The 57,671-nt window shown below is 66.4% G+C and carries 48 protein-coding genes (2 of these 48 cut by a window edge); 19 read left to right on the top strand and 29 right to left on the bottom strand.

Annotated elements, in window-relative coordinates:
* From JIM94_RS08300 to JIM94_RS08275, 6 genes are all read left to right on the top strand, one after another.
* On the top strand, window positions 1-873 hold the 3' portion of the coding sequence (locus tag JIM94_RS08300; protein WP_200251836.1) for a sensor histidine kinase. The gene continues 207 nt to the left of window position 1, outside the view; 873 of the gene's 1,080 nt are visible here — the last part of the coding sequence; its start codon lies off the left edge, out of view; it ends in the stop codon at window positions 871-873.
* Window positions 874-955: 82 nt separating this feature from the next.
* The gene (locus JIM94_RS08295; RefSeq protein WP_200251833.1) at window positions 956-1,570 is read left to right on the top strand and encodes a response regulator transcription factor; all 615 of its coding nucleotides are present in this window, start codon (window positions 956-958) and stop codon (window positions 1,568-1,570) included.
* Between the two features lie 95 nt (window positions 1,571-1,665).
* Window positions 1,666-2,616 (top strand): ABC transporter ATP-binding protein, encoded by a 951-nt coding sequence (locus JIM94_RS08290; protein WP_200251831.1) that lies wholly within the window; start codon window positions 1,666-1,668, stop codon window positions 2,614-2,616.
* Between the two features lie 13 nt (window positions 2,617-2,629).
* Window positions 2,630-3,391 (top strand): ABC transporter permease, encoded by a 762-nt coding sequence (locus JIM94_RS08285; RefSeq protein ID WP_200251829.1) that lies wholly within the window; start codon window positions 2,630-2,632, stop codon window positions 3,389-3,391.
* The gene (locus tag JIM94_RS11410) at window positions 3,388-4,470 is read left to right on the top strand and encodes a histidine kinase (RefSeq protein ID WP_200251826.1); all 1,083 of its coding nucleotides are present in this window, start codon (window positions 3,388-3,390) and stop codon (window positions 4,468-4,470) included. The genes JIM94_RS08285 and JIM94_RS11410 overlap by 4 nt, the downstream gene beginning before the upstream one ends.
* Entirely contained in the window at window positions 4,467-5,081 is a 615-nt protein-coding gene (locus JIM94_RS08275) for a response regulator (protein WP_248703005.1), read from the top strand. The genes JIM94_RS11410 and JIM94_RS08275 overlap by 4 nt, the downstream gene beginning before the upstream one ends.
* A 74-nt stretch (window positions 5,082-5,155) precedes the next feature.
* Here JIM94_RS08275 and JIM94_RS08270 read toward each other — a convergent pair whose 3' ends face one another.
* Genes JIM94_RS08270 through JIM94_RS08260 form a run of 3 tightly spaced genes read right to left on the bottom strand, consistent with a single transcriptional unit; the run spans window position 5,156 to window position 8,331 of the window.
* Window positions 5,156-5,755, bottom strand: coding sequence for a hypothetical protein (locus JIM94_RS08270; RefSeq protein WP_200251821.1), 600 nt, complete (start codon window positions 5,753-5,755; stop codon window positions 5,156-5,158).
* Window positions 5,756-5,809: 54 nt separating this feature from the next.
* Window positions 5,810-6,475 (bottom strand): exonuclease domain-containing protein, encoded by a 666-nt coding sequence (locus tag JIM94_RS08265; RefSeq protein WP_200251820.1) that lies wholly within the window; start codon window positions 6,473-6,475, stop codon window positions 5,810-5,812.
* Window positions 6,475-8,331: a DUF294 nucleotidyltransferase-like domain-containing protein gene (locus JIM94_RS08260; RefSeq protein ID WP_200251817.1), complete on the bottom strand. Its 1,857-nt coding sequence runs from the start codon at window positions 8,329-8,331 to the stop codon at window positions 6,475-6,477. The genes JIM94_RS08265 and JIM94_RS08260 overlap by 1 nt, the downstream gene beginning before the upstream one ends.
* Window positions 8,332-8,586: 255 nt before the next feature.
* On the opposite strand from JIM94_RS08260, the gene JIM94_RS08255 reads away from it, so the two are divergent.
* Together JIM94_RS08255 and JIM94_RS08250 are read left to right on the top strand one after the other, a co-directional pair.
* Window positions 8,587-9,696 carry an alpha/beta fold hydrolase gene (locus JIM94_RS08255; protein WP_200251814.1) on the top strand — a complete coding sequence of 370 codons (1,110 nt, stop codon included), beginning with the start codon at window positions 8,587-8,589 and terminating at the stop codon, window positions 9,694-9,696.
* 36 nt (window positions 9,697-9,732) lie between these two features.
* A complete protein-coding gene (locus JIM94_RS08250; protein WP_234039075.1) occupies window positions 9,733-10,164 on the top strand; it encodes an ASCH domain-containing protein in 432 nt (143 codons plus the stop codon).
* A 173-nt stretch (window positions 10,165-10,337) separates the two neighbouring features.
* Here the strand turns inward: JIM94_RS08250 and JIM94_RS08245 are convergent, their stop codons facing one another.
* Both JIM94_RS08245 and JIM94_RS08240 read right to left on the bottom strand, forming a co-directional pair.
* Window positions 10,338-11,354: a 3-isopropylmalate dehydrogenase gene (locus JIM94_RS08245; RefSeq protein WP_200251807.1), complete on the bottom strand. Its 1,017-nt coding sequence runs from the start codon at window positions 11,352-11,354 to the stop codon at window positions 10,338-10,340.
* Window positions 11,355-11,442: 88 nt separating this feature from the next.
* On the bottom strand, window positions 11,443-12,384 hold the full coding sequence (locus JIM94_RS08240) for a YbjN domain-containing protein (RefSeq protein ID WP_200251790.1): 942 nt from the start codon (window positions 12,382-12,384) through the stop codon (window positions 11,443-11,445).
* Window positions 12,385-12,726: 342 nt separating this feature from the next.
* Between JIM94_RS08240 and JIM94_RS08235 the strand changes: the two genes are divergently transcribed.
* The 6 genes from JIM94_RS08235 (at window position 12,727) to JIM94_RS08210 (ending at window position 19,199) form a co-directional block, all read left to right on the top strand.
* A complete protein-coding gene (locus JIM94_RS08235) occupies window positions 12,727-14,256 on the top strand; it encodes a SulP family inorganic anion transporter (RefSeq protein WP_200251787.1) in 1,530 nt (509 codons plus the stop codon).
* 101 nt (window positions 14,257-14,357) lie between these two features.
* Window positions 14,358-15,137: a hypothetical protein gene (locus tag JIM94_RS08230; RefSeq protein ID WP_200251785.1), complete on the top strand. Its 780-nt coding sequence runs from the start codon at window positions 14,358-14,360 to the stop codon at window positions 15,135-15,137.
* Window positions 15,138-15,278: 141 nt separating this feature from the next.
* A complete protein-coding gene (locus JIM94_RS08225; protein WP_200251784.1) occupies window positions 15,279-16,775 on the top strand; it encodes a methylmalonyl-CoA carboxytransferase subunit 5S in 1,497 nt (498 codons plus the stop codon).
* A gap of 39 nt (window positions 16,776-16,814) precedes the next feature.
* A complete protein-coding gene (locus tag JIM94_RS08220) occupies window positions 16,815-18,368 on the top strand; it encodes an acyl-CoA carboxylase subunit beta (RefSeq protein WP_200251782.1) in 1,554 nt (517 codons plus the stop codon).
* Window positions 18,369-18,521: 153 nt separating this feature from the next.
* A complete protein-coding gene (locus tag JIM94_RS08215; RefSeq protein WP_200252181.1) occupies window positions 18,522-18,740 on the top strand; it encodes a hypothetical protein in 219 nt (72 codons plus the stop codon).
* Between the two features lie 87 nt (window positions 18,741-18,827).
* A complete protein-coding gene (locus tag JIM94_RS08210; RefSeq protein ID WP_200251779.1) occupies window positions 18,828-19,199 on the top strand; it encodes a biotin/lipoyl-containing protein in 372 nt (123 codons plus the stop codon).
* A gap of 708 nt (window positions 19,200-19,907) precedes the next feature.
* On the opposite strand, the gene JIM94_RS08205 is transcribed toward JIM94_RS08210, so the two are convergent.
* The 10 genes from JIM94_RS08205 to JIM94_RS08160 all read right to left on the bottom strand — a co-directional run bounded on the left by JIM94_RS08205 (window position 19,908) and on the right by JIM94_RS08160 (window position 34,093).
* Window positions 19,908-20,393: a flavin reductase family protein gene (locus JIM94_RS08205; protein WP_200251777.1), complete on the bottom strand. Its 486-nt coding sequence runs from the start codon at window positions 20,391-20,393 to the stop codon at window positions 19,908-19,910.
* A gap of 213 nt (window positions 20,394-20,606) precedes the next feature.
* Window positions 20,607-22,202 carry a phosphoglycerate dehydrogenase gene (gene serA, locus JIM94_RS08200; RefSeq protein WP_200251774.1) on the bottom strand — a complete coding sequence of 532 codons (1,596 nt, stop codon included), beginning with the start codon at window positions 22,200-22,202 and terminating at the stop codon, window positions 20,607-20,609.
* A 223-nt stretch (window positions 22,203-22,425) separates the two neighbouring features.
* Entirely contained in the window at window positions 22,426-24,105 is a 1,680-nt protein-coding gene (locus JIM94_RS08195; protein ID WP_200251771.1) for an MBL fold metallo-hydrolase, read from the bottom strand.
* A 127-nt stretch (window positions 24,106-24,232) separates the two neighbouring features.
* A complete protein-coding gene (locus tag JIM94_RS08190) occupies window positions 24,233-26,125 on the bottom strand; it encodes a GmrSD restriction endonuclease domain-containing protein (protein WP_200251769.1) in 1,893 nt (630 codons plus the stop codon).
* A 102-nt stretch (window positions 26,126-26,227) separates the two neighbouring features.
* Window positions 26,228-27,232 carry a cation diffusion facilitator family transporter gene (locus JIM94_RS08185; protein ID WP_200251763.1) on the bottom strand — a complete coding sequence of 335 codons (1,005 nt, stop codon included), beginning with the start codon at window positions 27,230-27,232 and terminating at the stop codon, window positions 26,228-26,230.
* A gap of 361 nt (window positions 27,233-27,593) precedes the next feature.
* Window positions 27,594-28,427, bottom strand: coding sequence for a phosphosulfolactate synthase (locus JIM94_RS08180; protein WP_200251760.1), 834 nt, complete (start codon window positions 28,425-28,427; stop codon window positions 27,594-27,596).
* 33 nt (window positions 28,428-28,460) lie between these two features.
* Entirely contained in the window at window positions 28,461-29,816 is a 1,356-nt protein-coding gene (locus tag JIM94_RS08175; RefSeq protein ID WP_234039165.1) for an MmgE/PrpD family protein, read from the bottom strand.
* 641 nt (window positions 29,817-30,457) lie between these two features.
* On the bottom strand, window positions 30,458-31,471 hold the full coding sequence (gene ilvC, locus JIM94_RS08170) for a ketol-acid reductoisomerase (RefSeq protein ID WP_200251742.1): 1,014 nt from the start codon (window positions 31,469-31,471) through the stop codon (window positions 30,458-30,460).
* A gap of 211 nt (window positions 31,472-31,682) precedes the next feature.
* Entirely contained in the window at window positions 31,683-32,207 is a 525-nt protein-coding gene (gene ilvN / locus JIM94_RS08165) for an acetolactate synthase small subunit (protein WP_200251741.1), read from the bottom strand.
* The gene (locus tag JIM94_RS08160; protein ID WP_200251734.1) at window positions 32,207-34,093 is read right to left on the bottom strand and encodes an acetolactate synthase large subunit; all 1,887 of its coding nucleotides are present in this window, start codon (window positions 34,091-34,093) and stop codon (window positions 32,207-32,209) included. The genes ilvN and JIM94_RS08160 overlap by 1 nt, the downstream gene beginning before the upstream one ends.
* Before the next feature lie 495 nt (window positions 34,094-34,588).
* Here JIM94_RS08160 and JIM94_RS08155 point away from each other — a divergent pair, with 495 nt between their 5' ends.
* From JIM94_RS08155 to ilvD, 3 genes are all read left to right on the top strand, one after another.
* Window positions 34,589-36,169, top strand: a complete 1,581-nt coding sequence (locus JIM94_RS08155; protein ID WP_200251731.1) for a mechanosensitive ion channel family protein — start codon at window positions 34,589-34,591, stop codon at window positions 36,167-36,169.
* A 76-nt stretch (window positions 36,170-36,245) separates the two neighbouring features.
* A complete protein-coding gene (locus tag JIM94_RS08150; RefSeq protein WP_200251728.1) occupies window positions 36,246-36,956 on the top strand; it encodes a PH domain-containing protein in 711 nt (236 codons plus the stop codon).
* Between the two features lie 66 nt (window positions 36,957-37,022).
* On the top strand, window positions 37,023-38,864 hold the full coding sequence (gene ilvD, locus JIM94_RS08145) for a dihydroxy-acid dehydratase (protein ID WP_200251725.1): 1,842 nt from the start codon (window positions 37,023-37,025) through the stop codon (window positions 38,862-38,864).
* Between the two features lie 181 nt (window positions 38,865-39,045).
* On the opposite strand, the gene JIM94_RS08140 is transcribed toward ilvD, so the two are convergent.
* The 3 genes from JIM94_RS08140 to JIM94_RS08130 all read right to left on the bottom strand — a co-directional run bounded on the left by JIM94_RS08140 (window position 39,046) and on the right by JIM94_RS08130 (window position 41,759).
* Window positions 39,046-39,987 carry a DoxX family protein gene (locus JIM94_RS08140; protein WP_200251712.1) on the bottom strand — a complete coding sequence of 314 codons (942 nt, stop codon included), beginning with the start codon at window positions 39,985-39,987 and terminating at the stop codon, window positions 39,046-39,048.
* Between the two features lie 92 nt (window positions 39,988-40,079).
* Window positions 40,080-40,841, bottom strand: a complete 762-nt coding sequence (locus JIM94_RS08135) for an HNH endonuclease family protein (RefSeq protein WP_248086084.1) — start codon at window positions 40,839-40,841, stop codon at window positions 40,080-40,082.
* A gap of 39 nt (window positions 40,842-40,880) precedes the next feature.
* Window positions 40,881-41,759: a LysR family transcriptional regulator ArgP gene (locus JIM94_RS08130; RefSeq protein WP_200251710.1), complete on the bottom strand. Its 879-nt coding sequence runs from the start codon at window positions 41,757-41,759 to the stop codon at window positions 40,881-40,883.
* Between the two features lie 70 nt (window positions 41,760-41,829).
* Between JIM94_RS08130 and JIM94_RS08125 the strand changes: the two genes are divergently transcribed.
* On the top strand, window positions 41,830-42,549 hold the full coding sequence (locus JIM94_RS08125; protein ID WP_200251708.1) for a LysE/ArgO family amino acid transporter: 720 nt from the start codon (window positions 41,830-41,832) through the stop codon (window positions 42,547-42,549).
* A gap of 94 nt (window positions 42,550-42,643) precedes the next feature.
* Here the strand turns inward: JIM94_RS08125 and mgrA are convergent, their stop codons facing one another.
* The gene (mgrA, locus tag JIM94_RS08120) at window positions 42,644-43,747 is read right to left on the bottom strand and encodes an L-glyceraldehyde 3-phosphate reductase (protein ID WP_200251705.1); all 1,104 of its coding nucleotides are present in this window, start codon (window positions 43,745-43,747) and stop codon (window positions 42,644-42,646) included.
* Between the two features lie 412 nt (window positions 43,748-44,159).
* Here mgrA and JIM94_RS08115 point away from each other — a divergent pair, with 412 nt between their 5' ends.
* Window positions 44,160-46,622 carry a polysaccharide lyase 8 family protein gene (locus JIM94_RS08115; RefSeq protein ID WP_200251703.1) on the top strand — a complete coding sequence of 821 codons (2,463 nt, stop codon included), beginning with the start codon at window positions 44,160-44,162 and terminating at the stop codon, window positions 46,620-46,622.
* An 80-nt stretch (window positions 46,623-46,702) separates the two neighbouring features.
* On the opposite strand, the gene JIM94_RS08110 is transcribed toward JIM94_RS08115, so the two are convergent.
* The 10 genes from JIM94_RS08110 to JIM94_RS08065 form a co-directional block, all read right to left on the bottom strand.
* The gene (locus JIM94_RS08110; RefSeq protein WP_200251689.1) at window positions 46,703-47,995 is read right to left on the bottom strand and encodes a YkvI family membrane protein; all 1,293 of its coding nucleotides are present in this window, start codon (window positions 47,993-47,995) and stop codon (window positions 46,703-46,705) included.
* 415 nt (window positions 47,996-48,410) lie between these two features.
* Window positions 48,411-49,916 carry an Asp-tRNA(Asn)/Glu-tRNA(Gln) amidotransferase subunit GatB gene (gene gatB / locus JIM94_RS08105; RefSeq protein ID WP_200251686.1) on the bottom strand — a complete coding sequence of 502 codons (1,506 nt, stop codon included), beginning with the start codon at window positions 49,914-49,916 and terminating at the stop codon, window positions 48,411-48,413.
* A gap of 83 nt (window positions 49,917-49,999) precedes the next feature.
* The gene (locus tag JIM94_RS08100; protein WP_200251683.1) at window positions 50,000-50,542 is read right to left on the bottom strand and encodes a VanZ family protein; all 543 of its coding nucleotides are present in this window, start codon (window positions 50,540-50,542) and stop codon (window positions 50,000-50,002) included.
* Between the two features lie 116 nt (window positions 50,543-50,658).
* Window positions 50,659-51,690: a 6-phosphofructokinase gene (locus JIM94_RS08095; RefSeq protein WP_200251676.1), complete on the bottom strand. Its 1,032-nt coding sequence runs from the start codon at window positions 51,688-51,690 to the stop codon at window positions 50,659-50,661.
* A 10-nt stretch (window positions 51,691-51,700) separates the two neighbouring features.
* A complete protein-coding gene (locus JIM94_RS08090) occupies window positions 51,701-53,119 on the bottom strand; it encodes a DHA2 family efflux MFS transporter permease subunit (RefSeq protein ID WP_248086086.1) in 1,419 nt (472 codons plus the stop codon).
* 9 nt (window positions 53,120-53,128) lie between these two features.
* Window positions 53,129-54,427 carry an MFS transporter gene (locus tag JIM94_RS08085; RefSeq protein ID WP_200251673.1) on the bottom strand — a complete coding sequence of 433 codons (1,299 nt, stop codon included), beginning with the start codon at window positions 54,425-54,427 and terminating at the stop codon, window positions 53,129-53,131.
* Entirely contained in the window at window positions 54,424-54,879 is a 456-nt protein-coding gene (locus JIM94_RS08080; RefSeq protein WP_234039070.1) for a MerR family transcriptional regulator, read from the bottom strand. Before JIM94_RS08080 ends, JIM94_RS08085 begins: the two co-directional genes overlap by 4 nt.
* Before the next feature lie 81 nt (window positions 54,880-54,960).
* On the bottom strand, window positions 54,961-55,719 hold the full coding sequence (locus tag JIM94_RS08075) for a MerR family transcriptional regulator (RefSeq protein ID WP_200251670.1): 759 nt from the start codon (window positions 55,717-55,719) through the stop codon (window positions 54,961-54,963).
* 57 nt (window positions 55,720-55,776) lie between these two features.
* On the bottom strand, window positions 55,777-56,895 hold the full coding sequence (locus JIM94_RS08070) for an ABC transporter substrate-binding protein (protein ID WP_200251666.1): 1,119 nt from the start codon (window positions 56,893-56,895) through the stop codon (window positions 55,777-55,779).
* Window positions 56,896-56,935: 40 nt separating this feature from the next.
* On the bottom strand, window positions 56,936-57,671 hold the 3' portion of the coding sequence (locus JIM94_RS08065) for an ABC transporter ATP-binding protein (protein WP_200251663.1). It continues 32 nt past the right edge of the window; only the last 736 of its 768 coding nucleotides appear in the window; the start codon falls outside the window, past its right edge; its stop codon occupies window positions 56,936-56,938.

Genomic DNA, 57,671 nt, shown 5'->3' with positions numbered 1-57,671 from the left:
CTGGTTGCTTACGGCGGGTTGTTCCTCTGGCTGTTCCACCGTGGCGAACGCCGTCTCACACTCCGCCGGCGGGTGTGGGGCACGGGAGGACTGGCGGCCATCGCCGGACTGATGCTGCCGCTGAACCCGGATTCGTCGGCGGCGGGATTCTTCCTCTCCGCGCTCTGGCTCGTCTGTTCCTGTCCGTGGCGTGTCTGGTTGCCTGGCTGGGCCCTCTTCGTCGTTCTCGAGATCGTCGCCCAATTGTTGACGGCCGTCGGGATAGGGATTATCTTTCTCTACCCCGGTGCACCGCTCATCCTCATCATCGGGGCCATCCGGGTGTTCACGGGAAGGCAGCGCCGGGGAAGCCTGGAGATCGCGGGAGCGGTGACCTCCGAGCGCTCCAGATTGGCGCTCGACATCCACGACACGGTGGGACAGACACTGACCGCCGCGGTGGTGAAACTGCAGGTCGCCGGGCAGCTCTTCGATTCCGCGTCCTCGAATGGAGAGAGTGCGGATGACCTCGGCGCTCGTGCCCGCAGGGAGATGGATGAATCGGAGGAACTCGTCCGCCGCGCACTGACGGAGCTGCGGGCGCTCATCGGTGATCTCCACGATTCCGGTCTCGCCCGGGAACTCGATCACGCGGAAGACATCCTCACCGCCGCCGGAATCACCCCGGTGATCCCTCGGCGCGGTGTGGAGCTGGTCCCGGAGTCGTTGAGCCCCGTGATGGGGTGGGTCGTGCGGGAGGCCGTGACCAACGTGGTCCGGCATTCCGGTGCGGATGAATGCCGGATCCGGGTTGAGTCGGACCGGATCATCGTCACGGACGACGGGCGGGGCCCGGCGCGACGGATGCCCCCGGCACCGGGACAGCGTCGATGACGAAACGTTTCCGGCAGTCCGGTGGGACACTGCGGATCACCGCAACCGAACCAACCGGAACCCGCGTCGAGGCACGGTGGTCATGACCGGGCGGATACGGATCATCATCGCCGACGATCAGGCACTCGTCCGGGGCGCGGTCGCCGCGCTGCTGTCCCTGCAGGCCGACATCGAGGTCGTCGCCGAATGCGCGGACGGCGCCGAAACCGTTGACGCCGCGCGACGTCTGGAACCCCACGTGTGCCTGCTCGACATCGAGATGCCCGGCATGGACGGACTCACCGCGACGCAGGCGATCCGTGCGCTCCCGAACCCGCCGAAGGTACTCATCGTCACCACCTTCGGGCGGATCGGGTACCTGAAGCGGGCTCTCGACGCCGGTGCCTCCGGGTTCACCGTGAAGACGGCACCCGCGGGCGAACTCGCGGAGGCGGTCCGCCGGGTCCACCGGGGGCTCCGGGCGATCGACCCCGTGCTCGCCCGGGAGTCACTGTCCTCCGGAACCAGTCCCCTGACCGCACGCGAGTGCGACGTCCTCCGACTGAGCCTGACCGGAGACACCATCGCGGGAATCGCCGGGCGTCTGGGTCTCTCCCCCGGTACCGTGCGCAACCACATCAGTCACGCGATGGCGAAAACCCACGCCGTCACCCGGACAGAAGCCGCCGTCACCGCCCGCGAACACGGCTGGATCTAGTTCCGCACCCGATCAACGGGCCATGACATCTGTCACCTCCGGGTGGTGACATTTCCGGGATCCGGGACACCCGGCGCGCGGACGACACTGGGACCATGAGAAGCACAGACCCCACCACACCAGTCATCTCGGTCTCCGGAGTGACGAGGGCCTTCGGATCGGGCGACCGCACGGTCCGGGCCGTCGACGACGTCACCCTGGAGATCAACGCCGGCGAGATCGTCGCCCTGCTCGGCCCCAACGGCGCGGGCAAGACGACCCTCATCGACATGATCTGCGGGTTCTCCACGCCCGGGAGCGGATCCATCCGGGTGTTCGGACAGCAGCCGTCCGCGGTCATCGGCAGCGGGCGGATCGCCTGCGTCCCCCAGTCGGGCGGGCTCAATCCCTACCTGACGGTGCAGAGGACCCTGCTGCTCATCGCCGCCGCCCAGGGCGTGGAGACGGGGCGCGTCGACGAGGTCGCCGAACGGGCGGGGATCACCGGGCTGATGAAGCGCCGGGTGAAGAACTGCTCGGGCGGGGAACAGCAGCGCATCAAGTTCGCGGTCTCCCTGATCGCGGATCCCGACCTGATCATCCTCGACGAGCCGACCACGGGCATGGACGCCGGTGCCCGGCGCGAGTTCTGGGCCGCCATCTCCCGGGACGCGGACGCCGGACGGACCATCATCTTCGCCACGCACTACCTCGCCGAGGCGGAGGAACACGCCGAACGGATCGTGGTGATGGCACACGGGGCGATCATCTCCGACGGATCGGTGCGCGACCTCCTGGGTACCCGGGCACGGACGGTGACGATCGCGGGTGTGCCCCCGGAGGACACGGCCCGCGCGTGCACCGGTCTGGACGCCCGGGTGGACGGCGACCGCATCACCGTCACACCCGGCCACTCCGATGAACTCGCCCGCCGGCTCCTCCGGATCCCGGACGCCCGGGACCTGATCATCCACCAGCCGTCCCTCGAACAGGTCTTCCTCGAGCTCACCGCCGAACCCACGGCGCATCCGACGGCTCCGGGCGTCGACACGCACAGCACACACTGAAAGGCAGCCGACCATGACAACGACCTTCCTCAACCGTCTCCTCCGCTCCACCCTCACCGACGTCTCCGTCATGCTCGCCGCGGTGTTCCTCCCCGTGGCGGTGTACCTGGGCGTCACCTTCGACACCGGACAGTGGAACGTCCCGGCCGGGCCGGTCGCCAACCTGCACTTCATCGTCGCCATGTCCATCGCGCTCTACGGCACCGCGACCGTCGCCGCGAACGAGGGCGCGACGATCACGGCGGAACGGGACACGAACTGGCTGCGGACCATCGCACTCACCCGCCTCGGGATGAACCGCTACGTGGCCGTGAAGCTGCTCATCACGCTGGTGGTGTCCGTCGTGCCGATCCTCGCGATCGCGGCGGTCTCCCCGCTGCGGGGCGCCGAGGCCCCGGTCGGCATGTGGCTCGCGGTCGGCGCCTGCTGCCTCGTCGGCGCCGTGATCTTCGGTCTCTTCGGCCTCATGATGGGGCTCTGGTTCTCCGGGTCCACGGTCACCCGCTACATGGGTCTGATCATGATGCTCATCGCGTTCACGGGCAACCTCTTTCTTCCGCTCGAGGGCGTGCTGCTGGACATCGCGCGCTTCACCCCGATGTTCGGCCCGGGCATGCTCACCCGCTCGGTGATCTGGCATCTGAGTCCCGGCACCGGCGGCGGGGCGGACGACCAGCTGTTCCCGCTGTGGCAGCTCATCCTTAACATGGGGGCATGGACGCTCATCTTCGTCGCGCTCGCGTGGCTCGGCCACCGGAGGGGACTGCGCAGGTGAGCCCCCGGACCGTGACCGGCGGGCGGGACCGGATCTCCGTCCCGGCGGCGCTGACCACCGCCCTCTGGCTGGTGTTCCTCGCCCCGGCCGTCGGGGAGGCTCTCACAGGGAATCACCCGGTGTGGGTGCGGGTGGCGTCCGTGACCACCGTCCTCGTGTTCGGTGGTCTCTACGTCGCCCTGTACGGGTTCCTCCTGACGAAGCGGGCGTCCCCGATGACCCGGCGCTGTTCGCTCATGGGTCTGGCCGGTCTGCTCGGGCTCACGGTGCTCAACTGCCTCCTCATCGGACACACCGCGGTCGGCATGCTCTACTACCCGGTCGCGTGGGCCGGGATCGCCCTGCCGATCCTGGTGAGTGCACCCCTGATCGGTGGGTCCGTCGTGGTGTTCCTCCTGGCTGGGATGGAGAACCCGGTGCCGATGTCCATAGGGATCGTCATCCTCGGCTGGGCGATGATCCTCACCCAGCACTACCGGTACCTCGGTCTGCGGGAGGCCGAGACGCAGAACAAGATCGCGATCCTCACGGAGCGGGAGCGCCTCGCCCGGGACATGCACGACACCGTCGGGCAGACGCTGACCGCCGTCACCGTCAAACTCCAGCTCGCCGAGCGTCTCATTGACGCGGCACCGGAAGATGCGCGCGACGAGATCGCGGAATCCCGTGAGTTGACCCGGCGGGCGCTGAACGAACTCCGCAGTGTCGTGGCGGGACTGCGGGAGTCGTCGCTGGAGTTCGAGCTGTCCTGTGCCGCGGACATTCTCGGGGCCGCCGGTATCCGGGCCGACCTGCCCGCGGACCCGCCGGTCGACGAGGACGTGGAGAAACCGATGGCCTGGATCGTCCGGGAGGCCACAACGAACGTCGTCCGCCACTCCCGGGCACGGACCTGCCGGATCACCGTCACCCCACGCAGGCTCGTGGTCGCCGACGACGGCACCGGGTTCCGGGCCCACACGGAGCAGGGCGGCAACGGGCTGCGCTCGATGCGGAGCCGCGTCGAATCATCCGGCGGGACATTCACCGTGGACAGCGGGGAGAACTCGGGGACGACGGTGGAGGTGACATGGCCGTGACAGACAGCATCCGCGTCCTCATCGCCGAAGACCAGGCGCTCGTCCGGGGAGCACTCGTGGCCCTGCTCAACCTCGAACGCGACATCGACGTCATCGCCGACTGCGGCGACGGCGCCACCGCCGTCGATCTCACCGCCGGACACCGGCCCGACGTGTGCCTTCTCGACATAGAAATGCCCGTGACGGACGGGATCACCGCGACCCGGAAGATCCGCGCGCTGGATGATCCACCGCGCGTGCTGATGCTCACCACCTTCGGGCGCGCCGGGTACCTGCGGCGCGCGATGGACTCCGGGGCCAGCGGCTTCATGGTGAAGGACTCCCCGGCGGAGGAACTCGCCGAGGCGATCCGCCGCATCCACGCCGGGCTCACCGTGATCGACCCCGCACTCGCCCGGGACTCCCTCGCCGCCGGGCGCAGCCCGTTGACCGACCGTGAGGCAGAGCTTCTCCGGCTGGCGCTCACCGGGGCGACGGTGGCCGACATCGCCGCAAGCGTGCACCTGACCCAGGGGACGGTGCGCAACCACCTGAGCCGCGCGATAACCAAGACCCACACCGCCAACCGGATGGAGGCCGCCGTCACCGCGCGGGACCTGGGGTGGATCTAGGAAGGGATACTACATCTGCAAATACCTGTAGTGGAATTTCAGAATATTCACAGAGAATAGCACCCCGTAGGCAGCTATCTATATCCAAAGACACGATCCAGATATTTAATTCTCCCTATAAACTGTGGAGGAGTGGGGGAATCATCGACACGCCCCCGCATTTCCAATGCAAGCTCAGAGAAAAAAGCACGCTTATAGGAATACGCATCTTTGAAAAGAACTTCAAATAGCGCGTTTTCCAACATTCCATTCTCGTGAAAAACCGCCAATTGCGACCATTTATACAGGAGGAGTGTTAAAGCCTGATGCTCAGTCAAAAACTCCCCGCCGGAGGGAGTCCGAAAGTGCCACTCCCCATAATCCACAGAGACCTGTGGATCACCACAATACGCTGAAAAATAGTCCTCGTCGGATAGCCTTTTCCAACCATCCAACACAGTAGAACGATATATTTCCCGAACCGCGACAGGGAGATGGTTCCACTGCATCTGCACCTTCCATCCGGGCGCAATTATTTTGAGATAGTTCTCAATACTCCAGTAATCGCGATGTAAATCAATGGTCAATCTCCTCTTTTCAATCCTACGGCCATGCATCCAAAAAGCTAAAGATATAGCAATCTGCACTAGAGCCAAGAAAGAAACCGAAACCGCCGTAATATCATCAATTTTCATAGCGAAGATTTTCAACCCCAATGACGTCGGTTTGTCACAATCTTACATCTGCGCTCACGGCTGCATCGTCTTCATCGTGTCGCCCCGGGCGTTCGCCGCGAGCGCCAGATACAGCTCTGCGCACGCCAGTGCGTCGGTGAGTGCGTTGTGACTGCGGTAGAACGGCAGGCCGTAGCGCCCGCGTACCCGGGGCAGGCGCAGATCCTCACCCCGTGGATAGGTGCCCATGCGTTCCATGTGGCGGCGTTCGACGGCGAAGGTGTCGACGATCGGGACCATCAGGTCGGCACCGAACAGCTGCCTGCACGCGTACCCGAGGAATCCCTGCTCCATGTGCGCGTAGTGGACGAGCATGGCCCGCCCCGCGAGTGCGTCCAGCAGCCGCTCCACCGCCACCGCCGGGTCCTCACCTGCGGCGACGGCGTCGTCCGTCAGACCGTGGACGGTGGCGGACTTCCCCACCGAATCGTCCCCCTCGCCGCTGCGGAGCACGACATGTCCGGCTCCGGCGAGGTCGATGGACCTGCCGTTGACCGGAACCCAACCGATGGACAGCAGCCGGTCCTTTCCCGGGGTCAGTCCGGTGGTCTCCACGTCGACGGCGAGCAGCGGAAGAGTGTCCAACTTGTCGGAGGGAACCGGGAAACTGCTCCGGTAGAACTCCGCGAGTGGCCCGGTCGCGGCGCGTACCGTGCGGGAGCGTTTGTCCAGGCCGAACATCAGATGCTCCTGACCGGGTATTTCGTGGCCAGGGCGTTCTGCATGTTCTTGATGATCTGGAACGCGTCGCGCAGGTGCTCGGAATCGAGCTTGCCCAGCGACTTCGGGTTGATGTGGTAGTTCGGTTCCTCGCCCCGCCGCACCTGCTCCGCCTGTTGCTTGAGGGCGATGGTGTTGAGGAAGTCGAAGGCGTCGATGAGTTCCTCGGCACCGCCCGTGGACACCGCCCCCTGCCCGGCGGCGAGCTTGAGGCGTGGACGGGTACCCACGGCGTCGATTCCGCTGGCGAGCGCGAACAACCGGGCCATCTGGACGATCGCGGCGGTACCGCCCTTCTTCACGTCGAGGGTGTTGGCGTACTCCCCGGAGCGGTCCACCACCAGACCCCGGAAGAGCCCGAGCGGTGGTTCGCGGCGGGCGGCGAGCGCGCCGAGGTGCGCGTGCATCCGCTGTGCACCCTTCGCCTGTTGGACGGCGAAGTCGTGGACCTGTTCAGCGAGGCTCTCCTCGCCGTGGATCGCCCGGAAATCGAAGAACGTCTGCGCGTGGAGCAGCGCATCCGGTTCGGGTGCGGTGATCCAGTTGTGGAACGTGGAGATCCAGGTGGAGACGGTCATCCGCCAGTCCGGGTTCATCGCCATCATGTTGCCCGGGCAGAGCACCTGTCCGGCGGCGGCCAGGCCCTCACACACGTAGGTGGCGAGGTCCGCGAAGTACCGTCCGTGCTCCGCCTCATCGTAGGAGTCGTCGAGCACCATCGCGTTGTCCTGGTCACTCGCCAGCCCCATGCCGCGCCGCCCCTGCGAACCGACGACGACGAAGGCGTACGGGACGGGCGGCTCGCCGAACTTCTCCTCGCCGAGCTGGAGCAGCCGTCGGGCGAGACCGTCGGCGGCGACGGTGAGCAACCCCGTGACCTCCTCCGAACTCGCCCCACGTTCGATGAACCGGACGGCGACATCGTGGGCGTTGTCATAGACCTCACCCAACTCCTCCGGCGTGTTCCTCCTGGACAGGTCAGCCGTGAGATAGATCGGGTCATGGCGCAGTAACCGCATGATGTCCGAGGAACTGACCAGCCCGACGAGGCGTCCGGCGTCGACGACCGGAAGATGGTGGACGCGGCGTTCCGCCATGCGGAGCATCGCCTCGAACGCCGGCATGTCCGAGGTCGCCGTCTTCGGGCCGGCGGTCATGACGGCGGTGATCGGCCCGTCCAGATCGGTGCCGGTGGCGATTCCGCCCCGCATGTCCCGGTCGGTGACGATTCCGGCGAGGTCTCCGCCCCGGGTGATGAGGAGAGAGGAGACACGGTTGTCCTCCATCGTCCGGGCCGCTTCCCTGATGGAGACCCCATCCTCCACCGACACCGGCCCGGTCACCATGAAATCCTCCACGAGGGTTCTCAGAACATCGGAGGCGGACTCCTGACGCAACGATGACGCGGCTGCGGCGATGCGTGCGGACTGCCCCGAGTAGTAGCGCTGGACCTGCGGGTGCTGCTCCGCGAGCTCCGCGAACGCCGTTCGGGGCAGGACCAGGAGCAGCGTGTCCTCGACGGCGATCATGTCGTAGCGGGATGCGGCGCTGTCGCCCACGAGCGTCGAATAGCCGAAGGTACGACCCGCCCCACGCCGATCCAGGAGAATCCCGTCCGAGTCCGTGATGTCCACCGCGCCCGAGCGGATCACGTGGAGGGTGTCGTTGGTGTCCCCCGTCCCCACGATCGTCTCCCCACGACGGACATACCGCATGTCCATCCGCGCCGGCAGATCATCCAGTGCGTCCTCCGGCAACTGCGCGAAAGGATCGGTGGTGGCGAGAAAATCCCGGACCTCATCGAGTTCAACAGACATGAAGCAAGTGTATCCGGTGACCACGGACACAGAGTTCACTTTTCTGTGAGATGGGACATGTTCCGGCGGTCTCCGGTTGTCCCGTGCGACGATCCCGTCAGTCACCGTTCACCGTGAATTCCCTGATCGACCCTGGTGTCCGGCGCCCGCCTTTTGTACGCTTACCGCCACCGGCCCCTGAACAGGCCCGAACCGGTGTCCGACCGATTTTCCGCCCCCGCCCCAGTACCCCAGGCGACCCCCGAGGTGATCCACTTGTCCACCGAACGCGTCCAACCGGGAACCCGCCCCTTCCCCATCAGGGACAACGCACTGCCCCCGGACACCGTTCCGGACGACGTGCTCTGCGCCACCGCCTGCACCAACACCCCGCGATTCGTGCCCCACGGCGACGGATGGGCTCTGGTCCTGGCGACGACCCAGGGGGCACCGGGCAGAAGCCTGTACGCCGATGTCTCGGGAATCACCGACAGATCCCGCCTGGAAGCAGGGCTCATGCGGCCCCACCCCACGGTCCCGAAGGTGAGGGCCTGCGTACTCGCCGTACCGCCCGGATGGCGCGGCAGCGTCCGGTATCTGCCCGTCGACGGAGACGATCCCACCGTCCCCAAAGGTCCGGCGCAGCGCACCTGGTGGAAGAACCTCGTCCGGGGTGCCTTCCTCCCGGAGGGTGAGGAGATACACCACTCGATCGGCCCCGCGACGGTGCTCTCGACCCCCGACGCCGCCACGGACCACGCCACCGGCGAAGGCCCCGACTGGACGTCCCGGACAGCCGCCGTCCCAGCCGTTGAACCACGCTCCGTGCGGCTCGTCGAGACGGGCGGCACGGGGACCCCGCTCGTCGTGTTCGACGGCCCCCTGTTCCACAACTCCGGCGCGATGACCGCGCTCTCGATCCTCGACGTGATCCCCTCCCACATCGCGTTCATCATCCACGGCGACGGCGTCGAGGGGCGCAACCGCGATCTGCTGCGCAACGACGACTTCACCACCGCGGTCCTCGACACCGTGTCCCGGGAGACCGGCGCACCACGGGTCGTCGTCGCGGGTTCCTCCTACGGCGGACTGGGTGCCCTCTACGCCGCCGCGACACACCCAGACAGTGTCGCAGGAGCCATCGCACTGTCCACCCCGTTCTCCCGCTTCGAGGACTGGGAACCGCTCCGCACACTCCCCGACGATATCCGGATCGTCATCGACGGCGGTGAACTCGAATGGCTCATGATGCACGGCTTCGACCACGCGGAAGATCGCCTCCGTGAACTCGGCGTGAACCACATCGCCCGACGGTTCGTCGGCGGCCACGACATCGCCTGCTGGCGCGGACGCATCGCCGAGGACTACGCACTGATCGTCGGGTAGAACACCGGGGCCGGGGTACCGGATAGCATTCCACACATGATGGACACACCACCCGACCCCACACTCCCCGTCAGCGAGTTCGCGTTTCCGGGACCGTTACGCGATGCACTGGTCGCGGCGATTCTCAGCGGAGACAAGACCGCCACCTCCGCCCTGCTGCGCGAACACGAGGCCGAAGGCACCGACCCCCGGACGCTACCGGGCACGCGTGAGGTCGTGGTCGACAGCGACAACCGGCCGGTGTGCGTCATCGAGACAACGGATGTGGTGATCCGCCCGTTCGGCGACGTCGACGATGAGTTCGCCCGCGCAGAGGGTGAGGGGTACACGACCGCACGGGAATGGGCGTCCGCACACCTCGAGTTCTGGCACAGCACCGAATACCGCGGGGCAATCGGCGACCCCCACTTCACCGTCAGCGACGAAACTCCCGTTGTGTGCACCCGTTTCCGGGTGGTGCAGCGGTGAGAGTGGCCCGCTCACACCGCTCACGAACCGGAAGACGTCCACGGACGAAAAACACGGGCCACCGTGTGCCCGGAACGGGACCGGAGAGCACCGGTTCACCGGATTGATCTCCCATGGTCCGGGCAGAGGCCGCAGAGGAATCAGAGCCGCCCCAGCGCTCCGCGCCGCTGGAACTACCCCAGCGCTGCGACGATCCGGTCCCCCACCTCGCCGGTGACGACACCACCGGCGCCGCGGGAGGCGACGTCCTCCGCGACGGCCTTCTCGATGCGTGCGGCGTTGTCCCCGTCGCCCAGGTGGCGCAGGAGGAGTGCGGCGGACAGGATCGCGGCAGACGGGTCGGCGACGCCCTTTCCGGCGATGTCCGGTGCGGAGCCGTGGACCGGTTCGAACATGGAGGGGTTGACGCCCGAGGCGTCGATGTTGCCGGAGGCGGCCAGCCCGATTCCGCCGGTGACCGCGCCGGCGAGGTCGGTGAGGATGTCGCCGAAGAGGTTGTCGGTGACGATGACGTCGTAGCGGGAGGGGTCGGTGACCATGTAGATGGTGGCGGCGTCGATGTGGTTGTAGTCGACGGTGACGTCCGGGTACTCGGTGGCGACGGCGTCGACGGTGCGCTGCCACAGGCCACCGGCGTGGACGAGGACGTTGGTCTTGTGCACGAGGGTCAGGTGCCCACGGCGGGCGCGGGCACGCTCGAAGGCGTCGCGGACGACGCGCTCCGCGCCGAAGCGGGTGTTCTGGCTGACCTCGCTGGCGACCTCGTGCTCGGTTCCCTCGCGGAGAAGGCCGCCGTTGCCCGCGTAGAGACCTTCGGTGCCCTCGCGGACGACGACGAAGTCGATCTCGCCCAGGTCGGCGAGGGGGCTGGCGGATCCCGGGTAGAGCTTCGCGGGCCGCAGGTTCACGTGGTGGTCGAGGGCGAAGCGCATCCTGAGCAGCAGTCCGCGCTCGAGGACACCGGGCGGGACCTCGCCCGGGGCGCCGACGGCACCGAGGAGGATCGCGTCGTGTTCCCTCAGGCTGGCGAGATCCTCGTCGGTGATGGTTTCACCGGTGGCGAGGTAGCGGCGTGCACCGAGGTCGAAGTCGGTGGTCTCGATGTCGTCACGTACCGCGTGGAGGACCTTGAGTGCCTCCGCCGTGACCTCCGGGCCGATTCCGTCGCCGCCGATAACCGCCAGTTTCATTTGATGAGACTCCATTCCCACATAGTGAACTCTTGTGGGTGAGTCTAACACTTGTCCGGCGGTGCCACAGCCCCCGGCCGGGGCCGGATCAGACCTGCCGGAGCACGGACTTCAGTTGCGAACCGGCACCGATGACACCGGTCCTGATCACGGCGTCGACCTGTGTGTCACTGAGACCCGCCGCCACCGGGACACCGACACGTGAGACGAGCCACCAGTCACCGGACTGCTGGACCGCGCACACGGCGGCGGTGGCGGACAACGTGTTGGCGTGGTTGCACAGGTGCAGCAACTGCCCGGGGTCGGGTTCGCCGGTCGCCGGCACCCGCGCGGCGACACGGATGACCACCTGCCCGGGATCGGCGAGGATGATGTCGACGGGGGTTCCGTCCATGGACAGGCACACGGTTTCCGTCTCGTCGTCGAAGGGCACCTCCTCGACGCCACGTGCCGCGAACCACGCGGTGATCCGTTCCCGGGTCAGGGGCGGAAGTTCCGCGACGGTCGGGCGGACGACCCGGCGACCCGGGGTTCTTCCGGTCTCGGGTACGGAGTCCGGGATCGCCGTCGCCATCGCCTCGGCCAGTTCATCGCCGGTGCGGAGGGCCGCCCGGATGAGATCGGCGACCTGCCCCCGGGTGACGCCGTCGCCGACGGGCAGGACGAGCCGGGCGGTGGCGTCGAGCGGGGCGGCATCCGCCGTGGCCGGGGCCTCTCCCGCGGTGAGGACGGTACGCAGCGGTTCCCCTCCGGGTGCCGAGAGGTAGACATGGGGCGCCGGGGGCGCGGAGTTGACCGCGTTCACCGCGACGAGAGCGGTCACGTAGTCGGCTGCCGTGAGGGTGCCGTTGTACCGGAGCAGGGCCACGATCCGGGGATCGTCGGTCCCCGCCTCGACGCTGACGGTGAGGGTGACGGGGCCGTGGTCGACGGTGACGTCGGCACCGGGAGCCGCCGCCCTGGGTTCGAGGCCGATGCTGCGGGCCGCCGACTGTACGAGTGCGGTGTCGGGCCGGGTGGGTTCGTTCATGGAGCTGGGAGGGTCACTTCCTCGGTTCTTGCGTGGTTCTCGCGGTGTTCTCGTGTGGTCCGGTCGGCCGTGGCCGTCCTCTTCCCCGTCCAACCTACGCCACGGGCGTGCAGGCCCCCGGGACCGGTGGCGCCACCGTTTCCTTTTGTGCCGCAACACCGCTAGGATGGGGCACCTGTGTGCCCGATCGGATAGCGCAACGCGCCCGGTCGGGCTTTTTCTTCCTCAGCCGCACCCTCCCCGGTGACCCCGGGGAGCGTCGTGCACCTGACCCGCGGATCGCGCCGAGAAGCGTCGTGAAGCGTCACGGCTGATCCCCCATGATCCATCTGAAAGGCCCCCATGCCACTTGAGCGCTCCGCCGTGAACGACACCCACGGTGACATCAGTATCCCCGCTTCCTTCCGTGCCGCCTTCTCCTCCCCGCGCCGACTGCGCATCGAGGTCCTCGCGGGGCTCGTCGTCGCTCTCGCCCTGATCCCGGAGGCGATCAGCTTCTCCATTCTCGCGGGTGTCGATCCGCGCGTCGGCCTGTTCTCCTCCTTCATCATGGCGGTGACCATCGCCTTCGCCGGTGGCCGCCCGGCGATGATCAGTGCCGCGACGGGTGCGGTGGCGCTCGTCATCGCCCCGCTCGTCGCCTCCCACGGGCTGGACTACCTCATCGCGGCGGTGATTCTCGCCGGTGCCCTCCAGATTCTGCTCGCGGCGACAGGTGTGGCGAAGCTCATGCGTTTCATCCCCCGCTCCGTGATGGTCGGATTCGTCAACGCCCTGGCGATCCTCATCTTCATGGCGCAGATCCCGCACCTGTTCAACGTTCCGTGGGTGGTGTACCCGCTGATGGCGGTCGCCATCGCGATCATGGTGTTCCTGCCCCGCGTGACGACGGCCGTCCCCGCACCACTCATCGCGATCATCGTGCTCACCGCGGTGGCGGTGCTCGGTGGCCTCGATCTCCCCGATGTCGCCGACCAGGGTGAACTGCCCTCCAGCCTGCCGCACTTCCTCATCCCCGATGTCCCGTTCACCCTGGAGACGCTGACGATCATCGCACCGTTCTCCCTCGCGATGGCACTCGTCGGACTGATGGAGTCGCTGATGACGGCGAAGCTGGTCGACGATCTCACCGAGACCCGTTCCGACAAGACCCGTGAGGCCTGGGGCCAGGGTGCGGCGAACATCGCCTCCGGTTTCATCGGTGGCATGGGTGGCTGCGCGATGATCGGCCAGACGATGATCAACGTCAAGGAGTCCCGCGCCCGCACCCGCCTGTCCACCCTCCTCGCCGGCGTCTTCCTCCTGATCCTCGTGGTCACCCTCGGCGACATCGTCGGCCGGATCCCCATGGCCGCACTCGTGGCCATCATGATCATGGTGTCCGTCGGCACCTTCGACTGGCACTCCATCGCACCCCGCACCCTCACCCTCATGCCCTGGTCCGAGACGACGGTCATGCTCGTCACCGTCGCGGCGACCCTCGCCACGCACAACCTCGCCGTCGGCGTGGTCACCGGCGTCATCATGGCTATGGTCATGTTCGCCCGCCGCGTCGCCCACCTGACCACGGTGGAGAAGATCGCCGACGTCGACACCGACGACGACGGGCGGGTCAATCTGCGCACCTACCGCGTCGTCGGCCAGCTGTTCTTCGCCTCGTCGAACGATCTGGTCTACCAGTTCGACTACGACAACGACCCCCCGCAGGTCGTCATCGATCTCACCGACGCCGAGGTGTGGGACGCCTCGACCGTCGCCACCCTCGACGCCATCACCCGCAAGTACGCGGCGAAGGGCACGGAGGTGCAGATCATCGGCCTCGACGGCGCATCGAAGCGGCGCCTGGACAGGCTCACCGGCGAACTCGTCTGACCCGGTGGCCGTGGGTTCCCCGGTCTCCCGTCCTGTTACCCTGTCGGTGACCGGACACCGTTCCCCCGCGCGTACAGGGGCCGACTTTTTCGAGGAACCGGATGCGCACCAGCGACGACCCCACCGCCGCAGGGGACACCACCGGTGGATTCTCCATTCGCCGCTGCCTGAACACGGCCCGCGACACCTTCCTCACGAACACCTGGGGATGGCTCGGATACGGGATCCTCGCGATCCTGTTCCCACCGTTGTTCCTCCGGCACGGGGATTCCGGGGGATCCAGCCCGACCGCCGGGGCGGTCACCGGCGCAGTCATCAACGGTTCAGTGTTCACGGTCTTGTTCGCGCTCGCGTACACCTTCATCATCCGGGCAGCGCTCCGCGACACCGCAGGCGACGGGGGCACCAAGGACGGGAGCACCGGGAACGCCTTCCCGGCGCTCCTGCTGATCGGCGCCGCGTTTCTCACGGTCCAGGCGGCCGCGATCCACGTCGCGGGCCTTTTGGGGCCGGAGTGGGCGCTCATCGACGGGCCGTGGTACTTCCGCCTGCGGCTCACCGCCCTGATCATCACGGCCGTGAGCGTTCTGCTGCTGCCCTTCGTGCTGTTCACCCCGTTCCTCTACACCGCGGGCGCGACGGTCCGTGGGTCCCTCGCACGAGGTCTCGTCATGGGCCGGGCGCACTACCTCAGGCTCGTCGCACTGCTGCTCGTCTGCATCGGGGTCATCACGGCCGGTGTGCTCGCGCTCGGGGTCGGGATCGTGGTCTCGGTCCCCGTGGCGATCCTCACCGTCACCGCCGCCTACCGGCAGCTGACAGACCGGGACGCCTCCACCGGCACACACTCCCGGGCATCCGCGTACACCCGGAAACCCTGATCCCCCGGATGCAGCCACGCGGGCACGCGGGCAGGTCACCGCGGCGCCACGACGCAGGCGACCCGGGAAAGAGTTGAGGGGTGTCCAGCAACACACCCCCACCGCCTGCACACAACAATTAACACCGTTAGTTTGGGAGGCATGAAACCGCGGACGATCGGCGTGACAGAAGTAGCACTACGCGATGCACACCAGTCCCTCATGGCCACCCGCATGGCTCTGGAGGACATGACGGGCATCTGCGAGGACATCGACAACGCGGGCTACTGGTCCGTCGAATGCTGGGGCGGAGCGACCTTCGACGCCTGCATCCGCTTCCTCAACGAGGACCCCTGGGAACGGCTGCGCACCTTCCGGAAACTGATGCCCAACTCGAAACTCCAGATGCTGCTGCGCGGCCAGAACCTCCTCGGATACCGCCACTACGAGGACATGGTGGTGGACAAGTTCGTGGAACTGTCCGCCGAGAACGGCATGGACGTCTTCCGCGTGTTCGACGCCCTCAACGACCCCCGGAACCTCGAGCACGCCATGGCCGCCGTGAAGAACGTCGGCAGACACGCCCAGGGGACGATCTGCTACACCGTCTCCCCGCTGCACACCGTGGAGGGCTACATCGAACAGGCGGGACGCCTGCTCGACATGGGCGCGGACTCCATCGCGCTGAAGGACATGGCCGCACTGCTCAAGCCGCAGCCCGCCCACGACATCATCCGGGGCATCAAGGACACCTACGGCGAGGACACGCAGATCAACGTCCACTGCCACGCCACCACCGGCGTCACACTCGTCACCCTCATGAAGGCGATCGAGGCGGGCGCCGACGTCGTCGACACCGCCATCTCCTCGATGTCCCTCGGCCCGGGCCACAACCCCACCGAGTCCCTCGTCGAGATGCTCGAGGGCACCGGATACACCACCGACCTCGACATGGAACGGCTCATCACCATCCGCGACCACTTCAGGAAGGTCCGCCCCAGGTACGCCGAGTTCGAGTCGAAGACACTGGTGGACACCAACATCTTCCTCTCCCAGATCCCCGGCGGCATGTTGTCCAACATGGAGTCCCAGCTCAGGGCACAGGGCGCGGGCGACCGCATCGACGAGGTCATGCGGGAGGTCCCCGTGGTCCGCAAGGACGCCGGATACCCGCCGCTGGTGACCCCGAGCTCCCAGATCGTCGGCACGCAGGCCGTGTTCAACGTGCTCATGGGCCGGTACAAGGTCCTGACCGCCGAGTTCGCCGACCTCATGCTCGGCTACTACGGCGAGTGCATCGGTGAGCGCAACCCGGAGCTCATCGAGCAGGCGAAGAAACAGACCAGGAAGGAACCCATCACCTGCCGCCCGGCGGACCTCCTCGACCCCGAGTGGGACGAACTCGTCGAGCAGGCCGCGGCCCTCGAGGGAGCCGACGGCTCCGACGAGGACGTGATGACCAACGCCCTGTTCCCCGGCGTCGCCCCCGGATTCTTCACCACCCGCGACGAGGGTCCAAAGTCCGTCGGGAAAACAGCCGGACAACCCACGGAGGAGAAAAACGGGACGGGCACACACAACGCCCCGATCCGGGAACCCGTCACCTACCGCGTCAGTCTCGGCGGACGCAGTCAGACCGTCCGCGTCGAACCCGCCTAGACCAGCCCAACCACCTCACCGAAGGAACGGCCACCACCCATGGCACACGACAGCATGGACGCCCGACTCGCCGAACTCGCCGAACGCCGCGCGACGATCTTCGCCGGCGGCGGCGAGAAGAAGATCGCCGCACAACACGAACGCGGCAAACTCACCGCCAGGGAACGCATCGACCTCCTCGTCGACCCCGACACCTTCCAGGAGACCGGTGCCTTCACCACCCACCGCTCCACCCGCTTCGGAATGGACAAGGCGGCACTGCCCGCCGACGGCGTCGTCACCGGATCCGGCGCCGTCTTCGGCAGGCCCGTGCACATCGCATCCCAGGACTTCACCGTCATGGGCGGCTCAGCCGGCGAAGAACAGTCCATCAAGGTCGCCGCGATGATGCAGGCCTCCGCCACCACCGGAACCCCCTTCGTCCTCATCAACGACTCCGGCGGCGCCCGCGTCCAGGAGGGCATCGACTCACTCTCCGGCTACGGCAAGGTCTTCTACAACAACGTCCTGCTGTCCGGGGTGGTCCCGCAGATCTCCATCATCGCCGGCCCCTGCGCCGGAGGTGCCGCCTACTCCCCCGCACTGACGGACTTCGTGATCCAGACCCGCCGCGCCACCATGTTCATCACCGGCCCCGGCGTCATCAAAACGGTCACCGGCGAAGAGGTCACCGCCGACGAACTCGGCGGCGCCGACGCACACATGACCAGATCCGGAAACATCGACTTCATCGCCGACGATGACGAACAGGCCATCCTCCTCGCCCAGAAACTCCTGAGCTTCCTGCCGCAGAACAACACCGAGGAACCGCCGATCGTCGACCCCGACGACATCGTCGAGGACGACCCCGAACTCCGCGACATCGTCCCCGTCGACAACCGCCGTGGCTACGACGTCCGCGACGTCATCGGACACATCATCGACCACGGCGACTTCCTCGAGGTCCAGTCCGGATTCGCCCGTTCCCTCGTCGTCGGTTTCGGCCGCATCGTCGGCCGCACCGTAGGGTTCATCGCCAACCAACCCAGCGTCATGTCCGGCGTACTCGACATCGACTCCTCCGACAAGGCCTGCAAATTCATCCGCTTCTGCAACGCCTTCAACATCCCCCTCGTCACCCTCGTCGACGTCCCCGGCTTCATGCCCGGCGTCTCCCAGGAACACGGCGGCATCATCCGCCACGGCGCCAAGGTCCTCTACGCCTACTCCTCCGCCAGCGTCCCCAAGATCACCGTCGTCCTGCGCAAAGCCTACGGCGGCGCCTACGTCGCGATGTGCTCCAAGGACCTCGGCGCGGACAAGGTCTTCGCCTGGCCCACAGCCGAAATCGCCGTCATGGGTGCCGAGGGAGCAGTCAACGTCGTCTTCCGGCGCGAAATCGCCGAAGCCGACGACCCCGAAGCCCGCCGCGCGGAACTCGTCGAGGAATACCGCGACACCTTCTCCACCCCCTACATGGCCGCCAGCCGCGGCCTCGTCGACGAGATCATCGACCCCGCCACCACCCGCAGGGAAGTCGCCTACGCACTCGAACTACTCGCCGCCAAGCGCGTCCACCGTCCCGCGAAGAAACACGGGTTGGGGCCGGTGTAACTGGACCGACCCCCACGCACCACGGACACCGACAGGCCCCAGGAGAACACAGTGAACCGCACGACACATCCATCAGAACAGCCACCGGAACGAGAAAAACAGCTCGCCGACCTCGCCTCCCGACTGGCAGCCACCGACGACACCATCAGAGCCATGAGCGCACGCATCGACACCCTCGAACGTGAACTCGAGGAGCTGCGCCACCGCTCGGACGTGGAGATACCGGAGGACATCCTCATGGCCATCTCCGCCGCGGTATCGGCCTACCTCGGCAACTCCGGCAAGGTTCGCGCCGTCCGGTTCCACCGCCACCAGACCTGGGCGCAACAGGGACGCCGCGCCGTCCAGGTCCACCACGGAAACCAGATCTAACCCAACCAGCCCGTTTTCCCGTTGACCGCACCGCGCGCCGACACCGCCACCGCCCCCATCCGATCGCCCCGAAGGAGCACACCGCACATGAAACTCAAGGTAACCGTCAACGGCGTCGCCTACTCCGTGGACGTGGAGGTCGAGGAGGAGCAGCGTCCACGCGGAGCACTGCTCTCCACGGGCTCAGCTTCCGGCGCCGTCAACACCCCGGCGGCACCGACCACCGCATCCGTCCAGGGTGTGTCCTCCAACGCGGTCGTCGCTCCCCTCGCAGGAAGCGTGTCCAAGGTCCTCGTGGAAGAAGGCAGCGTCATCGAGGAGGGGCAGGTTCTCCTCCTGTTGGAAGCAATGAAGATGGAAACCGAGATCACCGCCCCCGCAGGCGGAACCGTCGCGACCCTGACTGTCAGCGTCGGCGAATCCGTCCAGGGTGGGCAGGTACTGGTGGAGATTGGTTAGAAACCGAAGAACATCTATCTGCACGCGCCGATAGCTTGGAATCCTTGACCGGAAAACCGCAGAGTCAGTTGCCCCCCGCCCACACAAGGAACCCAAAGAATTGGTCATGATCAGACTCAGCTACCGAGCACTGCCACCCCAACAGCATTTTTGAGGGACACAATACGGTCCCTTATTTTTGCACCAGTTTTTATCGATGCCGACGCTTCAACCCGAAACGGTAAGATTTAACGACAATTCCTCAATCGCATCAGACAGGACTTACGAAAATAAACCGCTAAGAACTGAAGCAGAAGATCGACGAGCTCATGCGCAAGTATCAGGATCGCGAGATTGACGGCGAAACATATGCGACAGAGATCATGAATCCGACCGCATCCGCCCAAGAAACGGAATGACAATTCCACAGGAGGGTCCCCCACTGCCGAAACTGGAAAATGAAGGAGACAGGATCAACTTGAACAGTCTGTGTCACACTCGGTGCAATGCCAACCGTTGACCTCTTAACACCAGAGTCAAGCATTAGACCCACACATCACACATGCATCGTGGGGAATATCCTCAACGCCCATGACGTCATGGATACCTGAGTAATCGGTAGTGAAAACCACAATGAGGTGGCTGCACTCATGTACCAGAGTGTGAGCTTTCAGAGAGGCGTCCCCGATCGAATGGAAAACGGAAAAATACGGACCGGGTCACAGACATTCACATGTTCCCTCCCGATAATTTTCCCCGGCAGTACCTCAACGGTTCCCTTTCTTCATCGCTTCCGCACGCCAGCACGTTCACCGTAATTATCGCGTGGTCCCCTCCTTCGTGCCATTCATGCACAGTTCCCCGAAACCATGCGACAGCACCTGAGATAAAGGGCACACCAAGTTCGCCGCGCCGCTCGATCTCCACCCCCGCGAAACGGTCCTCAACATGACGGGCGAACTGCACCGCCAGTTCGAGCTGATCAGACGCGAGCACGGAGATTCCGACCTCACGGCCTACAGCCAGGTGCGGCAACGACTTGGACCTGTTCTCGATACAAACGACCACCATCGCAGGTTCCAGGGACAGTGACGCGAAGGCACTGACCGTCAGCCCGATATCCATCCCTTCGGAATGGGTGGTCACCACCGTCACCCCGGAAGGGAACGATCCAACAGCGGTCCGTAGTTCGAGGCCCGTTACCGTTTCAGTCATGGTCACCTACTCTACCCCCTGACTTTCGCATTCGAAGGGCGCAGAAACTGGTTCAGTCGCCGAGAACGGATAGCTAGAGGGTGCTTTGCACGCGTGAGGTTCCCCGACATCAACGATGCAGGCACCGGACACAAGAAGAACCGCCACCCCACCGGCACTCCCCCATCATGGGGAGAGGACAGTGGTGTGGCGGTTCGTGGAACCAGCGGGAGATCAGGCCCCGAAGTCCACCTGGAAGGCGGTTGCGTCGAGGTCAGCGCTGATGGCTTCGACGATCTTCTCGGGTACCTCGGCGTCGACGCGGAGGATCAGTGTGGCACCGGTGCCGGAGGCGTCCTGCGACAGGGCTGCGGCGACGATGTTGATTCCTTCGCCACCGAGGTGGGTGCCGACCTTGCCCAGTGCACCGGGCTGGTCGGTGTAGTGGAGGAACAGGTTGCGGCCTTCGGCGCGCATGTCGAGTCCGCGTCCCTTGAGTCGGACGATCTTCTCCACGCGGTCGAGTCCGGCGAGGGTACCGACGACGGTGGCGGTGGTGCCGTCGGAGGCGATGGCCTTGACCTCTACGGCGGAGCGGTGGCTGACGGCTTCGCTTTCGGTGGTGACGGTGACCTCGACGCCGCGTTCCTCGGCGATGCGGGGGGCATTGACGAAGGTGACCTGTTCCTCGATCATCGAGGAGAACAGGCCGCGCATGGCGGAGAGTCCGAGGGAGTCGACCTTCTCGGTGGACAGTTCGCCGCGTGCGGTGACCTCGAGGGCTACGGGGGCGGTGTCGAGGAGTTCGCCGGCGACGAGGCCGAGTTTGCGGGAGAGGTCGAGCCAGAGGGCGACCTCTTCGCCGACGCGGCCGCCGGAGACGTTCACGGCGTCGGGGACGAACTCGCCGGCGAGTGCCTTGAGCACGCTGTCGGCGACGTCGGTGCCTGCACGGTCCTGCGCTTCGACGGTCGATGCACCGAGGTGCGGGGTGACGACGACCTCCTTGAGGCCGAACAGCGGCGAGTCGGTGCAGGGCTCGGAGGAGTAGACGTCGAAGCCTGCACCCCTGATGTGGCCGGAGGTGATCGCGTCGGCGAGCGCCTGCTCGTCGACGAGGCCGCCACGGGCGGCGTTGATGATGATCTGTCCCTTTTTGGCCTTGGCGAGCAGCTCGGCGTCGAACATGCCGGCGGTCTCCTTGGTCTTGGGGAGGTGGATCGTGACGAAGTCGCTGCGGCCCATGAGTTCGTCGAGTTCGACGAGTTCGACGCCGAGCTGCGCGGCGCGCGCGGGGTTGGCGTAGGGGTCGTGGGCGATGACGGTGGTCTCGAACGCGGCGAGGCGCTGGGCGAAGAGCTGGCCGATGTGGCCGAAGCCGACGATGCCGACGGTCTTGCCGAAGATCTCGACGCCCTGGAAGGAGGAGCGCTTCCATTCACCGTCGCGCAGGGTGGCGTCGGCGGCGGGGATCTGGCGGGCGGTGGACAGCAGCAGCGAGATGGCGTGCTCGCAGGCGGAGTGGATGTTGGAGGTCGGGGCGTTGGCCACCATGACGCCGCGTTCGGTGGCGGCGGCGATGTCGACGTTGTCGAGGCCGACGCCGGCACGGCCGACGATGGTCAGCTTCTTCGCCGCTTCGAGGACCTCACGGTCGACGGTGGTCGCGGAACGGACGAGCAGGGCGTCGGCGTCGCCGACTGCGGCGAGGAGCTCGGGGCGGTTGGGTCCGTCGACCCAACGCACCTCCACGCCGTCGCCGAGGGCGTCGACGGTGGACTGTGCGAGCTTGTCTGCGATGAGTACTACCGGGCGGCCATTCTGGCTCACGTTCTTACTCCTGGAGTGCTGGTTGCGTCCGCGTCCGGGCAGGCACGACCGCGTCGGCCCGGGGCGGGTCCACGCCGGCAAAAGGTGGCGTGCGACTGCGCTTCAGTCTAGACCGTGCTGTCCGTGTGTCCACCGTGGGCACCCGAGACGGATGATTTGGTGGTGCACACCACAGTTCGGTGCCCCGGAACCGGGGTTGCGGTGGGGTGCGGCGGATGGGGTTCTACTGGTAGCTGACAAACCACGGGTGGGGTTCGATGTCCATCGTCTGCTCCGGGGTGAACATCGGGGTGTCTTCGTCGATGAAGTTCTTCCACGCGATGAAGTAGCGGGGGTCGAGGTCCTGGCGGAGGGTGTCGAAGGTGGCGAACTTGTCGCCCGCCGAACCGTGTCCGTCGGCGTGGAGGACGAAGGCGAGTTCGGGGTGTCCGAGGTTGATGTTCTCGCGGTCGCGGATCATCTGGAGCTGGAACTGGTGCAGGATGAAGGCCTTCTGCGGGAGGTTGTTGTCTGCGGTGAGTTCGGCGAGCCAGTCGGCGACCTCGTTGACCTCCTCCGCCCGGACGTGTCCCACCTGCTGGAGCGGAACCTCGTCGGGTCCGAGTTTCCATTCGGCGTCCAGCGCCAGGCCGACGTTGGGGAGCTTGAGCAGATCGGTGTAGATCTTCGCCTGGTCGATCAGGCGGGCGCGTCCGGGTTGGAGGTCGAGGACGGCGTAGCCGCCGGCCTCGGTCACGGCGTCGATGTAGGGGCGGAGTTCCTCCGGGTCGGCTTCGTTGGAGTAGTCGCCGTCGGGTCCGGGTGAGGATGAGGCGACTGTGGCGATGATCTCGAAGGCGGGGATGACCGGTTCCTCGGCGAGGGGCGCGTACTGCGCGACGAGCTCATCCAGGTGCGCGACGGATTCTTCGGGGTTCCGCTCCCCCATGATGCCGAGTGCGCCGCCGGAGGGGTGCCCGTAGTAGGCGACCATGCGTCGCCCGGGGAACACGAGTTGTCCGCCGCCGGGCTGTTCGGCGGTGACCGTGGTGGCGAGTTCGGTGGCGCGGGTGAACTGCTCCGTTGTTCCGAAGACCTCACCGAGGGCGATGACGGGGCCGCCGTCGAGACTGCGGACAAGTTCTACGGAGTGATCGCTGATGCGGGGGTCCGCGTGGTCCAGGATCTCGACGTCGGCGCCTGCGGCACGGGCCGTGGCGACGGCGGCGACACCGGTACCGGGGGCCGCGAGAACGAGTGGTGCGCGGTCGTTGTCGTCACTGCTGCGGGTGGGGAGTTTTCCGGTGTCCGTGGTGTCGGCGGCGTCACCGTCGGCGGGTTGTCCAGGGTCCGACCCGAGGAGGTCACCGGCGTTGAGGGCGGTGACCTGACGGAGCAGTCCTGCGGGGGTGTGCTCCGGTGCGACCGGCTCGGGTGCGGTACCGGTGAGTGCCCGGAAAGCGGCGGGTGTGCCGTCGTCGGTGTGGACGGTGAGCGTGTCGGGGAGGTCCGGTGCGGTGTCTCCGACGGTGAGGACATCCCCAGCACCGAGGCGTCCGATCTCGGTCGCGAGTGCGGCGTCGTTGGTTCCGGTGGCGGTGAGCATGGGGAGCCCTGTCGTGACGGCGATACTGGCGGCGCGCTGCTGGCTGACCGGATCGGGGGCCGCGATGACGGCGGCGGGGGCGGCGGTGAAGAACAGTTCACTGATGTCGGTGCCGGAGAGGTCCTTGTCGGCTATGACCTGCGGGGTGGTTCCGTAGCGTTCGGCGATCGCCGGGGTCGCCGGGTCCGTTGCGGACCGCCCGGCGCGTTGACCGGGGGGCGTCCCCCCGGTGTCACCGGATGAGCAGGCGACGAGTGCACTTCCGGTGATCACCGTTCCGCAGAGCAGCGCGAGGACGCGTCGGCGGTTCGGGGTCATGGGTCTGTGGTTACGGGACATGCGGCTGGATCGCCTCTCTCATCGGATCGGTGCGGGGATCTGACGGTACTAGGAGCGGTAGTGTGCGCCGGCGACCACCCCTGGTGCCGTCACTACTGTTCGTGTGTCAGGAACCGTTGTCCTGCATGTCCGTCTCGTTCCCGGTTCCGTCGGGGCCCTCGTCCGTGTTCCCGGTTTCGACGCCGGTCGGGGTGGGGGCGAAGGCGTCGGGACCCTCCTCGCCGCCACCGAGGTTGGTTTCATCGACGTCGCGGATGACGTCCTTGCCCATGGCTTCCTCGATCATGCGGCGTAGTCGGGCGCGGCGGTCGATGAAGAAACCGTCGGAACCGGTCTGACGGAGCAGTTCCGGGTCGAGGAGGTGGCTGGCGAGCACCGCGTCGAATTCGTCGTCGTCCATGAGGGACTTGGACTGCACGCGGGTGAGGTAGCGGGCGGGTTCGGAGCCGTCCATGACCATCTCGGTACGGAGACTGAGCGGGGTGCGGTTGAGGACGCTGTCGGCGAGCATCCGGTTGACGCCGGTGCGTCGGCAGTACTGGGGCGGGAAGATCGGGTGGAACCCCTCCTCCCCTTCGACGAGGTTCGTGGCGTTGAAGGTTCCTCCGGTGCGCCAGTCGCGTGCACCGCGCCCCATGAGCAGTGCGTGGGTCCCCTTCCAGACGCCTGAGTCGGGGCCGACGCTGAGGAGTCGGGATTCGACGAAGCGGGCGTCGGCGATGGAGTCGGGTTCGGGGGTGTCACCGTCACCGGTGACCGCGTCACGGACCCACGGGGTGACCTGGTTGACGTCACGTCCGGTCCGGACGATGACGGAGGCGGAGCCGTAGAGTTCACCGAACACACCGGACCAGAACCAGCGGTTGAGTCGGTCGGTCGCGGTACCGTCGGTCAGGGCGCCGGGAGTGTCGCCGAGAAGTGCGAGGATCACGGCGAGGGGGATGATCTGGGCGTTGTAGGGGATCCGGGAGGCGTCGGTGATGCACTTGTCCTCCAGGAACGCGGCGGCCGCGATGAAGGCGTCGAGGGTGCGTCGGGCGGCTGAGGCGTAGTCGGCGAGGGTGAGCCGCAGAATGTCCTCCCGGTGTCCGCTGGCGTGTCCTCGGGCGGCGGTGACCAGGAGTGTGACGGCGGTGAAGAAGGCGGTTCTGTCGATACCGTCGAGAACGGGATGTGTCCGCAGGGTCTTCTCGATGTCACTCCACGAGTCGGAGAGCCGGAAATCCGGGTCCTCGCTGGCGAACACGGCGGTGAGGAGGTCGACGACGTCCATCTGGAGCCCGGCGGAGTTCGCCTGGGAGAAGATGGATCCGACGCCGCCCTGTGCGGTCTCCCGGTCGAGGCGGATGATCGGGACGGAGTAGCGCACAAGCGGTTTCGCGACGGTGTTGTTGAAGCGTTTCACCCGTTCCCGGGTGACCGCGTCGGCGCCGTCGAGGAAGTCGAAGAGCATGTCGGTGCCCTCGTCCTCAAGCAGTGCGGACACGGGGACCAGTCCGTGGGCGCGTGCGCTCGCGTGGTCGGGGATGCCGCCGGGGATCCGCGGGCCGTAGTGGGACTTGACCTCACCGTCGGCGTCGACGGAGATCACCGCCTCGTCGGGCATGATGTCCTCGGACACGGCCTTGTCCACGTCGACGTAGAACCGGCGCTGGATGCGCATGCTGCGGAAGTCGACGGTGTCGACGAGTCCGTTGCCGCGCAGGCAGTGGTAGAGGGTGGTGAGTCGCTGCTGCCCGTCGAGGATCAGCATGCCGGGGTTCCGTCCGGTGTCCGGCGCGCCGGACAGCGGGCGGGGCCGGAAACGCATCGGCTCGTTACGGGTGTCCAGCGCCATGAGGCAGCCGATCGGGTAGCCACGCAGGACCGTCACGATCAGGGACCGGATTCGGTCGACGTTCCAGCTGTAGTCCCGCTGGAAGTCGGGGAGTTGGACGTCGCCACGGTCGATGCGGGCGAAGAGATCGGTGAGGTCGTAGCTCGGTGTGGTGAAACCCATGCCGATGACTCTATCGGGCTTCGTCAACATCTGCGCTACCGGCACATGAAACCCCGGTGACCTCAGTGTCACGGTCACCGGGGTGCGGGGTGTCAGGGAGCGTCAGTCGTGAACCTCGGCCTCGTGTTCGGCGTGGTCGGCGGTCTCGATCTGGATGGTGGCGTGGGAGACACCGATCTTCTCGAGCCGGTGGTTGGCGACGTCGAGGATGTTGCAGCCGGATTCGACACGGTCCGGTTCGATGACGAGGTGACAGGTGGCGATGAGCTCGTTCCCGTCCATGGTCCACACATGGAGGTCGTGGACGGTCTCCACCCCGGGGATCTCCTCGAGCGCCACGCGGATCTCGTTCAGATCGACGTGCCCGGGGACACGTTCCATCAGGACCCGCATGGCGTCCAGGAGCAGCCTCATGGACCTGGGCAGGATGATCGCGGCGATGACGATGGAGGCGATGGTGTCGGCGAGGATGAATCCGGTGGCACGGACGATGAGTCCGGCGATGATGACGGCGACGGATCCGAGCATGTCGGAGAGGACGTGGAGGTAGGCTCCGCGCATGTTCATGCTGTCGTGCTGACGGCGTACGAGCAGCAGCGCGGATCCCCCGTTGGCGATCAGACCGATGACGGCGACGACGAGCATCATCGTCGTGTCGATCTCCCCGTGTCCACCGAGTCTCTTGATCGCCTCGATGACGATCCAGATGGAGATGGCGCCGACGGACAACGCGTTGACGGCTGCGGCGATGACCTCGATTCGTCGGTATCCGAAGGTCGCGGAGGTGTTGGCCGCACGCCGACCTATGAGGATGGCTACGAGCGCGATGACCAGTCCCGCGGAGTCGGAGAGCATGTGGGCGGCGTCCGCGAGGAGCGCGAGCGAACCGGAGAGCAGACCGAAGATGACCTCCGCGAGGAAGATCGTCGTGGTCAGGATGATGACGCCGATCAGAGCCTTCAGCGATTTCGGGGCATGCGAGTGGGCGTGCCCGCCATGGTCATGGTCGTGACCATGCCCGTGCCCGCCATGGTCATGGTCGTGGACGTGGGCGCTGTGGGAGTGGTCGTGCTCGTGATGCTCCCCGATTCTCGTGGTGTCGCTCATGGGCTAGACCCTATCCCAGCCAACCCCTTATTGAAACCTTATTGAAAACGTGTGGGGGTTACGCTGCGGTAACACATGAAGAATCCCCTCCATTATCGACTGCGGTGCACCGTAAAACCCCTCACCACAAGGGCAAAGAACTAAGCACCGCCTTACCTGAAACGATTGCCGGTTTCATCGACTCCCCGACCTGCATCACCCCCATCCACCCCCGGGAACACCGTGTCCGGGGCGGTCGCCCCAGCACCGGCGCGCGCGGCGGCGCCGGTGCTCCGGGCGGAAAAGCCGCCGCACCACCGTCGGGTGGTGACACGACGGTGGTGCGGCGGAGCCCGTGAGCTTCAGATGTTTTCCCGTGACATCAGTGGGGGTTGATCACGCGACCCCAGGTGGACTTGTTGCCCCAGATGTTCTGGCGCAGTCCCTCGAGCTGGAGCACCTGGGAGTGGTCGACGAAGAGGTTGCACTCGTTGCCGTAGTTCTTGACGTACCACTCGAAGACGGGTCCGTCCGCGGCCTCGAACATGACGTTCTCGAGGCCGAGTCCGTTGATGATGGACGCCGCGGCGCCGGTGTTCCATTCCCTGACGTTCTCGGTGATGCCCTCCGACTCGATCATGATGATCGAGGCGCCCGCGTCCAGGGCGCGCTTGCCCCGGTCGACGAGGTCCCCGATGTCCTTGGCGGATTCCGCGGCGAGTTCGGCCTCGGAGGAGTCACCGCCGGAACCGATCTGGATGCCGAGCTCCGGCTTCGCCTTCAGGCCGGCCTTGACGACCTTCTCCACGAGGCGCTCGAGGCCGGAGGTCGGGAGCATGATGAAGCCGGTGGAGATCTCGATGACGTCGAAACCGACCTCCTTGGCCTCCTTGAGGTAGTGGTCGACGGCGTCGTCACCGTAGCGCAGGACGGTCTCGATCCAGCCACCCGAGCTGACGTAGGCGTCATATTCGTGGGCTATGTCGGAGAATCTGCGGACCTGCTCCGGCGGGCACAGGGCGAAGGAGCCGCCGGCCCATTTGATGCCGTCGACCCACTGCCCGGCCATGTCGAACACGTCCTGGAGATGGCGTGTCCCGAAGGTGTCGTAGTAGGGGGCGCGGATCTCGGTCATGCCGTAGGAGCGCGGCTTCGCGGGACGCTTGGCGCGGGGGACGAAGTTGAAGGAGACATCGAAGTCGATGGCGTTGGACATGGTGGTGATTTCCTTTCTGTTTCCGGTGCGGGATCAGGAGCGGGTCGTGGAGACCCGGGCGAGGAGGTCGGTGAGTTCGGAGATCCGGGCGACGTCGTCGAGGCGGTGGACGGTGTCGCAGATCTCGGTGCGCAGTGCCTCATCGGCGAAGGGGGCGGCCAGTGCGGTGAACTTCGCGACGGCACCGTCCCAGTCGAGCGGCTGCGAGTGGAAACCGTCGTAGGCGGCTTCCACGGCGTGATACTCGGTGCCGTCGTTCATGACGATGACGAGATCCGCCGGCATCTCGTTCGGGAACCGGTCGGAGAACTCGTCCGACGGGGTGATGGTGACCTTGCCCATGAGCGTCTGCACGTCATCGGCGACGATGCGCTCCGGCTCGTACTGCGCCGGGTTGAGTTCACCGTCGAGGATCGTCACGGCCAGCATCCACGGCAGGGAGTGATCGGCCTCCTCCTTGGTCCGGATGGAGCGCTTGTCCCCCTCTTCCCCACCACCGATGATCGAGTAGGCGACGTCGAAGGTGGTCAGGCGCACCTCCCTGATCTCGGCCGGATCGAAGTCATGCTTCCCCTTGAGCTCCAGCGCCGCCTCGAGGGCGGACTGGGAGTGGATCTCGGCGTTGTATTTCTTGATGATGGTGCGGGTGACGGACTCGAGGTCCTCCTTCGACCAGTCGAGTTCGTAGTCGCCGGCGAGCGCCTTGAATCCCTTGTTCCCCTCGAAGACCTCCTCGGGGCCGGTGATTCCCTTCCCCGCGAGAAGTGCGTAGAACATGCCCTCCTTTGAGGTGTGCGGGTAGGCCAGGCCCTTCCAGTGGGACAGGTTGCCGGTGCGGGTGACACGGAGCGCGACGTTGGCGGTCGCCGTCATCGCGGCGGCGTTGGCGATGGCGTCGGCGTCCAGGCCGAGGGCGAGTGCGGCCGACGCACCGGCGGCGAAGGCGCCCTGGGTGGTGTGGTCGAAACCGAGCGCACGCACGGGTGCGACATCGGAGAGCCGGGTGTGGATCTGGTAGGCGACGGCGAAGGCCGTGAGGAAGTCCCGTCCCGACGCGTCGGCAACCTCGGCGGCGGCGAGAACCGCGCCCATGTTGTCGGAGGGGTGGTTGGTCTCCCCCTTGGCGAGGTAGGCGTCCATGAAGTCGAGGTAGCGGGATGCCGCGGAGTTGTGGAACGCGGCGAGGTCGGCGGAGGTCTTTCCGCCGCCGATGAGAGTGGCCTGTCCGTTGCCGCCGAGATCCCCGTTGAGCGATCTGATGGCGACGAGGACGTCGGAGTCGAGTGCGCCGATGGCGACGCCGAGAGTGTCGAGGACGCGGATCTTCAGCTGCTCGAGTGCCTCCGGCGACATCTGTTCGAGCCTGGCGTTCGCGGCGAAGTCGGCCATCCGCTGCACTTCGGTGCGGGTCGTGGTCACGGGGTACATACCTTTCCGGTGGGGCAGCCTCGGAAGGTACGGCGTCCGCCGTCCCACACCCCACACTGTTGACGAAGGCTGGCCCCAACAGTACGAGCGTCCTGTTTTGTGTCAATACCTTCCGTACCTCGGTTTCAGCACGGTTCCACACCGGAACCGCTCCCCGCCGTCACCCTGCGCACGGGGTCCCACCGGAGCGCCTCACTCCCCCACCCCACCCGTTTTTCCTCCCCCGCCCCGACACCTCATCCGGGAACCGTCACCGCCCCACCGACAGTCGTCGTCGCTGGGACAGACACTGCGGCGGTCCACAGGTCGAAGTGACCCCTGTCAGGTTCCGCGCCGCAAACCCCGTGAACGCCTCACCCGGGGAACGATGCGGAACACGTCACCCCAACCACCCCTCAACACCCCCACACGCCATTTACACCAGAAATCGACGGAGAAGAAATTTCCCAACCCCCAATCACCCCCGCAAACCCCCCGACGCCGCCCCGGCACCCCGACCCGCAACCACAGCGGGACAGCTCCCGGACAGACGGACACCCGCCGGGTGGTCGTCCGTGGACGACCACCCGGCGGGTGTCCGGCGATGTACCGCGGAAGTCGGATCAGGCGGTGGCGTCGAGCGGGTTCTTGACCCAGCTCATCAGGTCACGCAGCTTGACACCGGTCTTCTCGATCGGGTGCTCGGCGATCTTCGCGCGCATGCCCTCGAGTTCCTTGTTGCCACCCTCGACGTTGGCGATGAGGCGCTTGACGAAGGTGCCGTCCTGGATGTCCGTGAGGACCTCCTTCATGCGCTCCTTGGTTCCGGCGTCGATGATGCGCGGGCCCGCGACGTAGCCGCCGAACTCGGCGGTGTCGGAGATGGAGTAGTTCATGTTCTCCAGGCCGCCCTCCCAGATGAGGTCGACGATGAGTTTCATCTCGTGGAGAACCTCGAAGTAGGCCATCTCGGGGGCGTAACCGGCCTCGGTCAGCACCTCGAAGCCCTGCATCATCAGGGACTCGAGTCCACCACAGAGCACGACCTGCTCACCGAAGAGATCGGTCTCCGTCTCCTCGCGGAAGGTGGTCGGAATGACACCCGCGCGGGCGCCACCGATGGCTGCGGCGTAGGACAGGGCGAGATCCCGGCCCTCTCCCTTCGGATCCTGGTCGACGGCGATGAGGCAGGGAACTCCCTTGCCGTCGACGAACTGACGGCGGACCAGGTGTCCGGGACCCTTCGGGGCGACCATGGCGACGGTGATGTCGTCGGCCGGCTCGATGAGGTCGAAGTGGATGTTCAGGCCGTGACCGAAGAAGAGGGCGTTGCCGGCGACGAGGTTCGGTGCGATCTCCTCGGTGAAGATCTGCGCCTGGGAGGTGTCGGGGGCGAGGAGCATGATGACGTCGGCCCACTTCGCGGCCTCGGCGTTGGATTTGACCTCGAAACCGGCCTCACGGGCCTTGTCCGCGGACTTCGAGCCGTCACGGAGGCCGATGCAGACCTCGACGCCCGAGTCCCGGAGACACTGTGCGTGTGCGTGTCCCTGGGAACCGTAGCCGATGATCGCGACCTTACGGTCCTGGATGATCGACAGGTCGGCGTCGTCGTCGTAGAGCACTTCAATGGCCATGGTGTTGTGTGTTCCTTTTCTACGGGATTGAGATGTACGGGTTGAACGCACCGGATGCGGTGTGTTCCAGCTTAGATGGTGATTCCCCGTGCCATCCGGCGGGTGTGCCGGAGAAGCGGTGGAGTACGGTGCCTCGTGGGCGCGGTGCGGATACCGGGTGTGGGACGGGGTGCGTGCCGACGCCCGGTGATACCGGTGGGGTGAACGGGTGTCAGCGGGCGTTGGAGGGAGCCATGGTCTTCGGCCCGCGACAGAGCGCGATCTCCCCGGACTGGATCATCTCCCGGATACCGAAGGGCTCGAGGACGTCGAGGAGCGCGCTGAGCTTGCCGGGGGTTCCCGTGGCCTCGATGACGACGGCGTCCGGCGAGACGTCGACGACGCGGGCCCGGAAGATGTTGGCTGCGTCGACGATCTGCGGGCGGTTCCCGGCGTCCGCGGAGACCTTGACCATCATCAGGGCCCTGGCGACGGTGTTCTCGTCGGGGAGCCGGACGACCTTGAGCACCGGGATGAGCTTGTTGAGCTGTTTGGTGATCTGTTCGATGGTGTGTTCGTCCGCCAGATCACCATCGATGACGATGGTGATCCGGTTGATGCCGTCGATGTCCGTGATCGCTGAAACGATGGATGCGATCGGGTACCCGCGGCGGGTGAACAGTCCCGCGATCCGCGAGACGATTCCGTCGACGTCCTCGACGAGGACGGACAGGATGTAGCGGTTCTTCGGGAACATCAGTTCTTCTCCTCGGTGTGCTTGGCGGCGTCGTGCGCGTTGCCTTCGATGGCCTTGTCGACGTCGGCCAGTGCCGTCGCCGCCGAGTCCTCGTCGAACAGGGGACGCAGGCCCTTGGCGTACTGGATGTCACTGTTCGAGTGACCGGCCGCCACCATGGGCCAGACCTGGGCGTCCTCACCGACGATGAAGTCGATGACGACGGGGCGGTCGTTGATCTCCCGGGCACGGCGGATGGCGGGGACCACGTCCTCCTCACGGGTGACACGGATCGCCTCGCAGCCGAGAGCCTCGGCGAGCTTGACGAAGTCGGGCACGTATTCACCCTGGTTGCGCAGTCGGGTATTGGAGTAGCGGCCCTCGTAGAAGAGGGTCTGCCACTGGCGGACCATACCGAGGTTGCCGTTGTTGATCAGCGCGACCTTGATGGGGAAACCCTCGACGGCGCAGGTCACCAGTTCCTGGTTGGTCATCTGGAAACAGCCGTCCCCGTCGATCGCCCAGACCTCCTTGTCCGGCATGCCCGCTTTCGCCCCCATCGCTGCGGGAACGGCGTAACCCATGGTTCCGAGCCCGCCGGAGTTGAGCCAGGTACGGGGATTCTCGTAGTCGATGAACTGGGCGGACCACATCTGGTGCTGACCGACGCCCGCACAGTAGATGGCGTCGGGTCCGACCTCCTCGGAGAGGGTGTTGATGACGTACTGGGGCGAGATCATCCCGTCGTCGTTGCCCGACCAACCACGGGGGAACCGTTCCCGGAGCCCGTTGAGATAGGAGACCCAGCGGCCGATGTCCGGCCGGTCCAGGTCGAGCTTGCGGTACATGGTCAGCAGCGCGTCCAGGACCTCCCGGGCGTCACCGACGATCGGGACGTCAGCGTGACGGATCTTGGAGATCTCCGCGGGGTCGATGTCCGCGTGGATGACCTTGGCGTCCGGGGCGAAACTGTCGAGGTCACCCGTGACCCGGTCATCGAACCGCGCACCGATGGTGATGAGGAGATCGGAGCGCTGCATGGCGGCGACGGCCGAGACGGTACCGTGCATGCCGGGCATACCCATGTGCTGCGGATGACTGTCGGGGAAGGACCCCAACCCCATCAGGGTGGTGACGACGGGAATTCCCGTGTACTCGGCGAACGCGAGCAGTTCGGCGTGGGCGTCGGCCTTGATGACACCGCCGCCGATGTAGAGACAGGGGCGCTCGGACCCGGCTATCATCCGCACGGCCTCCTCGACACGCCGGTGGTGCGGGGTGGTGACCGGTTTGTACCCGGCGAGTGGGGTGTCCGGCGGCCAGACGAAGTCGCACATGGCGTTCTGGACGTCCTTCGGGACGTCGATGAGGACGGGGCCGGGGCGCCCGGTGGATGCGAGATGGAAGGCTGCGGCGACGGCCGCGGGGATCCGGTTCGGATCGGTGACCATGTAGTTGTGCTTCGTCACCGGCATCGTGATGCCCCGGATGTCCGCCTCCTGGAAGGCGTCGGTACCCAGCAGCGTGTGCCCGACCTGCCCGGTGATCGCGACAACCGGGACCGAGTCCAGGTGCGCGTCAGCGAGTGGCGTGACCAGGTTCGTCGCACCGGGGCCGGAGGTGGCGATGCAGACTCCGACCTCACCGGACGCCTGAGCGTAACCTTCGGCGGCGTGCCCGGCCCCCTGTTCGTGCCGCACGAGAACGTGCCGGACCTTCTCCGAGGAGTAGAGGGGGTCGTAGAGCGGGAGGATCGCACCGCCCGGAATGCCGAATACGACGTCCACCCCGAGTTCCTCGAGCGAGCGGACGATTGCCTGGGCTCCGGTCATACGCTCGGGGGCGGACGGTTGCGCATCCTTCGCCAGCATGGCGGGACTGGGGTGTTGACGAGCTGCCACGTTCACGACGTCGGGCTCCTTTTTGGGATGGTCTCGGTGAAAAACGATCAGTGGGAATTACTGGGACGAACGGGCGACCCCTCCCCGTTCCACCACCCGGACACCGGCGGTGGATGGTGCGGAGGAATCCGGCCGAACCAGGTCGAGAATGAACAAAACCCCCGTTCACTCACCATTTCATGTGGTGGTGCCGAGGGCGTTTGACTTCACGACTTGTACGGCCGCTATGGCAAACGCCGGCTGCTTACGAGTACAAGTCGAATGTTGTTCATGCCACGAGATGTTACACAGGAGCACCCCGCGCCCGACAATTCACACCACCCGTCCCATACCCCCGTCCACCCTGTGGGACAGGGGGCCGGGTATCCGTACCGCCCCTGAAGTGACATGGAGCACATCGATGGACCTGTCCGGGCATCCCCCACTGCGGAATCCGGGGGTGGGAACCGGTCGGACCCCACCCCGTGAAGTGACCCCCTCCGGCACGTTACCCTGTTCCCCATGCCGTCCTTACCCATCTCCTACATCCTGTCCAGCTGGTGGCAGTGGATCGTCGATCCAGGTATCGATCTCGCCATCTCCATCGTCATCGCCTTCCTGGTGCCGAGGATCGGTCGCCTCGTCATCAGACTGATCACCGGGCACCTCGATCCGAATGAACAGGAGTCGAAGCAACGCCTCGCCATCGTCGGCACAGCGGTCTACCTGATCCAGTTGATCGCCTACTTCCTCCTCTCCATCGCCACACTGAAGCAACTCGGCGTTCCGCTCGCCGGGGCCGCGATCCCCGCGACGGTCATCTCCGCCGCTGTCGGCCTGGGCGCGCAGTCGATCATCGCCGACTTCCTCGCCGGATTCTTCATCATCTCTGAGAAACAGTACGGTGTGGGCGACTGGGTCCGGTTCCAGGGTTCCGGGATAGATGTCGAGGGTGACGTCATCCAGATCACGATGCGCGCCACCCGGGTCCGTACGCTCGCCGGTGAAACCGTGAACATCCCCAACTCGACGGCCCGGGTGTGCATCAACCACTCCAACTACTGGGCCCGGGCCGTCGTCGTCATGCCCATCCCGCTGCTCGGCTCCGATTCAATCGACGACGCCGTCAAACGGTCCACCGACGCCACCCTCCGGGCACTGGAGCAACCCGATATCGCCAGGGACGTCACCGGTGAACTCGATGTCCACCCGTCGGTCGGGGTCGAGGAACCGAACACCGTCGGGATGCCCTGGATGGTGAACATGCGTTTCATCGTGCAGGTGAACCCGGCACGCCAGTGGGCCGTGGAGCGTGCCGTGCGGACGAAGATCATCGAGGAGTTCTGGAAGGAGTACGGCTCGGCCACCACCATCTCGGGTGCGGTCAGGGACACCCTCGACGCGGATGCTCCACTGCTCGAACGGGCGCTCACCCGTGCACCGCTCATCGACGTCGACTATGACACCCCCGACGGCACACGCCGCACCGGAGCGGGGGAGGCGGGGAAGGTCTCGGACAGTGGCGAGGGGCACACCCCGGTGCGGGGATCCGGCGCCGCCGCAGCTGCTGCGGCGTCCGGTTCCGGTGGACTCTCACCGAGACCCCGGGATCGTGCCACGGACGGTACCGCGACCGACAGTGACCGGTCCCGTTCCGATGTGTCCACCACCGACCCGTCCGACACCGAGAGCCCGTCCGAACCCGGCGAAGAGGTCTATTCGGCGGTCTCCGGGGACAGCATCGCCTCAACGGGCTGGCGGAGGGCCGTCTCCTTCGGTGGCCGTGTCCGCCCCTCCACCTCCGGGCTCTGCGTCGTACTCGTCGCACTGCTCTTCTTCAAGGGGTTCACCCTCGACCCGAGTGACATCGAGGAGGCCGAGGACATCCTCACCACGACCCCTCAGGAGGTCCTCTCCCCCGAGAAGACGACAACGACGCCCTCCCCCACATCCTCGACAACGCCCTCATCGTCACCCCAGGAGACCTCACCGACGGACGACGACCCCGGAACGGGGAACGGATCACCGTCACCGACCGGCACCACCCCGGAGTCCGGTTCCACGTCCCCCGGGACAACAGTCCCGGACGCCCCCCGCGGGTGACGGCGGAGCCGATTCCGCGACCAACCCCTGACCCCGAGGTGACTCGGCTACCGGCCATTCAATAGAATCAGCGGGTATGTCCTCCACGAGCCCTGACGCTGACCCCGATTCCGGCGGCACCGACGCCTACGGCGCCACCGGAACATCACCGGTCACCACCACCGTGTTCCGGCCGGACCGGACACACGTCCTGGGTGCCGGCCTGATGCTGCTGACCAGTCTGCTCACCGTGGGAGCCGCACCGCAGTGGTTGTTCTGGATTCTGTTCCTTCCCCTCATCTACGCCTACTGGGCGCTGAGGTCGCACACCACCATCACCGAGAACGGCATCACCGCCACCTACGCGTTCTCACGGGAACGCAGCGTCAGCTGGGGGGACTTCGCCGGGATCCGTTTCGGTTCGGGCAGTTCCCACGCCCGTTTCCACGACGGGCGGGAGTTCCCGCTCCCCGGCGTGTCCTTCAACAGCGTCCCGGACCTCGCCGCAGCGTCGGCCGGACGGATCCCCGATGTCATCGCCGCCGGTCGTTCCGCTGCGGATGACAGAGTCGTGGTGATGCGCCGCGACGGACACCAGGTGGCGAAGTCCCGGGAGGAGGCCACCCGGGAGATCCTCGCGGCCCAGGAGGAGATCGAACGGGCGAAGCGGGAACGTGCCGCCGCGAAACGACACAGCGGCATGGAACCCGGCGGCTGGTACCAGGCGGACGCAGAGGGCAACCCCGTCATCCGGGAACAGGGCGCGTCCCGCCCCGGTGACGGCGACAACCGACGCGACGAACCCTGACACATAGGCCGACGTCCGTTTCCACGGACACCACTCACCCCCCATGACAAGTAGAAGACAGCCCCCATGATCCCCTTACGTTCAAGAGTCACCACAGTCGGTCGCAACGCCTCCGGTGCCCGCGCACTCTGGCGCGCCACCGGAATGAAGGACAACGACTTCGGCAAGCCGATCGTCGCCATCGCGAATTCCTACACCCAGTTCGTGCCCGGGCACGTGCACCTGAAGAATGTCGGTGACATCGTCGCCGAAGCCGTGACGGCGGCGGGCGGTGTCCCGAAGGAGTTCAACACCATCGCCGTCGACGACGGCATCGCCATGGGCCACGGCGGCATGCTCTACTCCCTGCCCAGCCGCGAGATCATCGCGGACGCCGTCGAGTACATGGTCAACGCGCACACCGCCGACGCTCTGGTGTGCATCTCCAACTGCGACAAGATCACCCCGGGTATGCTCAACACCGCACTGCGGCTGAACATCCCGACGGTCTTCGTCTCCGGCGGCCCGATGGAGGCCGGCAAAGCCGTCGTCGTCGACGGCATCGCCCACGCCCCCACGGATCTCGTCACCGCGATCTCCGCGTCGGCGAACGAGGGCGTCGACGCACCCGGGCTGTCCAGGATCGAGGCCTCCGCCTGCCCCACCTGCGGTTCCTGCTCAGGTATGTTCACCGCCAACTCGATGAACTGTCTCACCGAGGCTCTCGGGCTCTCCCTGCCGGGCAACGGCTCGACGCTGGCCACGCACAAGGCCCGGCGGCAGCTGTTCACACGAGCCGGTGAGACTGTCGTCGAACTGTGCCGCCGTTACTACGGCGAGGAGGACACCTCCGTCCTCCCGAGGTCCATCGCGACGAAGCACGCCTTCGACAATGCGATGGCTCTCGACATGGCCATGGGTGGCTCGACGAACACCGTGCTGCACATTCTCGCGGCGGCGCAAGAAGGCGAGGTCGACTTCGACCTCGACGACATCGACGGCCTCTCCCGCCGGGTCGGCTGTCTGTCGAAGGTGTCCCCCAACTCGAACTACCACATGGAGGACGTGCACCGGGCCGGCGGGATTCCCGCCATCCTGGGCGAGCTCCACCGTGGCGGGCTGCTCCACGACGACGTCCACTCGGTGCACTCCCCCGATCTCCAGTCCTGGCTCGACGCCTGGGACATCCGTAGCGGGAAGGCCAGCGACGAGGCGGTCGAGCTATTCCACGCCGCCCCCGGTGGGGTACGGACGACCGAGCCCTTCTCCACGGAGAACCGCTGGGATTCCCTCGACACCGACGCGGTCAACGGCTGCATCCACGACGTGGAGCACGCACACACGGTCGACGGTGGCCTGGCCGTCCTCCGTGGCAACATCGCCCCGGACGGCGCGATCATCAAGGCCGCCGGCATCGACGAGGAACTGTGGCACTTCTCCGGCCCCGCCCGGGTGGTGGAATCGCAGGAGGAGGCGGTCTCCGTCATCCTCAAACGCGAGATCCAGCCCGGTGAAGTCCTGATCGTCCGGTACGAGGGTCCCTCAGGTGGCCCCGGCATGCAGGAGATGCTGCACCCGACCGCGTTCCTCAAGGGTGCGGGCCTGGGACGGAAGTGCGCGCTGATCACCGACGGCCGCTTCTCCGGGGGATCCTCGGGTATCTCGGTCGGTCACGTCTCCCCCGAGGCCGCGCACGGTGGTCTGATCGGTCTGATCCGGGACGGGGACACCGTCACCATCGACATCCACAACCGACTTCTCCAGCTCGAGGTCGATGACGCGGAGATCGAACGTCGCCGCGGGGAGATGGACGCCTCCGAGAAGCCGTGGCAGCCGGTCAACCGTCAGCGCACGGTGAGTAAGGCACTGCGGGCCTACGCCAAGATGGCGACATCCGCCGACAAGGGCGCGGTGCGTCAGGTCGACTGACCGGACCGACTCCGGACACGGAAGGGGGGGTGGGCACCCCTCTACGGGTGCCCACCCCCCCTTCCGTGTCGTACGGGAAACGGTGCAGCCGGCCTACCCGGCCACTACTCCACCCGGTCACCGTATCGACGGGAAGAGGCGCCCACGGTGGTGGACGACGCCTCTGTGGGTGCTGTCCCGGTCAACTACTGAACGGGTAGGCACCGCCGGTGACCAGCCACCACAGGCCGACCGCACAGCCGATGCCGATGAGGGTGAAGACGATGGAACTCCACAGTGGGCGACGTGCCCAGCTGCGCGCGAAGTCCAGGGAGACACGACCGGGGCCGGTGAGCTGGAGCCCGACCGCGACGACGGTCATCAGGACGGAGAAACGGACCCCGTCACCCCACTGGAAGGGGTTGACCGGGGTGTCGGCGATGTTGATCTGGTGGAGCGCGAGGAACGCCGTCACCACGGTGGCCAGCGCCGCCGCGAGCGGGGTTACCAGGCCGAGAACCAGGAGGACACCGGCGGCGAGTTCAACGCCGGGGACGGCGACGGCGAGGACACCCGCGAAGTCGTAGCCTGCGAACTGCTCCTCCAGACCGGAAATGCCGCCACCGTTGCCTAGCCGGAAGAACACCGACACCGAGTGGAGGATGAGCAGGGCGCCGAAGAAGAGCCGGATCAGGAAGAGACCGAAATCCATCGTGCCGCGCCTGGTCTCGAGCTCGTTCTCCCCGGACGGTTCCCCGGCGTAACCGTGATCGGTGACCTGAACCTGGGACGCCTGCTGTGCCGGGACCGCGGAGCCGGTCATCACGGGCATCGTGGTCGTGGGCTGTCCGGGACCGAAATCGGTGTCGGCGTAGGTGTCCTCGGGCGGTGCGGCATACGTGTCCACGGGCTGCGCGGCGTTCTGCCCGGGGGCCGGGAACGTGGCGGTGGCTGCGGTGTCATCGGTGGTGGCGCCGATGGACCGGGGAGCGGCACGGCCAGCGCGGTCATAGACCGAGTCACGGGGCACCCCGGTGTCGGGGGCGCCGTCCGCGTCCGCCTGCGGCGCGTAGGTGGGGATGTCGGTGTCATCGAAGTCTCCGGGCACAGCCCGGTCGGGACGGGAATCATTGTTGGCGGTCATACACAGCACAGTATGTGAGCCGCAGCATTTTTCCGAGATACACCCCGGGCGCGTCGGCAATTCGACTCAAAATCGTTACGGAGAACTCCGTGTCAGCCACACGCCGACAGTTGGGCGGTGAGTGCGTCACGCTCCGCAGGAGTCACCCACAGGTGGTAGCGGTGCTTCACGGTGATCTGTCTCTTCACGTACTCGCACCGGAAGTCCGGATTCGGGGGCAGCCACGTCGCGGCGTCCGCAGCCCCCTTTTCCTGGTTCATCGGCCCGGAGACGGTGATGAGGTTGTCGGGATCGTTCGCGAACGCACGGCGCAACTCCGGGTCCAGGCCCTGTGCGCCCTTCATCCAGGCGTCGGCGAGTGGCACGATGTGGTCGATCTGGACGGCGTTACTCGTATTCGGGCCCCGGACGAAGTCGATCTGGGTGCCGGTGTAGTAGTCGTTGAGCAGTCCCGACTGGACGACGCAGTCCCGGGTTCCGGGCCGGAACTCCACCCGGATCAGATCCCTGGCGAGTATGTCGTTCCGGGTGTCACAGCCGTTGTGCCCGAACTCGACCTCGACGTCATCGCTCCACCGCTGCCCGAACGCCTCACGTGCGTAGCCTGTCAACGGTGCCCGCTCACGGACGTCGAGTTCCGCGAGCATGTCACGGTAGAGCTGGGGACCGGGCCACTCTCCGGGATCCGGTTCACCGGCGGCGGTGACGGCGCCGGAACCACCCGATCCCCCACCCCGGGCGTCCTCGACCGCACCCCACAGGGCGGACACCAGGACGATGGCGCCCGTGACCAGGAAAACGGCGACGGCCGCAGCCGGAATGAAGCCACGTCGACGGGGTCTCGGGATGTTCACAACCGGCTACCGTAGCACTGTCCCGCCGTAAACGGGAGGTCAGGCCACTGGTTGGAGTCTTCTCCGTGCCGCCGCGATCACGGAATCGGTGAGCTTCTGGAGGAGTGGCGACTCCAGACGCCAGTGCTGCCAGTAGAGCGGCACGACGGACACCCGTTCATCGAGCAGCACCAGCTCCCCGGCGTCGAGCAGATCCTCGGTCTGGATCTCCGGAACGAGCCCCCATCCGAGACCGGCCCGCGCGGCCTCCACGAACCCCTCGGAGGACGGTATCTGTGAGATTCTCCGGTGCCGGGGCGGTTGGGCGACCCGTCCGGCCAGGTCCGAGTCCTGGATCTTGTCATTGGGGCCGTACCTGAGCGCCGGCATCGCCGCCCAGTCGAGCCGACCGTTGACGGTGTAGGCGTCCCGGAGTGCGGGACTGGCGACGGCCCGGTAACGCATGACACCGAGGGGACTGACAGTACAGCCGGAAACCGGGGCGTGTTCCCGGGTCACCGCCCCGAGGCAGTCTCCCCGACGCAGGAGTTTCAGGGAGTGCGCCTCGTCCTCGACGCGGAGCTGAAGGGTGGCCGAGTCCCAGGAGGCGACGTCACCGAACACCGGGGTGAACCAGGTCGCCAGTGAGTCGGCGTTGATCGCGACGCTGAGCGGGACCCGGGCGATCCGGCCACGCAACTGTGCGTCGGTTTCCGCCTGGAGCAGCGCCATCCGGCGGGCCGCCTGGGCGAGAACCTCCCCTGCCGCGGTCGCGGTCGTCGGGTTGGTCCGTCGGACCAGGACCCGTCCCGCCTGGGACTCGAGTGCCTTGATCCGCTGACTGACCGCAGACGGGGTGAGGGAGAGCGAATCGGCCGCGCCCTCGAAGGAACCTTCGTCGAGTACGGCGAGGAGGGTGGCCAGGTGAATCGGGTTCATGAAGTGATTCTAACGTACATTGAAAAACTTTAACTTTTCTTAATTACGCCGGGGTGTCATCATCGACGTCATGAACATCGCACTCCACGGATTCCTCATGGGACTGTCCCTCATCATCGCCATCGGACCGCAGAACACCCTCCTGCTCCGCCAGGGGATCCGCCGGACCGCCGTGGGTGCCGTCGTCGCCGTGTGCCTGATCTCCGAGTACATCCTCATCCTCGGTTCGACCGCCGGGGTGGCGGTCCTCATCGACCGGGCGCCGGTGATCCTCGACGTGATGAAGTACCTCGGTTTCGCCTACCTCATATGGTTCGCCTTCACCTCCTTCCGGGACGCCTTCCGCCCCACGGTCGACACCTTCGGGTCCGACGGTGCCGCCCCCGGCACGCCCGATGAACCGGCTCCGACGTCACCTTCCGGTGCCGCACCGACGGGCGGCACCGGAGCGGTGGCCGTCGCCGAGCGGACGACCCGGGCCAGCCGGACCGCCCCTCAGCGCGCATGGGTGAAGCCCGTCCTCGCGGCGCTCGCGATGACCTGGCTGAACCCCGCCGCCTACGTTGACATCGTGGTGATGCTCGGCGGCATCGCGAACCAGTACGGGGAGATCGGCCGCTGGTACTTCGCGGCCGGCGCACTGGCGGCATCGACCGTGTGGATGCCCACCATCGGCTACGGAGCGAAGAAACTCGCGGGCCCGCTCTCCCGCCCCGATGTCGCACGCATCGTCAACATCGCCATCGGTATCGTCATGGTCGCTATCGCCTTCCGCCTCCTCCTCCACTGACGGCGGAACCGTCCGACACCGTGGCGACGGTGAACGAAAACCCCGGCCCGTGCAGCGACGGGACGGGGTTTTCCGTGTTCCGGTACCCGGTCGGCTACTTCTCCCGGGTCTTCGACTTCGTCGCCTGGGCCCAGATGTTGATCCCGGCGTCGGAGGCGATCTCGTCGATCGCCGACAGCTCCGCGTCCGTGAACGACAGATTCTGCGCCGCATCGATGTTCTGGTCGAGTTGTTCGACCGAGGAGGCGCCGACGAGCGCGGAGGTCACCGTCTGTTCCCCGTACCGGCCCTGGTCCCGCAGAACCCAGGACACCGCCATCTGGGCAAGGGTCTGGCCGCGTTCACGGGCGATGTCGTTCAGGCTCCGCATCATTTCGATGTTCTCCTCACTGAGCATGTCACCCGACAGGGACTTGCGGGCCGCCGCCCGGGAGTCCTCCGGAACGCCGTCCAGGTAACGGTCGGTCAGCAGCCCCTGGGCCAGCGGGGAGAAGGCGATGGTGCCGACACCGTTGTCGGCGGCGGCCTCGAGCAGCGTGTCACCGTCGTCACCGGGCTCCTCCACCCAACGGTTGACGATGGAGTAGCTGGGCTGGTTGATCAGCAGCGGACACCCCTCCTCCGCCATCATCTCGGCGGCTTCCGTGAGCAGCTCGGGCCCGTAGCTGGAGACACCGACGTAGAGCGCCTTTCCGCTGGAGACGATGTCCCGCAGCGCGTACATCGTCTCCTCCAGCGGGGTCTCCGGATCGGGTCGGTGATGGTAGAAGATGTCGACGTAATCGAGCCCCATGCGCCGGAGCGACTGGTCCAGGGAGGCCGTCAGGTACTTGCGTGACCCACCGAAACCGTAGGGCCCGGGCCACATGTCCCAGCCCGCCTTCGACGAGATGATCATCTCGTCGCGCAGTCCCCGGAAGTCCTCGTCGAGGATTCGACCGAAGTTAATCTCGGCGGAACCGTTGGGTGGGCCGTAGTTGTTGGCCAGATCGAAGTGGGTGACGCCACGGTCGAACGCGCGCCGGATGATGGACCGCTGGGTCTCCATCGGCTTGTCGTCACCGAAGTTGTGCCACATCCCGAGGGAGACCACGGGCAGCTTCAGACCGGAGTGTCCGACGGTCCGGTAGGGCACGCCGTCATGGTATCGCTGCGGGTCGGGCTGATAGGTGGGCTGGGGGTCCGGATTGAAGGGCATGCCCACCAGTCTGCCCCGGGGAGATTCACTTGTCGACGTCCGATCCCGACGCGTCCCCTCCCCGGTGTCCGTTGGGTGTCGATTCCGCCACACACGGATCACCGGGATCGACCGGGCGATAACCTCCCGCGGACACCGACCACCGACTTCACGACTGAACGGGGGTGACGGAACCGGTGAAACACACGGACAGCGGAACCGGGACCCCGACAACACCGACCGCATGTGACCGACATTGCATGTAACACCGTTAGACAGACCTCGTCACAACTTATGGTGGTGTTACCAGGGGCCCGTCCCCGGGCATGAGAAAACCGGACCGGACGATTCCGGATCCCGGCCCGTGACGTGTCGTCATGACGGAAACAACAGCACCGTCGTGGCACGGCACATGGATCACCAAGGAGCATCTATGAATCTGAACCGCCGAACATTCCTGAAGGCGTCCGCCACAGCCGGCGTGATCGCCGCTCTGGGGAGCGTGTTCCGGGAGGCTGCCGCAGCGGAGATCCCCGCACCCCTCTTCCGCGAGTTACGCGAACGCTGGATCGACATCATCACCTCGCGACATCTCTTCGATCCCTCCGACGCCGCGTTCACTCCCCTCCTCGCGTCACTGGACCGGTCCGTTGACCGGGCACTCGATGATCTGGCCACCGGACCGGAGGCCGAGACAACAGTGTTCAGGAGCAAAAACCTCGCGGACGAGAAAGCCCCCGACATCACCTCCACGGCGCGCAGCATCCTCACACTCGCCAACGGCTGGTCGATCCCGGGTTCCCGGCACCACAAGAGCCCGGAGGTACTCGAGGCGGCGGTCACCGCACTGGACAGGTTCCTGGACCTGCGTTACAACCCGGGCCAGTTCGAGTACGGGAACTGGTGGGACTGGGAGTCCGGTGCGGCCCGTGCCGTCGGCGACGTCATGTGTCTGCTGGGGGACGAAATCCCCGCCGACACCATGGCGAAGGCCGCCGCGGGAATCGCCCACTTCATTCCGGACCCGACCGAACAGGAGATCAACAAGGGGGCGTCACGCAAGACGTCCACCGGTGCCAACCGACTGGATCTCTGCCGTGCGGTGGCATGCGCCGCGATCGCGGCGGAGGACGAGACGCGACTCCGCGATGCCCTCAACGGCCTGTCCGACACCTGGCGGTACGTCGAGACCGGAGACGGTTTCTACCGGGACGGTTCCTTCGTCCAGCACACCCACATCCCGTACACCGGTGCATACGGCAACGTGCTCATCTCGGGGCTCTCCCTCATGTTCGATCTGGTCGCCGGCACCACATTCGACATCAGCGAGGAAGGGAAGCAACGTGTCTACTACCTCGTGGACCAGGCCTACATCCCGATCATCGTGGAGGGACAGGCCATCGACGGGGTCCGTGGTCGATCCATCTCCCGCAAGATCGAGCCCGGGTCATCCCACGGCATATCCATTCTGACCTCGATCATCCGTCTCGCGGAGCGCGCACCCGCCGAGTACGCGGAGCGCTGGCGCGGACTCTGCTCCGGGTGGCTGCACCGAAACACCTACAACGATTTCACGGACACGGGCAGCATGTCGCAGCTCGCACTCGTGAACCGTGCGATGAGTTTCCCCGCGGCACCAGCACTCTCCGAACCGAAGATGTTCACGTCGATGGACAGACTCGTCCACCGCAGTGCGGACTGGACCGTCGCGGTGTCGATGTGTTCGAAGCGGATCTCCTGGTACGAGTACGGCAATCGGGAGAACGAACTCGGTTCCCGTACCGGCAGCGGCATGCGCTATCTCATGCTCCCGGAGAACATGGGCCAGTACGAGGACGGTTTCTGGTGCACCGTCGACTATTCGGCACCGACCGGGACGACGGTCGACCACCGGGAACTCGAACGGGGCGTCGGCGACTCCTGGGGTGTCGACACCCCGCAGAACGAATGGACGGGTGGATTGACCAGTGGTCCGCTCAGTCTCGCCGGTATGCACCTGATCGGGCCCGATCTCAATGGCCTCGAAGCCCGACGACTCTGGTTCGGAACACCCGATTCCGTCGTGGAGCTGGTCGGTGGTGTCACCGCACCCGACAGCCCGGCGATGACGGTCGTCGAGCACCGCAACATGGGCGAGAACGGCGATCCGGTGCTCACCGTCGACGGTAACCGGGTCACCGGGGAATCAACCGTCACGAATCCGACCTGGGCGCACCTGGACGGTGTCGCCGGCTACGTCTTCCTCACCCCGGGAACGGTCCGGGCGAGCGTCACCGAACGCACCAACACGTGGTTGAACGTCAACCCGTTCCGCACCGGGTACCCGGGGGCCGACGAACCCGTCACCCGTACCTGGGCGACCATCCAGTTCGACCATGTCGGTGAGTCCGAGAACGCGGGCGGATGGATCCTGCTCCCCCGTGCCAGCGCCGGGGAGACCCGCCGGATCGCGGAGGCGCTGAGCGGCCCCGCCGCCGCCGCGAAAATCGAGCGGAACGACCGGAGCGCACAGGTCGTCCAGGTCGGTTCGACCACCGGCTTCGCGGTCTGGGAACCGGGGACCTACGCGAACTGGGAGTTCGGGCAGCCTTCGATCGTTCTCGCCGAGTACGGCACAGACACGGTGACCGTCACAGCGGCGGACCCCACCCAGGAAGCGGCGAACGTGACGATCACGGTGCCCGGTGAATGGCCGGTTTCCACCGGCGAAGGCGTCAGTGTGACGGCGACCCCCACCGCCACCACCCTCGTCGTCGACACCGCCGGCCGCGAAGGTGCCTCCCGTACGGTCGTCCTCCGTAGGAGGGGGACGACGCCGCCACCTAGCGGCGAGTCGTCCACCGGGGGCCTGAGTTTCGGGAGCGTCACCGGCGGCAGCTCCTTCTTCTCGTCCTAGTGACACGCCGGACGGCCCGACACCACCGAGGCCCCGCTTCCCGTCTGTCACGGGGAGCGGGGCCTCGGCCCGGACATGCGTCACCTCACGCGGGGTGAACCGTCCCCGGAGTTTTCGTCGATGGAGAAGTCGACCGATTCATCCTCGTCGAGCTGACGTGCGACCTTCTCCCGGACGGTCGCGGCCATCTCCTCCTCGTCGATGTTCGAGGCCTTCAGACGGCGGGTCAGTTCACGCTGGTGGCCCGCCGTGAACTTCCGCTTGGGGTCGAGCTTACGGGTGACGAGCTCACGGATACGCTGACGCCGCTTGACCTCGTTGACGATCATGCCGCGATCGCGCACCCAGGCGTACACCAGGACGAACATCAGGGCGACACCGACATAACCGAGCAACGGGTACAGGTAGGTGACCAGGGTCTGGAACCCGAAGAAGCTGAGGGCGAAACCGACGAGCACCGCGACGACGAACGTGGAGTTGAAGTTCTGCGGCTTGTTCACCGTCAGGCGACGGGTCAGGGCGTAGAACATGCCCAGCGCGGAGTTGAAGATCATGCCGTAGATCGCCACCGACATCAGTGTGCCCATGACCGGGTGCATGAGGCCCACGAGGGTCAGCATCGGCATCGCGTCGTCCTTGAGCATGTCCACCTTGAGGAACAGCGAGGAGGCGACGAGGCACAGCATCAGCCCGAAGATTCCGCCACCGAGGAGCCCGCCGACACCCGCGATACGGGCGTTGAGGTAGTAACCGCCGATGACGATCGACATGGAGACGACGACGATCAGGGAGAAGCCGAGGTAGTTCAGGGAGGCGACCCAGACGTTCGGCAGGGTGGTGTAGATCGTCGAGGCGGAGGCCTCGAGGTGTGACCAGTCATCGGGGGCTGTCGCGAAGGCGTAGAGCGCGGCGATGATGATGAAGAGAATGATGCCCGGGGTGATCGCCCCGATGATGTTGCTCACCTTGTCAACGTCGAGTCGACCGAGCACCAGGACGAGTACGAGAAGGATGACGGCCCCGACCCACACGGGGAGGCCGAACTGCTGGTTGAGGTTCGCACCCGCACCGGCGAACATGACCATGCCCAGTGAGAAGATGGTCAGCATCACGGAGCCGTCGAGGAACTTCGCGGCGACCGGGTGCGCCACCTGGTCGAACACGGCGGTGTGTTCGGTGGCCTGGTAGTAGCTGCCGAGTTGCAGGATGACGAGGCCGACGACGCACATCATGAGCGCGACGGTGACGGCACCCCAGAGACCGGCGTGGCCGAAGACGACGAAGAACTGGAGCACCTCCTGACCGGATGCGAATCCGGCGCCGACGCTCAGGCCGACGAAGGCCATCGCGATTGCCATTACTCGTTTCAACATGTGGGTGTCTCCCTCTCCGGAGAATCGTCGAACACTGTATTCGGGTGGCGGGTCCCCGCTCCGGGGATCGCCAGAGGAGATTCTAACGATGTCCGGGCCGATTGCCTGCATTGATCTGATCTGTCTCACGGATTCATTCGCGTGGCGCTCCTGTCCGGCGGACCCGGCCGGGCCGCATTCCCACTGCAAGAACCACCTGAATCCGTCCCTGGAGGACCTGGGCGGCACGCTCCCGTGGCGTCCCGGGACCGCTCACCCGTATCAGGGGAACGGAGGGGTTCGCCTCCGTCCGGGGAATGTCCGGGGTGGATCGAAACGGTTCACGCGGAGGATCCGGGAGACACCGGCAAAAGACGGGGACGGGGGGACGGTTTTTCCGTCCCCCCGTCCCCGCGATCCGGTCACCGCGCGGGTGTCAGCGGCACTTCTCCGCGATGAGCTTGTTCACCAGGGCGGGATCGGCTTTGCCCCGGGTGGCCTTCATGACGGCACCGACGATGGCACCGCCGGCCTTGGCGTTGCCGCCCCGGATCTTCTCCACGATGTCCGGGTTGGCGGCGAGCGCCTCGTCGACGGCCTTCTCGATGGCTCCGTCGTCGCGGACGACCTCCAGGCCACGGGCGGCGACGACCTCGTCGACGTCCCCCTCACCCGCGAGAACACCGTCGACCGCCTGCCGGGCGAGCTTATTGGTCAACTTCCCTTCCTTGACCAGTGCTGCGACGTGGGCGACCTGCGCCGGGGTGATGGTGAGCTGTTCCAGTTCGACCCCGGACTCGTTGGCCTTCTGCGTGAGGTAGGAGACCCACCAGGACCGTGCCTCGGCGGGGGTCGCCCCCTCCTCCACGGTGGAGATGATGAGATCCAGGGCCCCGGCGTTGACGAGATCACGCATCTCGGCGTCGGAGAGATTCCACTCCTCCCGGATCCGGGCCTTGCGCACCCAGGGCAGCTCCGGAAGGGTCGCCCGGATCTCCTCGACCCACTCGCGGGGGGCGATGACCGGCGGAAGGTCCGGGTCATTGAAGTAGCGGTACTCCTCGGCGGTCTCCTTGATGCGTCCGGCCGTCGTGGAGCCGTCCGTCTCGTGGTAGTGCCGGGTCTCCTGGCGGATGGAGCCACCGTCGGTGATGACGCGTGCCTGACGCTGCATCTCGTAGCGCACGGCCTGTTCGACGGATTTCAGGGAGTTGATGTTCTTGGTCTCGGTGCGGGTGCCGAACTCGGTCTGACCGACGGGCCGGAGGGAGAGATTCGAGTCGACGCGCATCGAGCCCTGATCCATGCGGGCGTCCGACACACCGAGAGCCTTGACCAGGTCCCGGAGTGCACTGACGTAGGCGCGGGCGACCTCCGGAGCGCGTTCACCGGCCCCCTCGATCGGCTTGGTCACGATCTCGATGAGCGGAACACCGGCCCGGTTGCAGTCCACCAGGGACGACGTGGCGCCCTGGATGCGTCCCTCCGAGCCACCGAGGTGGGTGAGCTTGCCGGTGTCCTCCTCCATGTGGGCGCGCTCGATCTCGACGCGCCACGTGGTCCCGTCGTCGAGGACGACGTCGAGGTACCCGTCGTACGCGATGGGTTCGTCGTACTGGGAGATCTGGTAGTTCTTCGGCTGGTCCGGGTAGAAGTAGTTCTTCCGGGCGAAGCGCGAGGATTCCGCGATGGAGCAGTTCAGTGCGAGACCGATCTTGATCGCCCACTCGACGCCCTTCGCGTTGACGACGGGCAGCGCCCCCGGGAGCCCGAGGCTGACGGGGTCGACGTTCGAGTTCGGTGCGGAACCGAAGTTCGCGGAGGACGCCGAGAACATCTTCGTCTCGGTCGCCAGCTCGACGTGCACCTCGAGCCCCATCACCGGGTCGAAGCGCGTGAGTACCTCATCGAAATCCATCAGATCATTTACCGGAGCAGTCATGTCCGACAGTCTAACGGCTCCCGGTCCGGTACCGCGCGTCCACTCCCCGACTCGCCCGGACGACGGTGGGATCCGGGTGACGGTCAGACACGTGCGTGTCTCGGACCGAGGGCCAGCAGAAGGAAGATGACGAGCACGAACACCACGGAGACACCGATGATGAGGCCCTCCCTGTGGGGACTGTTGCGGTCCGCGAACCACGCGCCGACGGCGGCACCGGCGGTGTTGAGCATGAGATCGTCGATGTCCGAGTAGCCGACCGCGAAGACGAACTGGAGGGTCTCGATGAGCAGACTGACACCGAGCCCCGTCAGCGCCGTCCGGCGTATCCGGTCTCCGTGGTTCCGGTACAGGAGACAGACCAGGGCCCCGAAGGGGAGGAACAGGGCGATGTTGCCCATGATGTTGAGGGGCGGGCCGTACCAGACGTGGGCCGTGGACAACTCACCGAAGGGGATCAGACGGATGTCCCTGGTCCGATGTGCCGCGGTCGACCAGAGACCGGCGATGACGAAGATGAACTTGAACAGGGTCAGTGCCGTGATGACGGCGATGTTGAGCACCAGCGCGACAACGATGTGACGACGTTCGACCGGCGAACTCTCTGGAGGTGTCACGGTACGCATGCGCTCACAGTGTAGACGCCGTACCTGGGTGCTCCCTGTGGACGTCAAAGAGGACCACCCCGGAAGAACCGTCGGTTCTTCCGGGGTGGTGACCGGCTCGTGTGGCGCGGTGGGGGTCAGCCGAACAACGCCTGTGCGGTCCGGTAGCGGCCCTCGGGCACGCTCTTGAGCTGTCCGACGGCCTCCTCGAGACCGATGAGGTTGATGTGCTCCCCCTTGAGGGCGACGACCTTCCCGAAGTCCCCGGTGTGGCAGGCCCGTGCGGCGTGCACACCGTAACGGGTCGCCAGGACCCGGTCGTAGGCGGTCGGGGTGCCGCCGCGCTGGATGTGGCCGAGGACCGTGGTACGGACGTCGTGCCCGGCGCGTGCCTGGATCTCGTCGGCGATCTGCTGTCCCATTCCGGTGAAGATCTCGTGACCGAACTGGTCCACTCCCCCGGACTTGAGTTCCATGGTGCCCTCCTTGGGCATGGCCCCCTCTGCGACGACGACGATGCCGTACTTCTCGCCCATCTGGAAACGACGCTCCATGGCCTTGCAGATCTCAGCGATGTCGAAGGGCTGCTCGGGGATCACGATGTAGTGCGCGCCACCGGCCATGCCGGCGTGCAGTGCGATCCAGCCGACGTGACGGCCCATGACCTCGACGATCATGACACGGTTGTGGGACTCGGCGGTGGTGTGCAGCCGGTCGATGGCGTCGGTCGCCACGGAGACGGCGGTGTCGAAACCGAAGGTGTAGTCCGTGCCGTTGACGTCGTTGTCGATTGTCTTCGGGACGCCGACGACCGGAATGCCGTTGTCGGAGAGCCACTTCGCACCCTTGAGCGTGCCCTCGCCGCCGATCGGGATGAGCGCGTCGATGCCGGCGTCGGCGAGATTCGCCTTGATCTGGTCCAGTCCGTTCTTGAAACGGTCCGGGTGCAGACGACCGGTCCCGAGAATCGTTCCGCCGCGGAGGAGAATCCGGTCGATGGATTCGTCGTCGTAGAGCTGGACACGGCGGTCCTCCATGAGACCGACCCAACCGTCCTGGTAACCGACGACGGTCGATCCGTAATCCGAACTGGCGGTGCGGACGATTCCGCGGATGACAGCGTTGAGGCCGGGGCAGTCGCCGCCGGAGGTCAGTGTCGCAATTCGCATGCCCCCCATCCTAGTCCGCCACGCTGCCGGATGCCCGTTCGGAAGAGGATCTGAAGAAGGAAACGGACACAAAACCAAGGAACAGTACGCAGGCGGTGATGATGACGGCGTTGCCCATGGCGTTCCCGAGGGAGGTTCTCGCAGCTCCGATCTGCATCGCGGCGCCCACGGCGGCCGCACCGATGACGGATCCGACCTGCCGTGTGGTGTTGTACACACCTGAGGCGGCGCCGAGTCGTTGCGGTGGAAGATCCCGCATCGTGGTCGCCGAATTGGGCGACCAGATGAACCCGTGCCCGACACCCATGAGCACGACCGGCACCAGGATCCACCAGACGGACACCCCGTCGCGCATGACCGCCGCGAGCAGTCCGACGGCCACCGTCATCGCCCCGAATCCGATCATCGACAGGACCCGGGGGTGCACACGGTCGGCGAGTCTGCCGACGAACGGTGAGAGGACACCCGAGATCACGGCGGTGGGAACGAGCATGAGACCCGCCTTCTCCGCGCTCATCCCGAGACCGTCCTGGAGGTAGATCATCATCGGCAGCGCGATCGAGGCGACGGCGAAGCCCATGGTCGCGATGGAGAACGCCCCGATGGAGAAGTTCCGGTCGTGGAAGATGCCCAGCGGGACGAGGGGGTCCGCACCTCTCTCCCCTGTGGTGTGCTGCCGACGGAGGAACAGCAGCAGGGCCACCACCCCGCCGAGGAACACGAACCAGATCCACGTCGGCCAGTGCAGCTTCGGCCCCTGCTGCATCGCGTAGACCACACCGAAGACCGCCAGGAGGGACAGCAGGACGCTGAGTCCGTCCACCCGGCGCGTGACCGTGGGCATCGACGGTACCCATTTCACCACCATGACCAGGCTCAGGACACCGAAGGGGATGTTGATGAAGAAGATCCACTGCCAGCCGAGGGTCCCGGTGATCAGGCCACCGAGCAACGGCCCGGCGAGTGAGGCGAAACCGGCGACGGCACCCCAGATCCCCATGGCCGCACCACGTCGTTCCCGGGCGAAGATCCGGTTGATGACACTCATCGTCTGCGGGGTGAGTATCGACGCCCCGAGTCCCTGGAGTGCACGGGCGACGATCAGCCACTCGACCCCCGGCGCGAGCCCGCAGGCCAGCGAGGAGAGGGTGAAGATGACCATGCCGACGAGGTAGACGTTGCGCTGCCCGTACCGGTCGCCGAGACGTCCGGTGACGAGCAGCGGGACAGCGAAGGTGATGAGGTAGATGGAGGTGACCCAGACGACGGCGTTGAGTGAGGCACCGAGTTCGGTCTGGAACTGGGGTGTCGCCACGGCCACGACCGTCTGGTCGAGGAGGATCATGAAGAATCCGATGCACAGCGCGGCGAGTGCACGCCAGGCCTGTTTCTCGGGCAGGACGGGGGATGCGGGTCGGGTGTCGGTCACCGGCCCATCCTACGACGGCGGCTGTTCCGCGTCCTCCGCTGTCGCTGCATCCCGGCCGTCCCCGGTCGTCGGCTCCGGGTCGGGTTCCGACCGCGCCGGTGGCACGGTACGGACACCCCGGACCCCGGACCAGACGCCGAAGGGGAGGAAACTGAGCCCGATACCGAGGGCCGTGCGGTAGACGCCGAAGGCGGCGATCAGCGGTGCGGTCACGGTGAGTCCGATCGGTTGACTGAGGCCCCCGGCCGCGGTGAACAGGGACAGTGTCCGCCCGCGCACCCGGTCGGGCACGGTCTCGGTGACCAGGACGAGATGCAGTGGCCCGAAGAGACCGGCTCCGATCCCGGCGAGCACCATGCCGGTGAACACCAGCGGATCACGGCCGAGTCCGCCCAGGAAGAGGAACGCCAGGATGAACAGAATCACGGTGCCCGCCCAGAGTGTCCGTCTGCGACGGGTGCCGAGCAGTGTGGCCAGGCCACCGCCGATGACAAAGCCGACGGCGTAGGCGGCGAGCACGGCCCCCATCACGGCCGGGGCATCGACGGCCTGGTAGTGGGCGGGCAGGAGGATCACCAGATACGGGACGACGAGCATCGTGGACACCAGTTCCATGATGAGCAGCAGGCGCACGATGGGATGGGTGAGGATCTCCCGCCACTGACGCACGATGCCCATGTCGGGCACCCCGGCGTCGGTGTCACGTGCACAGCCGCCGGTGTGCGTGACCCGCACGACGGTGGTCGACGCCGCTGCTGCGAATGAACAGCCCGCGGTGATCCACAGCACCGTGATCACCGGCTGCGCCGCCATCAGCGCGCCTCCGAGTGCGGGGCCGATCAGTGCGGCGACACCCACGAGTGTCTGCATGATCCCGGCGAGTCTGTCCCGGGACACCCCGGAGGTGGCCGAGACATCGCCGAGCAGTGACTGTCTGGCGGCCATTCCCGGCACGTCACCGACCGCGCCGAACACGGCGAGCCCGATGAACCAGGCGAGTGTCAGTTCCAGGGAGGCGTCGACGGCGATGAGGGCGACGACGGAGAGCCCGCTGATCACGTCGGAGATCACGCTCATGGGTTTGCGCCCCAGTGTGTCGATCAGCTGACCCCCGATGAACGACACGACCAGTGCGGCGAGCGCGGTGACCGCGACGACGGTGCCCGCCGCGGCGGGGTCCCCGGTGCGTTCGAGGATCAGCCACGGCCAGGCGATCAGCGCGATGGAGTTGCCGAACTGCGAGAGCCCGGCGGAGGAGAGGTAGAGCCACGCGGAGGCGCGGTGACGCACCGGGGTGCCGGTCGTCATCGTGCGACCTCCGTGCCCGTGAGCTGTCCGACCGGTTCGTTGAACCGGACGACGGCCGGAGGGATGTCCCCGGTCGCGGAGTCGAGCACCACCGATGCGGGGAATTCCCCGCTCGGGAGTTCCTCCTCGTCGAGCCGCCTGCGCTGGCCGGAGATCACCGTCGCCTCCTCCGCGAGATGCTCGGCGACCCGTGTCCGGCCCCGGGTGAAGACCCCGGCGTCCACCTCTGTGACGCCGACGGGGAGCATCTCGAGGATGTCCGTCAAGGTGAATCCGGCCTCGGCGAGGGACCTGACCCGGGCGAGCCGTACGGCGTCGGCCGGGTCGCAGATCCGTCGCCCCGCGCTGTCCCGACCTGGGGGCGGCATGAGCCCGATGTCGTGGTGGTACCGGATCGTCCGTGCCGAGACCCCCGCGAAGGCGGCCATTTCGCTGATGGTGAGCATCGTCATGGTTGGGACGCTAGTTGCTTCCGTTGGGGCAACCGCAAGAGATCCGGGGGAACGGTTCCGTCAGTCGATCGCCCGACCTGTTCACTGTCCCGCATCATCGACGTACAACCGGTAAACGAGTTGGTTGAACCGCACGAGTGCGGGCGGATAGAACTCGATCACGGAGTCGACGACGGCGGAGTCCGGGGTCACGAACTGCGTCCTGTCCGGGCCGTACGTGGCACGGAGATAGGCGGCCAGTCTGCGGGCGGTGTGCTCGACCGCGGGGTCGTCCGGGTCCGCGTCCCACAGGCCGGAGACCGCTGTGAGCAGTTGCCGGTACTCCGGGTCCGCCAGGTCGGCGGCGCCGTAGCGGAGTCGTTCATGGAACCGGTCGGGGAAGACCACCGCGCACACCGTCCACGTCGCCCGGGTCGCCGCGATCAGTTCATCGCGGACACCGATCCTGCGCCATTCCCCGAGTAGTCCCGTGGCTTCGGTGGGCAGCCCGATGCGGTCGGGGTCGGCGAGTTCCCCCAGTCTTCTCCGCCGTGCCCGCAGTGCCTTCTCCTCGGCGTCGAGACGTCTGCCGACCCGCCGCCGTGTCGCCCCGTAGACGTCCCGGTCGATCTCCCCGGCCCCGGGGGGAAGGACATCGAGGATGTCATTCAGGCTGAACCCGGCCTCGAGGAGGTTCCGGATCCGGACCAGTCGCACCGCGTCCGCCGGTACGTAGATGCGCTGTCCGGATCCGTCCCGACCGGCGGGCGGCATGAGGCCGATGTCGTGGTAGTGCCGGATCGTGCGGGTGGTGACCTCCGCGAACGCGGCGAGGTCACGGATGGTGAGCGTCATGGGCATGACGCCGAGGTTAGGCGTTGCCCCTGCGGCACCCGCAACGACGCCGAGTCACCGATGTCAGCTGAAGTACTCCTGTCCCGGGACGGAGGCCGGCAGCTTCAGCTCGGGGACGATGTCGGACGCGGGGACGAGTTCGAGGTGCTCCAGGCCCTTTCGGACGTGCTCGGCGGCGTCGATGTTCAACGGTCCGGCGGTCCACATCGCGTAGGGCAGGTTGATGAACCGGTTCTCCTTCACTGCGGGCAGGTCACGGGTCACCGGGTTGGTGCGCAGGAGTTCGATCTTCTCGTCCAGTTCCTGCCCCGGGTACTCGACGAACACGAAGGCGTCGGGTGCGGAATCGGCGAGCTTCTCCCAGCCGACCTGCACCCAGGTGTCCTCGACATCGTGGGTGGCGTTCTCCGCGCCGGCGGCGGTGAGGATCGCGTCCGGTGCGCCGAAACTCCCGGAGGTGAACACGGCGTCCGTGCCGGAGTCGAAGAGGAACACGACGGGGCGGTTCCCGGGCTGCGGGGCCTCCTCCAGTGCCTTCAGGCGTTCGTTCTGGTCCCGGATCACGGCCCGGGCGGTGTCGGGCGCGCCCACGATCTCACCCACGTTGGCCAGGTCGGTCTCCACCGAGGTCCACGGGTCGACGATTCCCCGGGCGGTGGTGCCGGTCTGGCGGCAGGCCTCGGTGAGGATGTAGGTGCCGATTCCCCTGTCGGCGAGGGAATCGGGGGTGATGTTCTTCTCGTCGGACAGTCCGTAGCTCCAGCCCGCGACGTAGATGTCCGGCTGTTCGGCGACGATCTGCTCGAGCGAGGGGTACTTCTCGGAGACGTCCCTCAACCCGTCGACGACGTCGGCACCGTACTTGGCGGCGAGGATGTCACGGTCGCGCTGGAGGGAACTGACCTCGGCGATGCTGTCCCGGCCGCCGGCGGACAGGACGGTGGCGATGATGTTGCCGTCGTTGACGAAGAGCTTGTCGGTGGCGTCGAAGGTGACCTCGGTGCCGCAGTTCTCGACGGTCACCGGCCCCTGCGCGGACCCGGTGCCGGCCGTGTCAGTGGTTGTCGCGTCTCCGGCTGTCGTGCCGGTTGGGTCGGTCGTGCCGGAGTCGCCGCCTGAGCATCCGGCGAGCAGTGTCGAGGTGGCCAGCAGGGCGATGAGCGCCCGGGTCGTGTTCTTCATGGTGTTCTCCTTGGTTGGGTGGTGGGTGGTGTCCGGACGGTCAGAGGGTGTCGACGATCAGGTGCGGGTTGCGCGCCTGATCCGGTTCCGCGATGAGGGCCCCGACGTCGAAGGCGGTCCGCATCCGGTCCGGGGTGAGCACCCGCCCGGACGGCCCGGCGGCGAGGACGCCGCCGTCGTGGAGCAGAATGACACTGTCGAAGTGGACCATCGCGAGATCGAGGTCGTGGACGGTGGCGATGACGGTGCGGCCCGTCGAACGGAGTACCTCGAGCAGGTGCAGCTGATGGTGGACGTCGAGGTGGTTGGTCGGCTCGTCGAGCAGGATCACCGGGGTCTCCTGCGCCAGTCCCCGGGCGAGCAGGACCCGTCGGCGCTGTCCGCCCGACAGTCGGTCGCACGGGCGGTCGATCTCGGATTCCATTCCGACGAGAGCGAGACCGCTCCGGACGATCTCGTTCTCCCGGCGGCCGCCGAACTCCCAGGGTCGCCGGTGCGGCAACCTGCCGAGGGCGACCGTTTCACCGACCGTGAGATCCCCGGGCGGGGTCTCCTCCTGCCCGACGAACGTCACCAGCTTCGCCCGTTTCCGGGGCGGCAGGCGGTGCACGTCCCTACCGTCGACGTGGACCTCGCCGGAGTGGGGGCGGGTGATCCCGGCCAGGCACCGCAGCAGGGTCGACTTCCCGACACCGTTGACTCCGACGATGGCCGTCATGGTGCCCGGCTCGGCGGCCCAGGTGACGTCCCGCAGGATCGTCGTCCGCCCGATACCG

It is taken from the genome of Corynebacterium pygosceleis, assembly GCF_016595275.2.
In the GTDB taxonomy this organism is placed as follows: domain Bacteria; phylum Actinomycetota; class Actinomycetes; order Mycobacteriales; family Mycobacteriaceae; genus Corynebacterium; species Corynebacterium pygosceleis.
The sequence above is the reverse complement of the archived record's forward strand: the minus strand, read 5'-3'. Positions and strand labels throughout refer to the sequence as shown.

Bases quoted from the DNA above. Each gene is read 5' to 3' on its own strand.
- JIM94_RS08195 (WP_200251771.1), bottom strand. From the start codon at position 24,105: ATGACCCCGAACCGCCGACGCGTCCTCGCGCTGCTCTGCGGAACGGTG.
- JIM94_RS08095 (WP_200251676.1), bottom strand. From the start codon at position 51,690: ATGCGAATTGCGACACTGACCTCCGGCGGCGACTGCCCCGGCCTCAAC.
- gatB (WP_200251686.1), bottom strand. From the start codon at position 49,916: ATGACTGCTCCGGTAAATGATCTGATGGATTTCGATGAGGTACTCACG.
- ilvC (WP_200251742.1), bottom strand. From the start codon at position 31,471: ATGGCCATTGAAGTGCTCTACGACGACGACGCCGACCTGTCGATCATC.
- JIM94_RS08190 (WP_200251769.1), bottom strand. From the start codon at position 26,125: ATGGGTTTCACCACACCGAGCTACGACCTCACCGATCTCTTCGCCCGC.
- JIM94_RS08125 (WP_200251708.1), top strand. From the start codon at position 41,830: ATGAACATCGCACTCCACGGATTCCTCATGGGACTGTCCCTCATCATC.
- JIM94_RS08240 (WP_200251790.1), bottom strand. From the start codon at position 12,384: ATGAACGAACCCACCCGGCCCGACACCGCACTCGTACAGTCGGCGGCC.
- JIM94_RS08180 (WP_200251760.1), bottom strand. From the start codon at position 28,427: ATGTCCAACGCCATCGACTTCGATGTCTCCTTCAACTTCGTCCCCCGC.
- JIM94_RS08230 (WP_200251785.1), top strand. From the start codon at position 14,358: ATGCGCACCAGCGACGACCCCACCGCCGCAGGGGACACCACCGGTGGA.
- JIM94_RS08215 (WP_200252181.1), top strand. From the start codon at position 18,522: ATGAGCGCACGCATCGACACCCTCGAACGTGAACTCGAGGAGCTGCGC.
- JIM94_RS08285 (WP_200251829.1), top strand. From the start codon at position 2,630: ATGACAACGACCTTCCTCAACCGTCTCCTCCGCTCCACCCTCACCGAC.
- JIM94_RS08100 (WP_200251683.1), bottom strand. From the start codon at position 50,542: ATGCGTACCGTGACACCTCCAGAGAGTTCGCCGGTCGAACGTCGTCAC.
- mgrA (WP_200251705.1), bottom strand. From the start codon at position 43,747: ATGCCCTTCAATCCGGACCCCCAGCCCACCTATCAGCCCGACCCGCAG.
- JIM94_RS08220 (WP_200251782.1), top strand. From the start codon at position 16,815: ATGGCACACGACAGCATGGACGCCCGACTCGCCGAACTCGCCGAACGC.
- JIM94_RS08290 (WP_200251831.1), top strand. From the start codon at position 1,666: ATGAGAAGCACAGACCCCACCACACCAGTCATCTCGGTCTCCGGAGTG.
- JIM94_RS08260 (WP_200251817.1), bottom strand. From the start codon at position 8,331: ATGTCTGTTGAACTCGATGAGGTCCGGGATTTTCTCGCCACCACCGAT.
- ilvN (WP_200251741.1), bottom strand. From the start codon at position 32,207: ATGTTCCCGAAGAACCGCTACATCCTGTCCGTCCTCGTCGAGGACGTC.
- JIM94_RS08205 (WP_200251777.1), bottom strand. From the start codon at position 20,393: ATGACTGAAACGGTAACGGGCCTCGAACTACGGACCGCTGTTGGATCG.
- JIM94_RS08115 (WP_200251703.1), top strand. From the start codon at position 44,160: ATGAATCTGAACCGCCGAACATTCCTGAAGGCGTCCGCCACAGCCGGC.
- JIM94_RS08070 (WP_200251666.1), bottom strand. From the start codon at position 56,895: ATGAAGAACACGACCCGGGCGCTCATCGCCCTGCTGGCCACCTCGACA.
- JIM94_RS08075 (WP_200251670.1), bottom strand. From the start codon at position 55,719: ATGCCCATGACGCTCACCATCCGTGACCTCGCCGCGTTCGCGGAGGTC.
- JIM94_RS08235 (WP_200251787.1), top strand. From the start codon at position 12,727: ATGCCACTTGAGCGCTCCGCCGTGAACGACACCCACGGTGACATCAGT.
- ilvD (WP_200251725.1), top strand. From the start codon at position 37,023: ATGATCCCCTTACGTTCAAGAGTCACCACAGTCGGTCGCAACGCCTCC.
- JIM94_RS08210 (WP_200251779.1), top strand. From the start codon at position 18,828: ATGAAACTCAAGGTAACCGTCAACGGCGTCGCCTACTCCGTGGACGTG.
- JIM94_RS08175 (WP_234039165.1), bottom strand. From the start codon at position 29,816: ATGGCCGACTTCGCCGCGAACGCCAGGCTCGAACAGATGTCGCCGGAG.
- JIM94_RS08265 (WP_200251820.1), bottom strand. From the start codon at position 6,475: ATGTTCGGCCTGGACAAACGCTCCCGCACGGTACGCGCCGCGACCGGG.
- JIM94_RS08140 (WP_200251712.1), bottom strand. From the start codon at position 39,987: ATGACCGCCAACAATGATTCCCGTCCCGACCGGGCTGTGCCCGGAGAC.
- JIM94_RS08250 (WP_234039075.1), top strand. From the start codon at position 9,733: ATGATGGACACACCACCCGACCCCACACTCCCCGTCAGCGAGTTCGCG.
- JIM94_RS08185 (WP_200251763.1), bottom strand. From the start codon at position 27,232: ATGAGCGACACCACGAGAATCGGGGAGCATCACGAGCACGACCACTCC.
- JIM94_RS08110 (WP_200251689.1), bottom strand. From the start codon at position 47,995: ATGTTGAAACGAGTAATGGCAATCGCGATGGCCTTCGTCGGCCTGAGC.
- JIM94_RS08080 (WP_234039070.1), bottom strand. From the start codon at position 54,879: ATGACGATGCTCACCATCAGCGAAATGGCCGCCTTCGCGGGGGTCTCG.
- JIM94_RS08225 (WP_200251784.1), top strand. From the start codon at position 15,279: ATGAAACCGCGGACGATCGGCGTGACAGAAGTAGCACTACGCGATGCA.
- JIM94_RS08130 (WP_200251710.1), bottom strand. From the start codon at position 41,759: ATGAACCCGATTCACCTGGCCACCCTCCTCGCCGTACTCGACGAAGGT.
- JIM94_RS08295 (WP_200251833.1), top strand. From the start codon at position 956: ATGACCGGGCGGATACGGATCATCATCGCCGACGATCAGGCACTCGTC.
- JIM94_RS08270 (WP_200251821.1), bottom strand. From the start codon at position 5,755: ATGAAAATTGATGATATTACGGCGGTTTCGGTTTCTTTCTTGGCTCTA.
- JIM94_RS08085 (WP_200251673.1), bottom strand. From the start codon at position 54,427: ATGACGACCGGCACCCCGGTGCGTCACCGCGCCTCCGCGTGGCTCTAC.
- JIM94_RS08155 (WP_200251731.1), top strand. From the start codon at position 34,589: ATGCCGTCCTTACCCATCTCCTACATCCTGTCCAGCTGGTGGCAGTGG.
- JIM94_RS08245 (WP_200251807.1), bottom strand. From the start codon at position 11,354: ATGAAACTGGCGGTTATCGGCGGCGACGGAATCGGCCCGGAGGTCACG.
- JIM94_RS08150 (WP_200251728.1), top strand. From the start codon at position 36,246: ATGTCCTCCACGAGCCCTGACGCTGACCCCGATTCCGGCGGCACCGAC.